The organism is Streptomyces ficellus (assembly GCF_030406405.1).
In the GTDB taxonomy this organism is placed as follows: Bacteria; Actinomycetota; Actinomycetes; order Streptomycetales; family Streptomycetaceae; genus Streptomyces; species Streptomyces ficellus_B.
Genome location: NZ_JAUEPL010000001.1, coordinates 113,346 through 170,679, shown reverse-complemented (window position 1 = coordinate 170,679; position 57,334 = coordinate 113,346). Strand labels below are relative to the sequence as shown.

The window sequence follows — 57,334 nt, the reverse complement described above, 5'->3', positions numbered from 1 at the left end:
ACGCGCTCGGCGCGATCGCCGACTGGCTGCACCGCACCGTCGCCGGTCTCGCCCCCGCCGCCCCCGGCTACCGCCGCCTGCTCGTCCGGCCCCGCCCCGGCGGCGGCCTCACCTGGGCCAAGGCCGCGCACGAGACACCGTACGGACGGGCCGAGATGGCGTGGCGCCTGACCGACGGCCGGCTGACGGTCAGCGTGACCGTCCCCCAGGGCACCGAGGCCACCATCGACCTGCCGGGCGCCGAACCAACCCGGGCCGGGCCCGGCAATCACACCTTCCACGCCCCCCACCGCACCACCGAGGAGCAGCAGTGATTCACCCGTACCGCGACCCCAGCCGCAACGTCGAAGAACGGGTGGCCGACCTGCTGCCCCGGATGACCCTGGAAGAGAAGGCCGGGCTGCTCTTCCACCACGCGATAGGCATCGGAGCGAACCCCGCACCCATCGGCCTCACCGCCGAGCAGATGATGTCCGACCAGCTCATGTCGCACTTCAACCTGCTGGGTGCGGGCACCCCACGCGAGATGGCCGAGCTCCACAACCGCCTCCAGGAGCAGGCCGCCGCCACCCGGCTCGGCATCCCGGTGACGCTGTCCACCGATCCGCGCCACGCGTTCACCGACAATCCGGGCACCGCGATGATGGCCGGCCCCTTCTCTCAGTGGCCCGAGGCCCTGGGCTTGGCGGCCATCGACGACGTGGAGCTGGTTCGCCGGTACGGCGACATCGTGCGCCGCGAGTACCTGGCCGTCGGTCTGCGTGTCGCCCTGCACCCGCAGATCGACCTGGCCACCGAACCGCGTTGGGCCCGTATCTCGGGCACGTTCGGTGAGGACGCCGACCTCACCTCGCGCTTGGCCGCCGCGTACATCGAGGGCCTGCGGGGTCCGGGCGAGCAGCTTGGCCAGGACAGCGTGGCAGCGATGGTCAAGCACTTCCCCGGCGGCGGCCCGCAGAAGGACGGCGAGGACCCGCACTTCCCCTACGGCAGGGAACAGGTCTACCCGGGTGGCTTCTTCGACTACCACCTGGGGCCGTTCAAGGCGGCCATCGCCGCCGGGGCGACGCAGGTCATGCCGTATTACGGCATGCCGGTCGGCACCATGTACGAAGAGGTCGGCTTCGGCTTCAACAAGGGGATCATCACCGGGCTGTTGCGCGAGAAGCTGGGCTTCGACGGCATCGTCTGCACCGACTGGGGCCTGATCAACGACGGCCCGATCATGGGCGAGATGCACGCCGCCCGCGCCTGGGGCGTGGAACACCTCACGCCCGAGGAGCGGGCACTGAAGGTGCTGCACGCCGGCGCCGACCAGATCGGCGGCGAGGCATGCCCCGAGCTGATCACGGGCCTCGTCCGCAACGGACGGCTGGCGGAATCCCGCCTCGACGCCTCCGTCACCCGACTGCTCGCCGAGAAATTCCGCCTCGGGCTGTTCGACGACCGCCGCTATGTCGACCCGGACGCCGCCGAAGAGATCGTCGGCCGCGCCGACTTCCGCACCGCCGGGGAGACCGCCCAGCGCCGCTCGCTGACCCTGCTGGAGAACCGTGCCGGCGTACTGCCGCTGACCGGCCGCCCCCGGCTGTACGTGGAGGGCGTCGACCCGGCCGTGGCCGCCGAGTACACGGACATCGTCACCGACCCGGCTCAGGCCGACCTCGCGGTGCTGCGCCTGAACACCCCCTACGAGCCCCGCCCGGGCCTGTTCGAGTCCTTCTTCCACGCCGGCCGACTCGACTTCGACCGAGACCGCCTCAAGCAGATCCTCGCCCTGCTCGACAGGGTGCCCACCGTCGTCACCATCCACCTCGAACGACCCGCCGTCATCCCCGAAATCGCCGACCGTGCCGCCGTGTTGCTCGCCGCCTACGGCGCCGGCGACCGGGCGCTGCTCGACGTCCTGTTCGGCCGGGCGGCCCCACAGGGCAGGCTGCCGTTCCAACTTCCCCGTTCCATGGCCGAGGTCGAGGCCGGACGTCCCGATGTGCCGCAGGAGAGCACCGATCCGCTCTACCCCTTCGGCCACGGGCTGCGATATGCCGCCGACTCCGCAGCGTGAGCCCACCCTGAGCGACAAGGAGTCTCGTATGAACAGCGCCGTCCCCGACGGCTTCCTGTGGGGCGCCGCGACCGCTGCCCACCAGGTCGAGGGCGGCAACGTCAACAACGACTTCTGGGAGATGGAACACCGCCCCGACACGTTCTTCACCGAGCCCAGCGGGGACGCCTGCGACAGCTGGCACCGCTGGGAGGAGGACCTGGACATCGCCGCCGGTCTCGGCCTCAACACCTACCGGTTCCCCCTACAGTGGAGCCGCATCGAGCCCCAACCCGGTGAAATCTCCCGCGCCGCGCTCGACCACTACCGCCGCATGGTCGCCGGTTGCCGCGCACGCGGGCTGGACCCTGTCGTCACCTGCAGCACTTCACCGTGCCCCGCTGGATGACCGCCGCCGGCGGATGGGCCCGCCCCCGGCTCGGCCGACCGCTTCGCCCCCGCTACTGCGAGACCGTCCTGTCCATCCTGGCCGGGGGCGTCTCGTACGTCTGCACCATCAACGAGCCCAACCTCGCCGCCATGACCGCCCAACTCCACCTGCCGTCCACCGAACGGGCCCGCCTTTACCGGCGTCATGCCCGCCCCCCACCGCCCGACCGCCGACGCTCTGGTCGCCGCCCACGCCCGCGCCGTGGACATCCTGCGCGGCCAGTCCGGGATCGCGGCCGGCTGGACGATCGCCAGCCAGGTCGTCCAGTCCACACCCGGCGGTGGGAGGCGGCCGCCGCCCGGTCCCGAGAGCGTGAGGACTTCTTCCTCGAAGCCGCCAAGGGCGACGACTTCATCGGCGTACAGGCATACACCCGCACCGTCATCGGCCCCGACGGCCCCCTGCCCGTCCCGGAGACCGCCGAGCAGACCCTGACCGACTGGGAGTCACTACCCCCAAGCCCTGGAACAGGCCGTACGCCACACCTGGCAGACGACCGGCGGCGTACCGATCCTGGTGACCGAGAACGGCATCGCCACCGCCGACGACACCCGCCGCATCGACTACACCGGCACCGCCCTGCACGGACTTCGAGTCACCATGGACGACGGCATCGACGTGCGCGGGTACATCCACTGGTCGCTGCTCGACAACTTCGAATGGGTCGCCGGCTACAAGCCCACCTTCGGCCTGGTCGCCGTCGACCGCCAGACCTTCGCCCCCGCACTCCCAAGCCCAGCGCCCACCGGCTCGGCACCATCGCCCGCACCGGTCACCTCGCCGAGTGACGGTCGGCCCACTGCCCGCTTCCAGACGCTGTCACGCACTTTGGCCCGCGCGTCCCGTATCGCGCGAAGGGGCCTCGGGCCAGCCGTGTCGAGGGTGTCGATGAGGCGGGAGACCGTCGCGTCTGAGGCGACCGGCCCGCAGCATCCCGACGTCCGCGAGGCAGTCGCCGCCGAGCCCGACCGCCATGGCCACTTCCACCGGGTCCGGCCCGGCCTTGCGAACCGTCTCGACCTCAACCACACAGGCGCCTGGCCGGCTCATGACGCTCATTTGACGCTCGGCCTGTTTGATGGGCCGCAAGTGGGGCGGAGAAAGTCCATCTGACCTGTGCATTCTCTGGTTCCCTCTCCCCGTGACGCGATTTCGATGACGCACCACGTGGAGTGCGTGGCCATTCTTGCAACCGGCCGCGAAGCGCCGATGACCTGCGGGTTTTGTTTATGCGCATTGTGTGCGGTGCGGGCGTTGCGGGCGATTCCTGGACGCTGACATGGCGCTCGTGACACTCATTTGGCGTTCGTTCTCATGGCGTGTCAGGCACATTGCGGCGCTGGTCAGGCACCTGATGGCACAGTCGGTGGAAGCGCCGCCAGCACCCGTGACGGCGCAGGGGCGAAGCGATGGTGGTGGGTCACCACACAAGGCACGACCCCGACCGGCCGGTACTTCAAGCCCTTCTTGGACTGGCTGCAACCCTGTGCTGCTACAAGCAAGTTGCCCACCTCGCCATTGCGCGAAGCGAAGGAGGGGCCCGGGCCTCGCCCGGGCCCCTCCTTCGCCGAGGCGGTTACATCTTGGGCATGAGGACGGTGTCGACGATGTAGACGGTGGCGTTGGCTGTGGGCACGTTGCCGCACACGACGTTGGCGTTGCCGTTGACCTGGTACGACTCGCCCGAGCCGGACGTGGTCAGCGTGCTCTTCTCCAGCGTCTCGAACGTGCCGCTCTCGAGCTGCTGCGGTGTGAGCTTCTGGCCGACCACGTGGTAGGTGAGGATCTTCGTCAGTGTGGCCTTGTCGTTCAGGACCTTGTCGAGATCCGCCTTAGGGATTTTTGCGAAGGCGTCGTTGGTCGGTGCGAAGACTGTGATGTTCTGGGCGTTGTTGAGGGTGTCGACCAGGCCGGCTTTCTTCACGGCTGTGACGAGGGTCGACAGGGCAGGGTTGTTCGTGGCGGCCGTGGCGACGGGGTCCTTCGCCATCCCGTCGAAACTTCCCGCACCTTCCTTGGGCACCGACGCGCACGCCGGGCCGAACGGCCCGTCCGCCGTCGCCTTCTCCTCGGTCTCACTCGGGGTGGACGCGGCAGCGGTCGCCGACGCGTCCGACGTCGAATCGCTCGAGTCGCCCATGCCGCAGGCCGTGAGGGCGAGCGGCAGGGTGACGGCGGCTGCGACAGTGGCGAGAGCGCGGCGGGAACGGATCGTATGCATGGGTCTCCTCGTGAGGAATGCCGGCACCGCCGTTGGGTGCCGACCGGGGTAAGGAGGGCAGCGGGCAGAACTCGAAGCCCGGGAACAGGTGCGAAGTCCTGCCGCTGCCCTCACGTCCCCCATTCGGAGATGCCGCCGTATCGGATTGGTCCCAAGCTGGAAAATCCGAGGAGCCAGCCTCATCCGGCAGAACGTCACACAGACGGGCGGGGGCCACGACCCATCCGCAAACGGCTGGGCTACGAATCAGCGGCAAAGGGAAGCATGGGCGTACTTCGCTTCCTTCCACCACGACACACGTGAAGGGGTCGCTCATGGACGACCAGCAGGTCGCGATCCGTCCAGCGGACCGTGCCCGCGAGGCGGGTGCGCGGTGAGGGAATTCGCACGCATCGGCGGCTCGTCGCACCGCGAGCCCGACCTTTCGGAGGTCGTCGCCCAGGTGGCCGGCGGTGACCAGGATGCTTTCGCCACGCTCTACGACTCGATCGCGGGGCCAGTCTTCGGGCTGGTGCTCAGGGTGCTCAGGGACCCGGCCCAGTCCGAGGAGGTCGCACAGGAGGTCATGGTGGAGGTGTGGCGCCACGCTGCCCGGTTCCGGCCGGAGCAGGGGAGCGTCATGGCATGGGTGATGACCATGGCCCACCGCCGTGCGGTGGACCGCGTCCGCTCCGAGCAGGCGGCCACGGAGCGCGACCGGCGCAGTGCGCGCCGGGAGCACACGCCCGCCTACGACCAGGTCAGCGAGGAGGTGACGGTCCGGCTGGAGAGCGAGCAGGTACGACGGTGCCTTCAGTCCCTGACCGAACTGCAGAAGCAGGCGGTGACACTGGCCTACTACCACGGGTACACCTACCGGGAGGTCGCCGCCTCGCTGTCGGCGCCCCTGGGGACGGTCAAGACGCGGCTGCGTGACGGACTGATCCGGCTGCGGGACTGCATGGGAGTGAACGCGTGAACGAGGAGCATCTGCATGCGCCTTCCGGCGCCTACGCGCTCGACGCGCTGCCGGACGACGAGCGGGACGAGTTCGAGCGCCATCTGCGGGACTGCCCGGCGTGCGCGCAGGAGGTGCGTGAGCTGTCCGCCACCGCCGCCCGCCTCGGTTCCGCCGTGGCCTCCGCCCCACCGGCCGCTCTGAAGGAGCAGGTTCTGAGCCGGATCTCCACCGTCCGTCAGCTTCCACCGACATTCTTGCCCGGCGTCTCCGCGCCGCAGCCCACGTCCGGTCGCATGGGGCGGCTGCCTCGCCTGGTCCTCGCGGCGTGCGTCGCCGCTGCCACCGCGTTCGGCGGCGTGGCGGTGTGGCAGCACCAGGAGGCGTGGCAAGCCGAGGAACAGGCGCAACGAGCGGAACAGCGGGCGGCCGACATGGCGCGGGTACTGGTGGCCCCCGACGCCCGCACCGTCACGGCGAGCGGCAAGGGCGGTGCCAAGGCCACCGTGGTCGTCTCCCGTGAGGAGAACAGCGCCGTGTTCTTGGCGTCCGGCCTGCCCGAGCTACCCTCCGGCAAGACGTACCAGCTGTGGTTCGCCGACGGCGGCAAGATGAGGCCCGCCGGCCTCACCCGTACCGACGGCGGCCTGGTGATGGAGGGGGACGTCGACGGCGCCAGCGGAGTAGGGGTCACCGTGGAACCCGCCGGCGGGTCACCGCAGCCCACGAGCACTCCCCTGATGCTCATGACGCTTCCCGCTTGAGGCCACTGGCGGGCGGCTCGCAACCCAGCACGGCGCAGGCGAACGCGGCGTCGGTGCCGGGCGGGGTGTAAAGACACCACAGCCTTCCACCCACGGATACCAAGAAAGGGCCGACGGCCGATCGCGGGCAGCGCTTCGTGCAACGCAATCGGTTCGCTCCGCTTACCGCCGTCCAGCCTGCCCCACATCACCGCCCCGTCTTGAGGTCTGGCAAACGCTGCGAAAGTCTCTTCGTGAGAGCACAGACTCGGTGCGGCGGCGCTTCTCCACCGTGGTGATGGAGTTGGAAGCCAACACCCTGGGCCAGCGACACTCAAACCCACATCGCATGAGCGGCCTTCTCTATGTGCACGACGAGGACGACGACATGTTCAGTTCAGCCGGCCACCATGTGTCCTGGACGGCGAAGCCTCGTGACGAGCGCTGGGGATGCCTTCGTCAATGCGCCCGGACGCTGTTGCTGCCCCTGCTTCGGTGCCGCAGTCCTGCGGGCCTGCTCAGCGGCCCGCCGTTCAACCGAAGGGGCGTGGAGGCGCAAACTCACGGCATCCGTGGTTGTGCCGTTCATGCTTCCCCGGGACGGTCGGCGCCCCGGCTGTGTACTGGTCCGTTGAGCCGGTGACGATCTTTGCCTGATCGTCACCGGGAACGGGCGTCAGTTCGTCGGGGCACCGCAGTCGGTCGGGTGGTTACTTCATGTCGTGGGTGCTTCCCTTGATCATTCCGCAGCTTGCGGGAGCTGTCGCTTCTTGCGGCAGCTTCGGGTCGAGTTCGCTCTTGCCCTTGCTGAAGTCGTATGTGCCGTTGCCGTTGGGGTCGATACCGTGCTGCACGATGTGCAGGTTCTTGATGTGGTCGGCCACGGCCTGGGAGACGGTGATGGTGCGCGAGTAGGACAGCTTGCCGTCCTTGCCGGCGACCGGCATGCGGTCGACAGCGAGCGCGCTGGCCTTGGTGGTGTCGCCCTTGGTGGTCAGCGAGATGTTGATGTCGCCATAGGCGGGCAGGCCCTCCGTGGTGGTGACGATGCCGTCTTTGTTCTTGTCCGCGGTCATGTCGGGGCAGCGGAAGTCCTTGCCGGTGGTGGAGCCGTGGATGTGCTGGGCATGCGGCTGGCCGGGGACGAGCCCAGTGGCGTAGATCTTCACCGTCAGCTTCCGGCCGTCCAGACTGAGCTGCGCGCTACCACCGGCACCAGAGTTGTTCTGCTGGCGGAGATCGACGTGATAGCCGCGGTGCTGCTGGGCCTTGGTAGTGCTGTGGTCGCTGTCACTTGCCAGTGCGGGTACCGCCACTGCCAGGGTGAGCGCCGCCGGCACGGCTATCAGGGTGGCAAGACGGGCGTGGTGGGTAGTTGTCACGAGAATCCATCCCCTTCCGGGGCTACCTGTTCTGACGCTTTTCCAGCTTCTTTCTCCCTTTATTCGGTTTGGCGGCTCAGGTGGATTGCTTCTCATTGAAGCGGTGGTCCGCGGCCAGAGGTAACCGGGTGAGTCGCTTGCCGCAGCAGGAGGGCGGGTGGCCCGGGGGAATCCCGGTCACCCGCCCTTCCGCCGCAGCATTTTCAGGCAACCTTGTGCTGTGACGTCGTCAGCGTGCGGCGGTGGTACGGCGGGTGAGCAGGACGCCGAGGGCGATCATGCCGATGCCGAGTACGAAGTGCAGCCAGTTGTCTGCTGAGTTGACGGGGACGAAGTTGGCCGCGCTGTCGTGGTCGATGATCAGGCCGTAGATCCACAGCACCAGGTAGATGGCGCCGCCGCCGATGAGGAAGGCGCGGGCGGTGGAGGCGGCGCGCGCCATGGCGAGGCCGGCGATGCCGAACAGCAGGTGCACGATGTTGTGCAGGATCGAGATCTGGAAAAGGCCGAGGAGCTTGGCCTCGGAGTGGTGCTCGGCGAACTTCATCGTGTCGTAATCGGTGGTGACTCCGGGAATGAAGCCCAGGATGCCGACCAGGAGGAATACCGCGCCAACGACGAGGGCGGCCTGCTGTACGCGGGTGCGGGCTGTTACGGGGCCGGAGTGATGAGTGGGCATGATGGTGGCGTCCTTCCTGGACACATACGGCTTGCGAGATGATGGCCTGCCTTTATGCGGCGCTTGCCCCGCCTGGCGTGATCAAGCGCTCTACAACCTCTGGCGCTCCCCGACTGAGTCCGTCCCGCCGACATCCAGGGCTTGCAGTCTCGGCAGTCCTTCGCCATGCGGACCCCGCCCGTTCGCGCCGCGTGTCTCAGTCCACGGTGACCACCACCGAGTGCCATCCGCTCGCCCCGTCGGGGATCGTGCGGGTGCGTTTCTCCGTCTGCGTCTGTCCGGTGCGGTCGGTTGCGCGGACGGTCAAGGTGTGGCTGCCAGGGGTGGCCTTCCAGGGGAAGGACCATTGTCGCCAGGTGTCGATCGTGCCCTCCGTGGCAAGGTCGGCCCGCTCCCAAGGGGCGTCGTCGACGCGTACCTCCACCACGTCGATGCCCCGGTGCTGGGCCCAGGCGACGCCGGCGACCATGACGATCCCGGCGGCCGGGCGGGCGAACGGCTTGGGCGTGTCGATGCGCGACTGGGTCTTGATGGGTGCCTCGCGGGCCCATGTGCGCTTGACCCAGTAGGGGTCGTAGGCGTCGAACGTGGTGAGTTCGATGTCCTCGATCCACTTGCACGCCGAGACGTACCCGTACAGGCCAGGCACCACCATGCGGACAGGAAAGCCGTGGTCGAAGGGCAGCGGCTCGCCATTCATACCGACGGCGAGCAGCGCGTCGCGCCCGTCCATCACGTCCTCGACCGGGGTGCCGAGCGTCATGCCGTCGACGGAGCGGGCCACCAGCTGATCGGCCGGGCCGCCCTTGGACGGCGGCTTCACACCGGCCTCGGCCAGCAGGTCGGCCAGGCGTACACCGATCCAGCGGGCATTGCCCACGTACGGGCCGCCGACCTCGTTGGAGACGCAGGCGAGTGTGATGTCCCGCTCGACCAGCTCCCGGTCGAGCAGGTCCTGGAAGGTGAGTGTGAGGGGCCTGCGCACGCCCCGGCCGTGAATACGCAGCCGCCAGCGCGTGGCATCCACCGTGGGCACGACCAAGGCTGTGTCGACACGGTAGAAATCCTTGTTGGGGGTGACGAACCGGCTGACACCTGCGACACGCAGCTGCGCGCCCTTGGGCACCGGTGCGGCGAGCGAGTCCGGCCGGGGCAGAACGACGGCCGCCCGGGAGGAAGTCGCGTCGCGGGCACGCGACGCGCCCAGCGTCCGGCCCACGACTCCGGCGCCGGTGGACGCCACGGCGGCGGCGCTCGCGGCGATCAGGAAACCGCGCCGGTCCCAGCCCTCCCCGGACGCCGACGCCGCCGCGCGTGCGGGAGCGATGAGCAGGCCGGTCAGCCACCGGAGGAGCGCGGCCCCCGCGAGCGCCCCCGCCAGGGACGGCACCCCGTCGGTGAAGGAGTCGGAGTCGGGACGACTCGTGGCGGCGACGGCTCCCACCACGCCGAACAGCAGCACCCCCGCCGCGCCCACCCGCCGGTGGCGCAGCGCGACAAGTCCCAGGACCACGGCGAGGGCCGCGAGGACCGCGACAATGCCCAGTTGCAGGACCAGCTTGTCGCTCTCGCCGAAGGTACGGATCGCCCAGTCCTTCACCGGCGCCGGCGTACGGTCGATGGCCGCTCCACCCACCGCCGTGACCGGACCCGCCTCGGGACGAACAGCAGCGGCAGCGACAAGCTCAGCCACCGCAAGCGCCGCGTACCCGGCAAGCAATCCGCTCAGCCCAGCGAGCAGCCGACGGAACCACAGGTTCTCAAGAACAGTCACACCGCCTGTTCGGAGCCGGACGGCAGACAGATGGGTCCACAGTCCTTTTTCCTTGGCCAGCCAGGTGGCCTCGGGAGAACAGGTGGCCTCTGGAGAAGGGGACGCTCACGACGTCCGGCTCCGGCTCCGTCTGCCGTACGCGGTGGAACGGCACATCCGAGGTGGTGTGCGGCAACGTGCAAGAGGTGATCGACGACGCGAGGAAGGGGGCTTCGGCTTCCGCCCGAGCCCCTTCCGGTCGCCGCGCGAACTTATGGGTTGCCGCGCCGAGTGTTCAGTGGCTGACGCAGGCGTTGCCCAAGGTTGTCAGGGCGCTGCGGGCCGACCCATCCGGGCACGTGCCGGTAACGAATCAAAGGTATGAAAGTCCTCGTGCCCGTTGTATCGCCTCCTGGGAGCGGCTGCTCTACCGCTTCGATGGCGAGCACCGCTGCCGGAGCAAGAGCCGCGATCGGCCGTTGCCTGGCGCAGTGGCATCTGGAAACCCTCGCCGATGACGCCCTGCTGGTGCTGACGGAGATGTTGTCCAATGCGGTGCGTCACGGCACTCCGCCGTGGGGTGTGCGCATGTGGCTCTTCTGCGACGAGGCCCGGCCGTGGTACGTGCGGTTGGAGGTCGATGACGCCGGGCCGGGCATCGACGTCGACGTCGTACGAGCTCGATGGCGCCACCCCTCCGGCTTCCTCGCCGAAGGCGGACGCGGTCTGCGCATCGTCGACGCCCTGGCGTCGTCGTGGGGCGACGAGCCCTCCGCCCACGGGCACACGGTGTGGGCGCAGCTCGAAACCGAGCCCGGCCGTGTCAGCCGGTAGCGGCCGACTGCCGAATCGCGCGCCGTGACCAATCCGGCCGGGGCCGGGCTTCGAAGCACCCTCGACATCGCGCCGCATCCGCGATGAGGCGGTCCGACGCACGCCTGTGGGACGGTGACTACTTCGGCGACTCGCTCATCTGATGAGGCATGTACCCGATGGTCTGCGGCACCCGGCGGAGTTCGGTCGTGCTTGCCGTTGGTCGCGCTGGTGACAATGAGCGCTCTCCTGCACCGGGGAGAGCGGCAAGCGACTTCTGGAGGCCCATATGGCGGGACGCCCCCGCTATGCGCAGTACGTGGCGCGCACGAGCGGTTTCTCTCCCCGCCCACCGCACCGGTCCGCCCGACACGGCCTGCGGGGTGCCCGATGAGCGGGCTCGGGGGGAGGGGCGGCGACCGGGATGGTGACGGACATCGGCCGCTGCGGACACGCGTCGTGCCGCCCGTGCCTCGAGGAGCGGTGCTGCTCCTGCACGGAGGCCGCTCGGACGCCCTGACGCCACCACCACTGTTGAACCTCCCGGCGGCCCGCATGCGGCCGTTCGGCAGCGCGATCCTCCGAAGGATGCCGAAAGGTGACGTGCTCCTCGCGACGGTCCACTACCGCTACCGCGGCTGGAACGGATCCCGTACCGACCCGGTCCACGACGCCAACGAGGCACTGGACGAGCTCAAATCGCTCGCCCCGCTCAGACCAGTGGTCCTGGTGGGGCACTCCATGGGCGCCCGGGCGGCTCTCCGGGTGGCGGGGCACTCCCACGTGAGCGGGGTTGTGGCCCTTGCCCCATGGTGTCCGCCGGGAGAACCCGTGACGCACCTCAGGGGCAAACAGATGGTGGTTCTGCACGACGAGGGCGACCGTGTCACCAGCGCCCGCGGCTCCTGGGATTTCGTACGCAGGGCCCATCGCGCGGGTGTACGGGCCTGCGGCGTCTCCATGCCGAGCGGCGGACATGCCATGCTCCGCGACGCAGGCGACTGGCACCGGCTCACCGCTTTCCTGACAGCGGGCATGCTCGGTGAGGTCGCGATGCCACCCAGCCTGGCCGCGGCCCAGGCTCACGGCACAGTGTGTGAGGGTGGCCGACTCCTGCGGGACTTGCCGCCAGGCAGGTGATAGTCGTGCCACCACTTCGCTTGATCTCCTGAACAGGTCAGGCGTAGCGCCGCTCGCGGTCTCTACGCGGACGTTGCGAGTGGAGCGGCGATCCACTGGCCGCGTAGCCAATGAGCACCATGTGCATCTCATACGCGTCCAGGACGGCGAGCCCGGAAGTAGGGCCGCCGGATGCCTGTGAGGAGGAGCGTGGCAGCCACGATGGCCAGAACCTGTGCGGCTGCCACGACGTATTTTTCCGTGAACCACGTCGGCTCGTACATATTGGGCAAGGGCCCGATGCCACCGACGTTCACGTAGCGGTACACGAGGAGGGCGGCGAGCCCTCCTGCGGCGACCAGCCAGGCGAACGCGTCCGCCGCAGCTCGACGCCATGCCAGGACGAGGAGCGCTGCGAGGGCGGCGAGGGCGGCTTCGACGCGGAATAGCGTGCCCTGGCTGATGGTCGCGGTGGCCGCGTCGTAGCGGTCGGCGAGGTGGGCGTGTACAGAGGCGTCCACGGCCAGGCCGACGGCGGCCAGGGCGCGGGCAGCGACCCGTAGCGACTGGTGGCCCCGCCGGGCGGGGCGTGACGAGCCGGACTGGTCGAGCGTCATGGTTTTCCTTCCCCGCACGACGGACGTACCGCCGCCACCGTCGTCAGCGGACGGTGAGCGAACCCTTCATGAACGGGTGGATGTCACAGATGTAGCTGTATTTCCCAGCGCTGGAGGGTGCGGCGAACGTGGCCGACTCACCTGCGGCGATGGTGCCCGTGTCGAAGGGCTTGCCTCCGCTGCCGGCTGTGACCGTATGGGGTGCGGAGTCCTGGTTGATCACGGTGACGGTCGTTCCCGGGCTGACGGTGAGGTTCGCGGGTTTGAACGCGAAGTCCTTGACGGTGATGCGCGCCTCCTTCTTGCCTGCCGGGGGAGACGAGGCAGAGGTGGCGGGACGAGAAGCGGCGGGTGCCGAACCTTCGCCGTTGGAGCAGGCGGTGACGGCTGTCAGCATGCACAGTGCGACGGCTGCCAGGGCGGAGTGCGGCCTGAGTGGGCGGTAGAGCATCGTTTCTCCGGTCGGCTTCGGGGCTGCAGAACGGGCCGGATGCCTGGGCACCGGACCTGCGGCTCAAACGGTCGAGAGGCTGGTATTGGGGGCCTTGCCGGTACTGATGAGGCACCAGGTACTGGCTGAGTACGTAGCGCAGGATCAGCGAGGGCGCTGACTCGACGGACATGGTGGTGGCGGCGGTGTTGATTCCACCGGCGCTGTGCCCGCTGAAGGCGGCGAACACATAGGTCTGCGTGGCCTGTTCCTGCAGCCGCGGGGCCAGGCCGGCCGGCCCGCGGGCGCTGCCACCACCAACGGCTCCAGGGCTCGGTCGCCTCCGCGGGATCCGCCGGTGCCGGCTTCGTCACCCGCAAGGCGCCGCCTCCAAGCCTGCGACTGCTCGGTAGGCTCCCCGAGCAGCCTTGCGGGGATGGTTTCTGTGCCCATCGCGCCCCATCTCCTTTCCCGCGCCGAACGGCACGGGCGCGGGCCCAGACTTTCGTAAGCAGTACGCGGGCACTGCTTCCACGCCTCCGAATGGCCTCCTGCCGCACCCGAATGACGGAACGCTTTCCTCTCCTACAAGCGTCGTCGCCTCACCACGTCGGACGCGCTCCAAGAAGGCGGCCGAGTCCGTCACACGCCAGGTGCGCTGTATGGTTGCCGGCCGGCGGCGCGCTTCCACCCATGAGCGCGGCTCTCGGTGCCAGGAGCGCTCACCATCTGTGCCGTGTTGCCGTGTTGCCGTGGCGGAGGCGTACGGCTGACGGCTGAGATGCGGCAGGGAGAGCGGGACCCGGTGCGCCTCCGCACCCACGGCCACCGGCACGGCTGTCAGTACCGCCAGGTACTCTCGGATGCATCGTCAACGCGGCCCGACGGGCTTCCGCTCCACCCCGGTGGAGTATCGAAGGACACGCCCCCACCCGCACGAGTCACTTCGTGCTGCCTGGGGGAAGTCCTTGCTGTTCCGCGCGTCCGCGAAAACGGTCGCCGTCATGGCGCTCGACAGTTCTCTGTACCTCCACCTCACCGACCAGTTCGTCCATATGCACGGCTACCGGCCCGGCCCGTCCGAGGTGCGCTCCTGGGAGCGCAGCATCCCCGTCCTGGCCGCCGTGCTCAACGACGCGGGTCTGGGCGACGTGGAGGTCATGCTGGAGTACGCGCTCCCGCTGAACAGCAAGCGCGCCGACGCGGTGCTCGCCGGAGTCCACCCGGTAACGGGGGAGCCCTCGTACGTCGTGGTGGAGCTGAAGCAGTGGAGCCAGGCCGAGCCCGACGAGGACGACCCGGCCCTGTGCCGCATCGACGCCTACGCGCATCCGGTCCTCAACCCCATCGAGCAGGTGCGGCGCTACTGCCAGTACCTCGTCGACTTCAACGGCGCGGTGGCCGAGCACCCGAACCGGGTCAGTGGAGTGGCGTTCCTCCACAATGCCACCGAGTTCGGCGTCAGCGGTCTGCGGGCGATAGAAGTGGACGGCCGTGGTCAGTTGTTCACCGGCGATCGGCGCGGAGAGTTCCTCGACCACCTCCTCGCCAGGCTCAGTGACAAACACCCGGGCGCCCGTGCCGCCGACGAACTGCTGGCGGGCAAGACCGTTCCGTCGAAGCAATTGATGGCGGTCGCGGCCCAAGAGGTACGCGATCGCGAGCAGTTCGTACTCCTGGACGAACAACAGGTCGCGTACCGGCTGGTGCTCAACGCCGTACGCAAGGCGAAGCGGTCCGACCGCAAGGAAATCGTGGTGGTCACCGGCGGGCCCGGCACCGGCAAGAGCGTCATCGCGCTCTCCCTGCTCGGCGAGCTGTACCGGCAGGGCATTCCCGCCCTGCACGCCACCGGCTCACAGTCGTTCACCAAGACGATGCGGAAGGTGGCGGGCACGCGCAAGCGAGAGGTGCAGAAGCTGTTCACGTACTTCAACAGCTTCATGACCACGGAGAGGAACACACTCGACGTCCTGATCTGTGACGAGGCCCACCGCATTCGCGAGACCTCCGCCAACCGCTTCACGTCCGCCGCCCACCGCACCGGCAGGCGACAGCTGGACGAACTCATCGACGTCGCCCGCGTCCCCGTCTTCCTCCTCGACGAGCACCAGGTCGTGCGCCCCGGCGAGATGGGCACCGTGGACGAGATCAAGGCGGCCGCGGCGGCCAGGGGCCTGGACTGCCATGTCGTGCCGCTGCAGAGCCAGTTCCGGTGCGGCGGGAGCGCCGCCTATCTGCGCTGGGTGGTACGGCTGCTCGGCCTGGAGCCCGGCGGCCCGGTGGTGTGGGAGCCCGACGACCGCATGCGGCTGCTGGTCGCCGACACTCCGCAGGAGATGGAAGCGTTCCTCGACGCCCGCCGCGCCCAGAACTACAGCGCCCGCATGTCCGCCGGCTACTGCTGGCGCTGGTCCCCCGAGCCCAAGCCCGGCGAACCACTCCCGGCCGACGTCGTCATCGGCGAGTGGTCCCGCCCCTGGAACCTGCGCGGCGACCGCTCCGTTTCGGGCGCGCCCCCGGCCGCGCTGTGGGCCACCGACCCCGCCGGCTTCGGGCAGGTCGGCTGCGTCTACACCGCCCAGGGGTTCGAGTACGACTGGTCCGGCGTCATCATCGGCCCCGACCTGGTCTGGCGCGGCGACCGCTGGGTCACGGACCGCACGGCTTCCAAGGACCCGGTCTTCAAGAAGGCCACCCCGGACGCCGACGTGGACCGCCTCATCCGCAACACCTACAAGGTGCTGCTGACCCGAGGCATGATCGGCACGATCGTGTACTCGACGGACCTGGAGACCCGGGAGAAGCTTCGGGAGTTGGTGGGCGGGGTGGCTCGTGAGGTCGCCGTCGTATGACGACACCTGACGGTTCGCTGGAGGCGTCGTGGGGGCGTAGTGCCGAGTCGGAGAGCCTCTGTGGTGAAGCCGCGCGTCACAAGGCGCTACTCGGCCCGCTCGCGGCACAGGGGAGCCCATCGCCAGGAAGGTGATCTCGTACGGCACCCGGCACCCGGCACCGCGCGCCCGGCAGCCGGCACCCGGCAGCGCGGGGCATCCGCGTCGTCATAGGCCCCAAAGCCGCCGTCCGTCGAGACCCGGGAACAAGGCCCGGCGTTCGTGAGTTGGGGTGATCATGACGACGAGGCCTGAAATCCTGCGCTACACCGCCTTCTCCAGCGACCCTGAGGGTGGCAACCCCGCCGGCGTCGTCCTCGACGCCTCCCGGCTCGATGACGCCGACATGCTGGCCATCGCCGCCCAGCTCGGGTACAGCGAGTCGGCGTTCCTGTCCGCGCCGCCCGAGGGGCTGGACGGGGTGCCGGGGCGGGCGTTCACCATTCGGTACTTCAGCCCCAAGGCGGAGGTGCCGTTCTGCGGCCACGCCACGGTCGCCACGGCTGTCGCGCTCGGCGAGCGCATCGGGGCCGGGGACCTGGTGTTCGCGACGCGCGCCGGGACCGTACCGGTGACGGTGACCGAGGAGGACGGGGCGCTGCGGGCCACGCTCACCACGGTCGAGCCGCGCGTCGAGGACGTCGCCGAGGCGGACCTCACCGAGGCGCTGGCCGCGCTTCGCTGGCCTGCCGCCGACCTGGACCCGGCGCTTCCGCCCCGGATCGCCTTCGCCGGTGCCCGCCACCTGGTGCTCGCCGCCGCGACCCGCGAACGGCTGGCGGACCTGGCGTACGACTTCGACCGCCTCGACGCCCTCATGCGCCGCCTGGACCTGACCACCGTGCAACTGGTGTGGCGCGCGTCGGAGTTCGTCTTCCACGTGCGCGACCCGTTCCCGGTGGGCGGTGTGGTCGAGGACCCGGCGACCGGCGCGGCGGCGGGTGCCTTCGGGGCGTACGCCCGCGAACTCGGCCTGGTCCCGGACTCGGCGATCCTCACCCTTCACCAGGGCGACGACATGGGCCGCCCGGGCGTGCTGACCGTCGAACTGCGCGAGGGCGACAAGCGGGTACGGGTGTCGGGGGCGGCGGCGCGTATCGCCTGACCTCGCGGGCATGACCACCGGCCGGCTGCGGTCAGGTCACGACCCGCCGGGCGAAGTCCAGCGAGCGCGCGAAGATGGCCTCCACCCCAGTGTCGGGCAGCCCGTGCCAGCCGTGGTCGGCGCCCGGGACCGTCCACAGCTCGACCGGTGCGCCCGCCTCCTTCAGGCGCGCGGCCAGTGCTTCGCTGTGCGTGCACGACACCATGGTGTCCTCCTCGCCGTGGACCAGCAGGAAGGGCGGGGCTCCGGGGTGGACCTGTGCCACGGGGCCGGCCGCGGCGGCGCGGTCCGGGACGGTGGCGGGGGCGGCCCCGACGAGCATCGCTTCCGGCGTGGCGGGATCGTACGGGTCGTAGCCGCCGCGCGGGGTGGCCAGATCGCTCGGCCCGTACCAGACGACGGCGCCCGCCAGGGCAGCGCCCGCCACGGATGGGCCGGCCAGGGCAGCGCCGGCGTGCGTGAGCGCGAGGAGGGAGGCGAGGTGACCGCCCGCGGACTCGCCCCACACGACCGTACGTCCGGTGTCGATGCCGAGCTCCGCCGAGCGCACCGTGAGCCACCGCAGCGCGGCGCGGAGGTCGTCCAGCGGGGCGGGGAAGCGGGCCTCCCCGCTGAGCCGGTAGTCGACGCAGGCGACGGCGAGGCCCGCCGCCGCGATGCGGGCGAACGGCCCGGGCGTCCACTGGCGGGTGCGCAGCCCCATGTCGTCGCGCCGGCCTCGCCGCCAGGCGCCGCCGTGCACGAACAGCACGAGCGGCACGGGACCGTGGCCCGCCCCGGCGCTCTCAGGCAGCCACAGGTCCAGCTCCAGCGGGCGGCTGTCGGCGACGTTGGCGTACGGGACGCCGCGCAGCACGTGTACGCTCCCGCACTGCGCGGCGGGCGGCAGCGGAGCGACGTCCGGGTGCGGTGCGGTGATCAGCTCCGGCAGGGAGGGGCGGTTGTCGTTCACCGGGTCCGCCACTCGTGGTCGGGCAGGAACCGCACGTCGTACTGGCGCGGGACGGTGGCGAACTTGTGGGGTTCGGGTACGACCGGCTCGACCGGCAGGCCGAGTTGGTCGGCGGGCGCGCCCAGGTTCTCGAAGAACCGCTCGAACGTCCCGCCGGGGCCCGCGGCGACGCCCACGACCTGGCTGTGGTGGCGCTCCATCCGGTAGGCGTGGGGGCAGTTCTTGGGTACGAAGCCGAAGTCGCCGGGCGTGAGGAGCTTCTCCTGCTGGTTGCCCTCGGTGTCCTCGACGAACAGGCGGACCGCCCCGGCGGTGACGTAGAAGACCTCGTAGGTGTCGGGGTGCAGGTGGGCCGGGATCAGGTTGCCCTTGGGGCCTTCCACGGTGAAGAAGTTGAAGGTGTTCTCGCTCTGCTCGCCGCCCGCGTAGATGGTGATCAGGTCACCGAACAGGTGGGCGCGGTCGCCCTCGCCCTTCTCGATGAAGTAGGGCTTGCCCGGATCGGCGGGTATGCGGGAGGCGCGTCGGTAGGGGGTGGCGTATTCCATCGTCATGGGGTCTCCCGGACTCGGCTCGAAGTGTCAGGCAGCCTGACATACGGTGGGGTCAAGGGGCAAGTGGGCCCGCCGGGTCCCCGTGCGTCATGAGGCGGGACGGGTGCGGTGGCCGAGCAGGCACGGCGGGTGGGGGTCACTTGGTCGACCGCACGAGGGCGTGCAGCGTCCACTCCAGGGGCCCCCGCCTCAAGGGAGTGCGGCGGAAGACGTACGCCCATACGGCACACCCCACCAGTGAGACCCCGCAGAACGCGCCCAGTGCCGGCCAGCCGTGGTGGGGGTGCAGTTCCGCCCGCGCGATGACGTGTACGGCGTACACCGACAGGCCCATCGTGCCGACGACGGCCAGCGGGCGCAGCAGTGGTTCGAGGAGCCTGCCGCGGCACGCGGCGACGGCGAGGCCGAGGAGCAGCAGACCCGCGCCGATGTTGGCGAGGGTCTCCAGCGGGGTCTGGCTGTACGGGTCGTCGACCAGCAGCCAGGCCCAGGAGGTGCTGGGTATCGCGCCCGCCTGCTTGGCGAGCACCGCCCGCACCGGATCAGGGGCGTCGACCGCGAACGCGTGGCTCCTGGCGATGGCCCGCAGCAGTGCCTCGCGCCCGCCACCCGGGCCCAGTGCCAGGGCCGACAGGCCGTGCCCGGCCAGCGTGATCAGCGCTCCCCAGCCGATGAGGCGGCGGGCGATACCGGGACGGCGCAGGTCCGCGACCCGGCCCAGCGCCATGCCGGCGACCACGTACGGGAAGTACGTCAGCCACGGATACGCCCCCGACAGCAGCAGCGTGTCCAGCGCGTCACCCAACCCCGACCAGCTGGTGACGGCCTCGAAGCCGGGGTAGCGGCCGCGCCCGGTCGCGCGGTACCCGAAGTACGGCCCCAGAACGTACGACAGGACGGGCCCGACGACCACGGACAGCGCGGCGACCGCGACCAGGGCCCGGGTGCGCAGCCGCGCGAGCGGCTCGGCGGCCAGGAAGTACAGCGCGAAGAACGCGAGGATCACCGCGATTCCCGATCGCAGCTCCGTCAGCGCCAGTCCCAGCACCGCCAGTACGGCACACCGTACGAGGGTGCCGCGCACCGCCCCGCCCGGCTGCTTGCGCGGCCGGGTGCCGCCCCGGGAGAGCGTCAGCGAAAGCCCCGCGATGAGCGTGAAGATGGCCGGGGCGCGCCCGTCGAACGCGACCAGCAGATAGCCGGCTCCTTCGGGCTCGGCGGGCGGGCCGATGTGGGCGGCGAACATGGCGAACACCGCGATGGCGCGGGCCACGTCCACGCTCAGCAGCCGTCGCCGTCCGGGCGTGACCGCCGGCGTGGGAGCGGATTCGGGCGTGGCCGCCGACATCGCCCCGGACCCCGACGCGAACCTAGCCCCGGATCCCGATCCGGACCCCAACCCGGACATCGCCCCGGACGCCGGCCCCGCCCCGGACGCCGGCCCCGCCCCGGACTCCGGCCCCGCCCCGGACTCCGGCCCCGCCCCGGACCCCGACGCGAACCCAGGCCCCAACCCCAACCCCGATCCCGACCCGGTCGCCGCTGTGGCCGTGGGGTCCGGCGCGTTCGCCCCCGCTGCCGCCGTAGATGTGTGCGTCACCGCGCTGATCCGCCCCCGCGTTCTTCGTCCTATTGTCGGTTCATTTGTATACGCCTGCACTGACAGGCCCGCAGCAGGGGTGTCATGGGTGCGCGCCCACCGTGTGTGACGCGCGTCATGGTTTTGCGTAGTGATGTTCAGGTAAGGTCCTCGCGCATTCGGTTGACTGACCATCAGCTGTGCGGGGGGAAGCTGAGTTCCGGACTTTGGCGTCGCCGCACACCGTCCGGAAGGATCCCACTCTGTGATACCTCGCCTCCGCGGGCGCCTGCTCGCCGTCCTGATGGGGGCTCTCGCCTCCCTCGCCGGCATCTCCACCCTCGCCTTCGCCGCGGGAGGGCCGCAGTCCATCGGCACCACCGCCGCCGCGGCCGCCGACGACACCTTGCCTCCCGTCGCCGTCGAGGACTTCTCGTACCCGAACGCCGCCAAGATCCTGGCCGAGAAGGGCCTCACCCTGCACAAGGGAGACGGCCGCATCCTCCTCGCCGACTGCGACAGCTCCCGGCAGCAAATCCAGGTATGGACGCGGCAGACCGCCGACGGCAAATACTGCTTCGACGCCAACGCCACGCGCGGCTACCTCACGCTTGAAGTCCCCGACGTCTACGCGCTGCAGACCAGCGACCACCCGATCAGCGCGGACCTGACGGCCAACGGGAAGACCCAGACCGTCAACGTTCCCAAGGACAACTTCCAGGGCGTCGGCGAGGGCACCGGCGGTGACCCCACCGTCCTGGTCGAGATCCGCGTCACCGGCTGACCGCGCCTTACTGCCCTCACCCCACGCTCCGCAGCGAAGAAGACCAAGGACCACAACGTGTCAGGAAAGTTCCCACGCGCGGCAGTCACCGCCGGCATCCTCGCCACCGGCGTGGCGGCCGGCCTGCTGACCGCCGCACCCGCCGCCCAGGCGGTCATCGGTGGCCCGGCCGCCGACGGCAAGTACACCTTCACGGCCAAGATCGACATCGGCGGAGGCGAACGCGCCTGCTCCGGCGTCCTCGTCGCGCCCCAGTGGATCGCCACCGCCGCGAGCTGCTTCGCCGCCGACCCCCAGCAGAGCGCCCCGGTGGTCGCCGGAAAGCCCGCGCTCAAGTCCGTCGCCACCATCGGCCGCACCGACCTCACCACCACCGGCGGCCAGACCGGCGAAATCGTGGAACTCGTGCCGCGCGCCGGGCGTGACCTGGTCCTCGCCCGGCTCGCCAAGCCCACCACCGGCATCACCCCCGTCGCGCTCGCCGCCGCACCGGTCGCCCAGGGCGAGGCCCTGACGGTCACCGGCTACGGCCGCACCAAGGCCGAATGGGTGCCGAACCGGCTCAACACGTCCGCGTTCACCGTCGACGCCGTGAACCCCGACACCCTCGCCCTCACCGGCGCGGCCGCCGGCGCCGCGATCTGCCAGGGCGACACCGGTGGCCCGGCGGTCCGCGAGAAGGACGGCAAGACCGAGCTGGTCGCCGTCAGCAGCCGCTCCTGGCAGGGCGGTTGCCTGGGTACCGACGAGACCCGCACTGGCGCCGTCAGCAGCCGGGTCGACGACCTGAAGGCATGGGTCGACAGCACGGTGGCGGCCGCCCGTCCCACCGACTTCAACTGCGACGGCCAGCGCGACATCGCGGTCGGCGACCCGCAGGCCACCGTCGGCGGCGACGCCAAGGCCGGTCTCGTGCGCATCATCTACGGCGGCGGCAAGGGCACCGCCGAGATCAACCAGGACCTCGACGCCGTGCCCGGCGGCTCCGAGGCGAGCGACTACTTCGGCGAGACCCTCGCCGTCTTCGACCACAACCTGGACGGCTGCACCGACCTCGTGGTCGGCGTCCCCGCCGAGGACCTGGGCACCGCCACCGACGCCGGCATGGTGCAGGTGTTGTACGGGGCCCCGGCCGGCCTCACCAAGGGCAAGGCCTCGCTCAACCTGGAGCAGGGCACGGGCTCGGGGGCCATCAAGGCATCCGCCTCCGAGGCGGGCGACCGCATGGGCCACGCCCTGGCCGCCGGTGCCACCACCGCCGGTGAGCCCTACCTGCTGATCGGCATGCCCGGCGAGGACCTGGGCGACGTCGCCAACGCGGGCAGCACCTTCTACCTGCGCGGAACCACCAACGCGGCCGTGCACCAGGACAAGACGGGCGTCTCCGGAGCCGTCGAGAAGGACGACCGGTTCGGCACCACGGTCGCGGCCTCCCCGGAGCACATCGCCATCGGCGCTCCCGGAGAGGCCATCGAGGCGAAGACGACCGCCGGCGGCGTGGAGATCCTCAGCCACAAGCTGAACGCCGAGGGCCTGCCCACCTCGCTGGTGGGCCTCAATCAGGACAGCGACGCCGTCAACGGCGGCGCGGAGACCGGCGACCAGTTCGGTGCCGGCCTCGCCATGGTCCCGTACCGCACGTCGGCCACGGCGCCCGCGACGCAGTCGATCGTCGCCATCGGCTCTCCCGGCGAGGACAGCGCCACCGTGAAGGACGCGGGCCGCGTCGTCACCCTCCGGGTGTCCGCCACCGGCATGGTCGCCCAGATCGCCGACATCAACCAGGACGCCACCGACGTGCTCGGCGTCCAGGAGGAGTCCGACAACTTCGGCCGTTACCTCTCGGCCGTCGCCACCACGCCGGGCGCGGTGAGCACCGCCCAGAACACCCTGCTGGCGGTCGGCATCCCCAACGAGGACATCGGTACGGCCGCCGACGCCGGCTCGATCACGGTGTTCCCGCTGCTGGGCGCTCCCGGCGCCTCCGACGTCGCGGTCGAGCCGGGCAAGGCGGGCCTGCCGGGCACCTCGGGCGCCGGCCAGCGCCTGGGCACCAGCATCACCGCCACCGGCACGCACCTGTACGTCGGCATGCCCTACGGCCCGGCCGCGACCGGCGCCGTCCACACCGTGCCGTGGGCGAACGTGTTCTCCGGCACCGCGACCGAGCCGGTCACCACGTACCGGCCCGGTCAGGGCGGCCTCCCCGCCGCCGGTGAGGTCTTCGGCTCCGCGATCCGGTAAAACTCCCCGATCCGGTAAGGCTCCGCGATCCGGTAAGCCACCCGCTTCACCGCACAAGAACGGCCCGTCCCGCGGAAGGGGGCGGGCCGTTCCGTGTGGTCACCTCAACGACGCCCCCGCACGCAGCCCATGGCCCAGGCCCGGCGCGACCGGCAGCTGCACCCGGCCCGTCCCCGGTGTGTCCGCGAACGCCGCCGGGGCGAGCGGCTCCTCGTCGACGAGCAGCGGCCCCACCAGGTCCGGCGGAACCGTGGCGTGGGGCAGCGCGGCCGACAGGTGCGCGGCCGCGAGGGTCGCCACCCCCAGCTCCGGCATCGTGCCGACCTTCACCGCGAGGCCCGCGGTCTGGGCGAGAGCCGCGATCTGCCGCGCCCGGTACAGCCCGCCCACCTTCAGGATCTTGATGTTGAGTACGTCGGCGGCGCCCCGGCGCACCACCTCCAGCGCGTCGTGCGCCGACTGCACCGACTCGTCCACCATGACCCGTACCCCGCCGTGCGCGCGCAGCGCCGCCAGCCCGTCCAGGTCCCAGCGCGGCAGCGGCTGCTCCACCAGGTCCAGCCCGGCGTCCGCGAGGCGGGCGACGGTGCGGGCGGCGCCGCCCGGCGCGTACCCCTCGTTGGCGTCCAGCGACAGCTCGACCGACTCGGGGACCGCCTTGCGCACGGCGGCGACCAGCTCGACGTCGAGCGCCGGGTCCTCACCGCCCTTGAGCTTGATGTGCGGGAAGCCGGCCGCCGCGTACCGGGCGGCCTCCTCCGCCATCTCGTCGAGCGTGCCCAGCCCCACCACCCAGGTCGTCGGCACCGGCCCGCCCGTCGCCCCGCCGCCCAGCAGCAGGTGCGCGGGCCACCCGGCGGCGCCCGCCGCGAGGTCGTGCAACGCCAGGTCGAGCGCCGCCTTGGCCAGGTGCTGGCCCCGGATCGCGGCGTCCATGGCGGCATGGGCGCCCGTCAGGTCGCGCGGGTCACGGCCGACGAGCGCCGGCCCGACATGGTCGGTCACCGCCGCGCACAGCCCGGCCAGGGTCTCGCCGGTGTACGCGGTCATCGGCGACGCCTCGCCGAAACCGGACGCCCCATCGGCCGTCCGGACCTCCACGAGGAGGCTGACAAGGTCGGTGCTGCTGCCGCTGCTGATGGCGAACGGGCGGCGATAGCGGGCACGGACGACATGGGTGTGGAACGAGGCGATTCTCACGCGCGAGCTCCTTCGTCTCCGCCGTGGGGGGTGGCGGTTGCGGTGTCGGGGTTTCGGCCCGGGCCGTAACGGGAACGGCCGCGGACCAGGGACGGACCAGGAAAGGACCAGGGACGGACCGCGGACGGACCGCGGCGTAACCGGTCGGCCGCGGGCTACAGATGGACCCGGTAGACGGTGGGAGGGCGGCCGGTCCGCCCGTCCTGACGACTCCCGGTCGGTACGGCGACGCCCGCCCGCTCCAGGCGCTTGAGGATGCGGCGGGCGGTGCGCTGCTGCACGGACAGGTGCTCGGCCACGAGGTGGGCGGTGACGCCTGCGCCCCCGTCCGCCGCGGCCAGTTCCCGCAGCCGGTCGAGGGTGTGCGGGTGCAGCCCGGCGCGGCGGGCCAGCAGTGCGGGGCTCTCCGGCGCGGCCGGCTCGGCACCGGCGTCAGCATCGGCCGCCGCCCCGGTCCCGCCGGCCGCGATGACCAGGTCGACGTCGTCCGCCATGGAGACCACGCCCGCCGCCGCGCCCACCGAGCGCGCCCGGTTGACGGCCCGCCGGGCGAGGGCCTCCGCCTCGGCCGCCGTACGCCCCAGGCCGAACCCGACATGCGCGGTGCCGTGCCGGGACGCGAGGCCGTCGAGGAACGGGATACAAGTGAATCGCTCTGTCACCGTCTCCAGCACCCCGCGCGTCGTCACCACCAGCCGCCGCCCATCGGGCAGCTCGGCCAGACTGCCACCGAGCACCCGTATGTCCTCCGCCAGCCGCGCGTCCGCGCCCGGCAGGTCGATGATGCCCAGCGCCACCTGCGCGTCCCCGCTGTGCTGCCCCGCCGTGGTCAGGACCAGCGCCTGAAGGGTCGCCAGTATCGAGTGCCGGGACGGTGCGAGCCGCACCGCGTGCGTCTGCTGCTCCAGCACGTGGTACGCCGAGCCGAGACAGGTGATGGCCACCCTGGTCTTCTTGCTGTCACGGGCCTCCAGGTGGAAGTCCACGATCTCCTGCGAGGTGAGCCCCGGCCGGTACGGCAGCACCCGCACCCGGTCGGTGGGCAACTTCGCCTCCGCCATCGTCTCCAGCACCTCGTCGCGGCGGAGCGTGTCGATGGAGACGCGGGCCACGTCGTGCCCGAGCCGCAGCAGTTCGACCAGCGCCCGCAGCAGGGTGGCGCCGTTGTACGGCACGTACATCGCCGGGCGGTCCAGCACCCCGGCGGCGCCCGCCAGCGTGTGCGGGACGACGCCGGTGAACAGCAGCGCGTCCGCCCGCGACCGGGCACCGGTCACGAGGTCGGTGGTCTCGTCCTCGTGACGGTACGGCAGGGGCAGCAGCCGGGCGGGTCCGGCCGCCTGGCCGCCGACCGCGACAACCTTGTGGACCAGGTCCTCGGGACCTATCACGCCGACCGTGAGCGGCATGGCCGGTCTCCGTTCTGCTGGACATTCCACTGAAGTGCTCTGCCGGCGCGCCGGACTGACGCCCCGAAGTGACACACCGCCCGGCATATCACCTGACGTACCACCTGACGTACCCGCCCGGCATACCACCTGACGTACCACTTGACGCACTGCCCCGGCACTCTGTGCTGAAGTGCCCGTTCCCGTGTGCGGGGTGACGCCTGCGTTACGCCTGATTGACGGCCGCCGATGGGGGTTCTACTTTCGGCCCAGGCCATAATCGCGTGCTGCCGAGAGGATAATCCCCCGATGCCGCAACGGGAAATGCCGCTGCCCACAGTTCTCGACCCACGGGGAAGGACATTCGGCGAGGAGGAACGCGTGGCGGTGCTCCGGGTCCTGGACTCGGCCGTCCTGTGCGGCGCGTTCGGCCACGAGGCCCGGGCGCTGGAGGCCGAAATGGCCCAGTTGTACGGGCGCGCCGAGGCCGTCTCGTGCAGTTCCGGCACCGCCGCCCTCCACCTCGCCGTGGCCGCCGCCGGAGTCGGCCCCGGCGACGAGGTCATCACCACCCCCATCTCCGACTTCGGCACCGTCGCGCCCGTCGTCGCCCAGGGCGGCCGGGTCGTCTTCGCCGACGTACGCGAGGACGACGGCAACCTCGACCCCGACGCCGTCGAGGCGGCCGTCACCCCGCGCACCAAGGCCGTCATCGCCGTCCACCTCTTCGGCGGCGCCGCCGACACCGTACGGCTGAGGGAGATCTGCGACCGGCACGGGCTGCTGCTCATCGAGGACTGCGCCCAGGCCTGGCTCGGCGAGGACGAGGCCGGCCGGCTGCTCGGGACCACCGGGGACATCGCCTGCTTCAGCCTCCAGCAGTACAAGCACATCACCGCGGGCGACGGCGGCCTCACCCTCACCGACGATCCGTCCCTCGCCACCCGTATGCGGCTGTTCATGGACAAGGGCTGGGACCGCGCCGAGGGCCGTATCCACCGCACCATGGGCCTCAACTACCGCATGACGGAACTGGTCGCCGCGGTCGCCCGCGTCCAGCTCACCCGGGTCGCGGGCGTCGTCGCCCGCCGCCGCGCGAGCGCGCGGCGCCTCATCGAGGCCGTCGGCGGGCTGCCCGGGGTGACGGTCCCTCAGCGGCGTACCGGCCACGCCTGGTGGGTCGTCCCGCTCCTCGTCGACGACAACACCCGCTGGGCGCGCGGACTGGAGGAGCGGGGCGTGCCCGCCCTGCCCGGCTATCTGGAGCGGCCGCTGTACGCCAATCCGGCACTGTCGGGCTACCCGCCGGGCCTGTGTCCTCGCGCCGAGCGGCTCATCGGCCGTACGTTGCTGGTTCTGCCGTGGAACGAGGGCTACAGCGAGGACGACGTGGACCGGATCGCGCAGGCGCTGGGGAAGGTCGCCACATCATGAGCGTGTCGCCGCACGAGACGTACGCATGGCTTCAGCCGTCCGCCGAGGAGCACATCGGCTGGGACGTGGACGTGATGTACGGGCCATGGCCCCGCCACCACCGCGACATCCACCTCGACGGCGTACGGGCCCATCTGCGCCGTTCTCCCGTCGCCGGCGCCCTCGCGCTCTCCACGCGCGGGCCGCTCTTCGACGACGCCGCCGGCAACGCCGAGACGCTGCGCGACCTCGCCGACTGCCCCGAACTGCTGCCGGTCGGCACCGTTGACGTACGGGACGCGATGACGGCTGAGGACCGGCTGGACGAACTGACCGCCGCGGGAGTGCGGTTCCTGCGGCTGTTCACCTGCGAACAGGCCGCCGAGCCCGGCTTCCCCGGCTACCGCCACGTGGTGAAGCTGGCGATCGACCGCGGGATGGTGCTCCTGCACGACGGCGACCCGCGCCGCTTCGGCCCGCCGCTGACCGGCCGGGGAGCCGATGTCATCTTCCTCGACCTGCACGCCTACCTGCTGGCCGACTTCCTCCTCCTGGCCCGCGAGGAGCCCGGGTTCAAGGCCACCACCCGCATGCTGTCCGGTCCCGACTCCATCGAGCGGGTCATCGACGCGGTCGGCCCGCGCCACCTCGTCTTCGGCTCGCGCACCCCGTTCATGGACATCTCGCCCCAGACGCTGAAACTGCGCTACGCCGACATCCCACCCGACGCCCGCGCCGCCATCGCCACCAAGAATGTCGAGGAGCTGCTCGCCTGATGCCGATCATCGATGTGCACGCCCATGTGGGCCGCTGGCAGTTCCACCTGACGACCGGTGACGCCGACACCAACCTCGCCCAGATGGACCGGTACGGCATCGACCTCCAGATCGTGTCGGCGTCGGAAGCCGTCGTGTACGACGCGGTCGCGGGCAACGCGGCACTGCGCGAGGCGCTGGAGAGCCGCCCCCGGCTGTACGGGTACGCCGTCGTCAACCCCAACCGCATCGAGGAGAGCGCCGCCGACCTCCGCCGCTGCCTGGACACCGGCCGGTTCGTCGGAGCCAAGATCCACACCCACTATCCGGGACGGCTGCCCGGCTGCCGTGAGATGGCCGAGGCCTTCGACGTGGTCGCCGAGGCCGGCGTACCGCTGCTGCTGCACACCTGGGGGCGCGAGGTCACCCTCCTGCCCGAGCTGGTGGAGGCCCGGCCGGGGCTGCGGGTGATCATGGGCCACGCGGGCGGTGACGCCTGGCGCGAGGCCGCCCACGCCGCGGCCGCCTGCGACCGCCTCTACCTGGAGCACTGCCGTACGGCGACGGACGCGGGCCGCGTCGCGTACGCGCGCGAGGCCGGAGTCCCCGTCGAGCGGCTGCTGTTCGGCACGGACGCGACGCTGATCGACCCCTGCGTGTCCCTGGGCGTGATCCGGGACGCGCGGTTCACGGAGGAAGAGCTGGAGCGAGTGCTGTGGCGCAACGCGGCGGAGCTGTTCGGCCTGAAGGTCGGCACGGACCTCCCGCCGCACATGTGAAGCGATCCGAACCTCCAGAACAGGAGAGGGACGTATGGAACGCAGGCGACTGCTCAACGCCGGAGCCGGATTCACCCTGGCGGCGGTGGCGGGACAGACCATCAGCCCGAGCGCGGCGAACGCCGCCGCAGCAGGCACGGCGCGAGCGACAGGAGCGGTGGACACCACCGGCACCGCCGAGGCCACCGGCACGGTGGAGGCCGGGCACCGCTGCTCCGGTGAGCCGGTCTCCACGTACGGCGTCGCGTCCCTGACCGCGGCGATCGTCGGTACGACCGTGCTGGGCAACCACGCCTATGTGGTCGCCCGCGGCCAGAACCCCACCCGCGTCGGCGAGATCGACCTGACGACCAGAAAGCTCACCAGATCCTTCCGGCTCACCCGCGGCGACGGCGGCTGGGCGGCGACCGTCTCCGGCGGCCACGTCTACATCGGGTCCTACCCCTTCCCCGACATCCACCGCATCGACCCCGCCACCGGCACCGTCACCCGCATCGGCACCATCGGCCCGGCCGGCGGCTTCGTCTGGTGCCTCGCCACCGCCCCCGACGGAACCGTGTACGCGGGCACCCACCCGCGCGGCGAGGTCTGGGAGTACAAGCCCCAGACCGGCACGTTGCGCAACCTCGGCGCCGCCATGGCCGGCGAGCAGTACGTCCGCGCCATCGCCGCCGACGACCGCTACGTCTACGCCGGCACCCTCCCGCGCGGCTACGTCATCGCGTACGACCGCGCCACCGGAGCCAAGCGCAACATCACCCCCACCCCGTACGGCGGCGCGGCCGCCCTCCTCGCGCACGGCGGCCGGGTACTCGGCTCCCTCGGCAGGACCATCGTCGACCTGGCCCCCGACGGCAGCGACGCCCGCGCGATCATGATCCCCGCCGCGGAACGCATCGCCGACGCCATCACGGTGATGCCCGATGGCGCCCTCTACTGCGTCGGCCGGCCCACCGGCACCGTCTACCGGCGCGAGGGCGACCGGCTCGTCGCGGTCGCCGCACCCGCCACCGGCGACGAACACCGCGCCCTCATCCCGCTCGGCAAGAACACCATGCTCGGCGCAGTCGGCAGCGGCCGGCTGTGGTGGCTCGACCTGCCCACCAAGAAGTCCGAGATCGTGGAGCTCATCGACATCGGCCTGTCCGGACCCGACCCGGTCCAGTCCATCGCGTACCAGGCGGGCGGCACCGTCCACGTCGGCGGGCACTACTCGCTGACGACCCACCGGCCTTCGCACGGCACGTCCAAGCGCATCAGGATCCCCGGCGAGCCCAAGCAGCTCCGGGTGGTCGGCGGCCGGGTGTACGCGGCGATGTACCCCAGCACCGAGTTCCTGGAGATCGACCCCCGCCGCGGCAAGATCCGCTCGATGGGCTTCATCGACAACGACCAGCAACGCCCCACCGACATGGCGTACGTACCCGAACAGGATCTGCTGCTGGTGGCCAGCGCGCCGCCGGCCGGCGGCCTCAAGGGCGCCCTCACCCTGGTGGAGCGCTCCCGTGGACGGCTCACCGTCCACAAGGACGTCATCACCGACCAGAGCGTGATGTCCGTGGCGCTCGACGACCGGGTCGGCCACCGCACCGCCTACCTCGCCGGGGACACCTGGGGCGGCGGCAGCGTGACCCCCGCCCGGCCGCACGCCACCGTCGTCGCCTTCGACCTGCGGCGCCGTACGGTGCTGTGGGAGGCGACCCCCATCGAGGGCCACGCCAGCATCCAGCACATCGAGGTGCACGACGGCATCCTGTACGGCCTCTACAAGCGCCGCTCGGGCACCTGGTTCGCCATGGACCTGGAGAGCAGGACGGTCATCAAGACCGGCAAGCTCCCCAGCTACGGCGAGATCAGCGTCCACTTCGGGCAGGTGTACGCCTCGGTGTTCGGCGGCTCGGTCTACCGGCTCGGACCGGGGAGCGACGACGCCCAGCTCGTACTCGGCGGCCTGGGCGACGGCTGGTACAACCCGCCGCAACTGGCCTGGGAGCGGGCCACCTGGCACGCGTGGGGCGTGGCCACGCGTGACCTGGCCCGGCTGCGGCTCGACCCGCTGTGCCCGTCCGGGTTGCCCGCGGAGATCACCGCGCAGTACGAGGCCGTCCTGAAGGGCTTGCTGGCCAACTGACCTGGCGTCAGGAGCGTGCGGGCCCGTCGTCCTCCGTCCCGGCCTCCTCGGAGTCCTCGGTGTCGTTGGCCTCTTCGGCCTCTTGGGCCTCTTTGGCCAGCGACTCCAGGCAGTCGACGACGGTCCGCCGCTCCACCGCCGGCAGCCCCGGCCCGTACGGATCGTGCGCGGCCTCCTCCGGAATGAGCCCCTCCCACACCGCGGCCCACAGCATCCGCTGCACATAGCCCTCGATGGGCGCGAGGAACGTCGCCTCCGCGAACCGGTCCAGGCGCGCCGACGCGCGCACGAACCGCCCGTGATCTCCCGCCCGCCACGCCTCCAGGACGGCCACCGTCAAGGGCACCTGGGCCGCCGCGATACCCACCAGCGCCGAATCCGCGCCCCACATCAGCGACGGCCCGAACATCCTGTCCTCGCCGGTGATGACCAGACGGCCGCTGCTCCGCGCCGCCCGGATGGCGTCCTGGCAGTCCATCGCCCGGTCCAGGGTGGCCAGTTTGATGCCCACGGCCACCGGCAGCGCCAGCAGCCGGCTCACCAGCCACGGCGGATACGGATAGCCCCCCGCCTCCCCGTGCAGGAAGAACCCGACCACCGGCAGACCGCTCGCCGCGGCCACCCGCTCGTGCAACTCCACCGCCGCGTCATCGTCCCCGTCCAACTGCGCCAGCGGGTAGACCATCACCGCGTCCGCGCCACCCTCAGCCGCCCGCACCGCCATCCCCACCGTCGCGTCCACCGCCTCGCCCAGGTTCACCGCCCCGGCCGCACGCGGCACCCCCACCCCCGCCACCACCGGCCCCCCGACGGCCTCCCGCCACACCGCGAGGACCCGCCGCCGGTCGTCCTCCGACAGATACAGCCCGCGCCCCGTATGGGCCCACACCGCCACCCCGCCGATCGGCTCCCCGGCGATCCGTTCCGCATAGCCGCGCAGGGCCCCGAAGTCCACAACCCCCGCCGCGTCCATCGGGGTTGCGACCGCCGGCAGGACGGTGCCGCGCAACCGCCGTACCAGGTCCTCAGCAGCCGACATGGGTACGCTCCCGTCTGTCGCGGTCGTCGCCGACACGCTAGCCTTTACGGTCCGGACCGTAAAGGAAGCCCGTGAAGGAAGCCCGTGAGGCAAGCCGGTAAGGGAAGGGACAGCGCTCCCATGCGACTCGGCCTGTATGTCAACCTCTACGCGGACAAGGCCGACCGGCCCCGCCTCGCCGACGCCGTCGAGCAGGTCCGCCTCGCCGAACAGGCCGGCTTCTCCTGGGCCGTCCTGGGCGAACGGCACCTGCACCGGCCCGGCTACCACGAGGCCATCACCTCCCTGGCGTACCTGGCCGCGCACACCGACCGGATCGGCCTGGCGACCGCCGGGCTGATCGCCCCCGTGCACCACCCGGTGTGGCTCGCCGAGACCCTCGCCCACATCGACGTCCTGTCAGGCGGCCGCCTCACCGCGGGTTTCGTCCTCGGCTACCGCCCCGAGGAGTTCGCGCTGTACGGCGTCCGGCCCCAGGAGCGCGTATCGCGGTTCGAGGAGTGCCTGGAGCTGGTCACCCGGCTGTGGACCGAGGACGAGGTCACCCACGAAGGCCGCCGGCACCGGGTCGAGGACGCCTTCCTCTCGCCCCGGCCGGTCCAAAGGCCCCGCCCCCGCATCTGGAACGGCGGCCGCGTCGCCGCCGCCCTGGAGCGGACCGCCTGGGCGTGCGACGGCTGGACGACGTCCTTCAACGAGACCGACGAGGAACTCCCCGAGAAGATCGCCCTCTACCGGTCCTTCCCGCGCGGCCCGCGCTCGCTCGGCGCCGAGGTCATCATCTGCCGCGAGGGGTACGCCGCGCCCACCACCGCCGAGGCCCGCACCGCCCTGGAGGGCCCGCTGCGGGAGCTGTACGACGCGTACGGCGACTGGAAGCGCACCTCCGCCGACGCCGCCCGCTACGCCCAGCCGTGGGACGCCATCGCCGCCCGGTCCGTCATCGGCTCCACCGCCGAGTGCGCGGAGAGGATCGGCCGGTACGCGCAGATGGGCGCCGACGGGCTGATCCTGCGCGTCCAGCCGCCCGGCATGCCGCAGGCGGACGCCCTGCGCGCGATCGAGACGTTCGGCGCGCTCACCTCGGCGTGACCGCCCGTCGCACGGCGAGCGCGGCACGGCCGATGTACGCCATGGCGGCCTCGCCGGCCATCAGCAGCGGCTGCCGCACCCACACCACGCTCTCCCGCGCCGCTTGCGCCACCGGACACGGCACGGGGGCCCGCACGTACGGCAGCTGGCTCAGCGAGCGGTAACCGGCGTCCAGCGGCACGCCTTCGGCGGCCATCGCGGCCAGGAACGCCGACACGGGGCGGCCGCCGAAGGCCCCGGAGTCGTACCGCAGCATCGCCAGGTGCCAGGTGTGCCGGGTCGTGCCGGACGGTGCGGGGAGGAGGTCCAGGCCCGGCACGGCGCCGAGGGCCTCGGCGAGCGCGGCGGCAGCGCGGGCACGGCGGTCGATCCAGCCGTCCAGCAGCGCGAGCTGAGGGCGCAGCAGCGCCGCCTGGAATTCGGTCATCCGCAGGTTCCAGCCCAGCTCCGGATGGTCGTACCAGCCTCCGCCGGGGCGGCGCCCGACGTTGTGCAGGGACCACACGCGCTCGTACAGGGCATGATCGCCCATGACGACGATGCCGCCCTCCCCGGCCGTCATCGCCTTGCTCGACTGGAAGCTGAAGCAGGCCACGTCCCCCAGCGACCCCGCCGGGCGGCCGTGCCGCGCGGCGCCGTGCGCCTGCGCCGCGTCCTCCACCACGGGGAGCCCCGCACCGCGCAGCGCCTCCACGTCCGCGGGCGCCCCGGCCAGATGCACCGCCATGACGGCCTTCGTACGCGGACCGACGAGCGGGCGCACGGCCGCCGGGTCCAGGTGCAGCGTGTCCTCGGTGACGTCGGCGGCGACCGGCACCGCCCCGGCCAGCACCACGGCCGTGGCGCTCGCCACGAAGGTGTACGCGGGCACGATCACCTCGTCGCCGGGGCCGACGCCCAGGGCGCGAAGCGCCAGGAACAGCGCGACGGTGCCGTTCGCGGTGCACACCCCGTGGGCGGCCCCGGTGCGCCGCGCGAACGCCGCCGCGAACTCCTCCGTCGCCGTGCCGCTGGTGGCGCCCCACCGCCCGCTGTCCAGGACCGCCAGCAGGGCGCGGCGCTGCTCGTCGGTCGGGGGTGGCGGCCACGCGGGCCACCGCGGCGGCCGGTTCACACGATGCCCTTCAGCAGCCGGTCCATGGTGCCGTGCAGCACCTGCTCCCGGTCCGGCTCCGGAAGGCCGGCGAGCAGCACCCGGCCGAGCCCGGTCCGCAGGTCCAGGAAGACGGCGTCCGAGCCGAACGCGACCCGGTCCGCTCCGGCCTCGGCGACCATCCGCACCAGGTGACGTGCCGTCATACGCGAGCCGCAGGTCTCCAGGATGAGGTCGGGGCAGCGTTCCGCCGCCTCCACGGCCGGGCGGAACCCCTGGGGGAACAGCCCCGCGTGGCCCATGAGCAGAGGTACGCCGGGGTGGCGGGGCGAGACGGTCGCGAAGTGCCGGGCGTCGGACCAGGGGCTGCCGTGCTGGCTGTGTGCCAGGACGATCCGCCGCCGCTCGGCGGCCGCCTCGAACGCGGGCGTGTACGCGCGGTCGTCGAGCGCCGTCTCGTGCACCTCGGGGTGGAGCTTGACGCCGATGACGCCGGGCGCGTCCAGCAGGTCCCGCAGCCGTTCGGGGCCTTGCGGGTCGTGCGGCTGGTACACGGCGTAGCCGAGCAGCCGGCCGGGGTGGGCCTGGAGGGCCTGGAGGAGCAGGGCGTTGCCGGCGCGCGCGTCGGGCCCGACCGCCAGCAGGTGCGACACGCACGCGGTGGCGACCCCGCACCGGTCCATCATCGCGACCAGGCTCTCCGCCGAGCCGTCCGTGATGGCGAACGCGGACCACCGGCCGATGTGCCCGTGCGCGTCGATGACGTCCATGGCGCGGCTCATGGCTCACCGCCCAGCAGCCGCAGCGCGTTGCCGCCGGCGATGAGCGCCACGTCGGCGCCGGGCAGGTCGAGGGTGTCCAGCAGGTGACGCGGGCCGGCGTCGTCCGTGACGGGGGCGCCCGTCCCGAACAGCACGCGGTGGGCGCCGTACCGCTCGGCGAGCCACTCCACCTGGCGGTGGCCGCAGAGGGTGGAGGTGTCGACGTACAGGGAAGGGTGGGTCTCCAGCAGCTCGGCCAGTTCGCGCAGCGCGCGGTAGCCGGTGCCGGTCAGGACGATGCGCGGCGCCGGCGCGGCGGCGGCCAGCACACGCACCTCGGCCGCCGTCACCTCGTCGCGGGCGAGCAGCACGGTGGTGCCGCTCGCGGCCAGCTCGGCGAGCAGTCCCCGGGCGTGCGGGCCGGTGGGGGACCAGCCGTGGAGCCGGGGGCACAGGCGCGCCAGCGGGGCGCCGCCCGTCCACCGGCCGGTGCCGAGGGGGCCGGGCACGAGGACGGGTACGGGGAGCAGCCGCCGGTCGCCGATCAGCCCGAGCTGTCCGTTCCCGTCGCGCGGGTCGCCGTGGACGGCGTACGCGTGGCTGACGCACGCCGTGTCGATCCGCAGCCGCTCCAGCTCCGCGAGCAGCCCCGTCTCGTCCCGGCTGGGGACGTCGTCGTGGGGGAGGGGGCCGAGCATCCGGTTCACGTCGACGACCACGGTCATGACTTCAGGCCGCTGGTGGCGATGGAATCGGTCAGGTACCGCTGCAGCAGCCCGAAGACGAGCAGGCAGGGGACGACGGTGATGGTGGCTCCGGCCATGATCTGGTTGATGGTCACGTTCTCGCCCTCCAGCGTGGCGAGCCCCACGGTGAGCGTGCGCATGCCCTCCGACTGGCCGATGACCAGGGGCCACAGGAAGTCGTTCCAGTGCCACAGGAAGACGAACACGCCGAGCGTGGCGAGGACCGGCCGGATCAGGGGGAGCACGATCGTGGTGAACACCCGCCACTCCGACGCACCGTCGATCTTCGCCGCCTCGAACAGCTCGTCGGGCAGCTGCACGATGAACTGCCGCATCAGGAAGACGGCCTGGGAATTGGCGAGGGTCGGCACGATCAGGCCCCAGTACGTGTCCACGCCGCCCAGTTCCGAGACGAGGATGTAGTACGGGATGAGCGTGGCCTGGAACGGCACCATCAGCGTCGCCAGGAATGACCAGAACAGCACCTCGCGGCCCGGGAACCGCTTCTTGGCGAACGCGTACCCGGCCATCGACGCGAACAGCAGGATGAGCAGCACCGACACCAGCGAGTAGATCAGGGAGTTCATCGCCCAGCGCGTGATGTCGGCGCTCTGGAGGACGTCGGAGAAGTTCCGCCAGGTGGCCCGGGTCAGGTCGAGGGCGCCCGGCAGCGTCTTGCCGCCGGGCGGCGCGAAGGCCACCAGCACCATGATGACGAAGGGCGTGACGGTCACGAACGCGACCAGGCCCAGCAGGACCCCCAGCCTCAGCCGCGCCATCAGTCCTCCTCCCTTCCGATGAGCCGGCGCTGGATGAGCGAGAAGACGAGCACGACGAGGAAGAGGACCAGGCCCACCGCGCTGGCGTAGCCGAAGTCGAAGAACTTGAAGCCGGAGTCGTAGAGGAAGTACACGAGGGAGTAGCTGGCCCTGACCGGCCCGCCGGCGGTCATCACGTACATGGCGTCGAAGACCTGGAAGGCCTGGATCGCCTCGATGACCAGGACGAAGAAGAGCACCGGGCGCAGGAGGGGCAGGGTCACCCAGCGGAAGCGCTGCCAGGCGCTCGCGCCGTCGATGGTGGCGGCCTCGGTGACCTCCCGGGGGATGGACTGGAGCCCGGCGAGGAGGATCAGCATGGAGTAGCCGAAGCCCTTCCAGGCCGAGGCGGCGGCGATGGACGGCAGGACGAGGGACTCGTTGCCGAGGAAGTCGATCTCTCCGAGGCCGAGGGCGCCGAGGGTGGAGTTCAGCAGTCCGTCCTCCACCTCGTAGATCCACTTCCAGATGACCGCGGCGAGGACGATGCTGGTGACGTACGGCAGGAAGAACAGGCCCCGGAAGAAGCCGCGCAGCCAGAGCGTGCGGTACAGCAAGGCGGCGGTGCCGAGCGCGAGCAGCACCGTCATGGGGACGTACAGCGCGGTGTAGACGGCGGTGACGCCGAGGCTCTCCCAGAACAGGTCGTCGTTCAGCAGCCGGGTGTAGTTGGCGGCGCCGATGAAGTCCCACTCGCCGCTGAGCCGGTAGTCGGTGAGCGACAGGAACGCGGCACCGAGCGTGGGGCCGAAGCGGAAGACGAGGAACAGGGCGAGCATCGGCGCCACGAACGCCAGCCCCACCAGCGCCTCCCGCCGCCGCGCGGGAGCGGGCCGCCTCCCGGCCGCCGCCGCCGCGGCCACCGCCCGGGCCGCGCCCTCGGCGGGTGCCGCGGCCGGCGGGGCGGTGGGGAGCGCGTCGTCGGGGGACGTCTCGCGGGGCTCGAGCTTGCTCAACGCTGCCGCGCCAGCAGATCGTCGCCTTCCTTGGCCGCCGCCTCCAGTGCCTGCTCAGGGGACTTCTTGCCGGTGAGCGCGGCCTGGATCTCGGGGGTGATCAGCGCCATCAGCTGGCGGGCGGCCGGGTGCGGCTCGCCGGGGAAGGTGTGGGCGAGAGCCGCCTCGTACTCCTTGGCGAACGGGCTGCCGTTGGGCACGGTGACATCCGTACGCGGTGAGAAGAACCCGCCCGCCGTGCCCATGGACCGGATCTGCGCGGGCTCGGTCATATAGGTGATGAATTTCTCGGCACCGGTCAGGTTCTTGGTCCTGGCGTTGATGCCGAGGCCGCCCGGCATACCGAAGCAGACCTGCTTGCGGGGCCCGGTGAGGGCGGGGCCGACGATCGCGTTCCCCTTCCCCCATGTCTTCTCGGCGAGGGCGGCGTCGGAGGGCGTGTTCGTGTAGCCCATCGCCACCTGTTCCTTGCCCAGCGCCTGGTCGGTGAAGAGGTTGGCGTTGGTCAGCGCGGACCTCGGTACGGCGCCCGCCTTGTAGAGGTCGACGAGGAAGGTGAGCGCCTCGACGCCCTCGGGGCTGCTGAACGCGGTCTTCTTGCCGCTCTCGTCGAAGACCTTGCCGCCCGCCTGCCACAGCAGCGGGTAGAAGCTCATATTGAGCGAGGCCTCGTTGCTGGCGGAGTAGTCGAGGGTCGCGACCCCGGCCCGCTTCAGCTTCGGCGCGGCGGCCTTGAGGGCGTCCCAGGTGGCGGGCGGTTCCTTTATCCCCGCCTTGTCCAGGAGTTTCTTGTTGTAGAGCGTGCTGGTGACGGTGTGGTAGATCGGCGCCGCGTAGACCTTGCCGTCCTGCGTCATGGCTTCCAGGGCCGCCGGGCGGAACGCGCTCCTTGCCTTTTCGATGGCCCGGTCCACCGGCTGCACCGCGCCGTTCGCCTGGAACTGCGGGATCTGGTCGGGGCCGAGCAGCACCACGTCGGGGCCCTTGCCACTGCCGAACGCGGTGGCGAGCTTCTGGTCCCGGTTCTCCCAGGGCAGTTGCTCGACGGCGAGGTCGAGGTCCTTGTGGGCCGCCTCGAAGCCCTTTTCGATGCCGTCCCAGTACGCGGCGTTGGCCTTCGGATCCATGATCACCGGGTACATCCAGACGGTGACCTTGTTCGACCCCGAGCCGCTGTCACCGCCGGCGCACCCGGCCGCGGTCAGCGCGGTGAGGGTGAGGAGTGCGAGAGGAACGGTGGCGCGCTTGAAACCTGTCTTCATGGGGGCCTCCGGAAGGCCTGTCAAAACCTGGACAGTTTCGGCCTGGGCCGAAAGTAGCTGGGCTGTTTTGGACTGTCAATGCTGCGCGCCCGCGCCTCGCGGCGCCATCCGGCAGGCCACCGCGACGGCCGTAGGGATGACCCCCGGATGAGCCATGCCACCCTCCGGCGAACAGCGGACGAAACGTCAGTCCACCGTTGCGGGCGCCTGCTCGACGGTGCGTCAGGTGTGGTCCGGTCACGATGACGGTGCGGGCCGACGGCGGGTGTGGTGGGGTGGTGAGTGTGCCCGCGGGCGACGCGTGTCCGGAGTCGATTCGGCCGGTTCGGCGCGGGCCCGTGTCGCAGTTGGGCCGAACGGGTGAGGGAGGCGAGGATAGGCGTATGAGTAGGTACGAGAGGTACGACGTCACCGACGAACAATGGGAGGGCCTGGCCCAGGTCGTTCCGCTTCGTGGGCGCAACGAGTGGCCGTCGAGGGTCGACCACCGGACGATCCCGCAGGACTACGAGGCCGCCGAGCAGCGCCGCATGGTCGTCCTGCGGGTGCAGGTCTTCTCCGACGCGCGCGAGGTCGCCGAGCACCTCATCGCGCAGGTCCCCGTCCTGCTGGATCTGACGGCGGCGGACGCGGACGTCGCCAAGCGGATCCTGGACTTCAGCAGCGGCGTCGTCTTCGGGCTCGGCAGCGGCATGCACCGGGTCGACCGGAACGTCTTCCTGCTGGCGCCGGCCGGCACGGAGGTCGAGGGAATCGCCGCCGCGGCCGTCCCGCAGCCCTGACCCTCGCCGGCCCTCTCCCCCGTTCGTTGGAAGGTTGTTCGGGCGGAACGGTTCAGCGTGACGCGCTGCCCCTACGGTCCGAGCATGCATGCAACTCGCCCCGGCATCCCCGGACCGGCAGGCCCCGCCGAGCCCACGCCGCTTCCGCAACCCCGCCGCCACGTACGCCCCACGCGCCCCGTCGTCACGGAACTGCGGCTGTCCGCCTTCAAATCCCATCGTGGTGCCGCCTTCCGGCTCGGGCCGGTGACGCTCTTCGCGGGGGCGAGCGGCAGTGGCAAGTCCAGCGCGCTGCAGGCGTACGAGGCGCTGGCGCTGCTGGGCGCCGGCGCCTCGCTCGCCGGTGCCTTCCCCGACCCGGTCGCCTGCGTGCCCGAGCGCGCGGAGGCGGACGCGCAGGGACGGCGCGGCTTCCGGATCGGCTGCACCGTGGACGGCCCGGCCGGGCCCGTGCGCCTGGACCTGGCCGTCCAGGCCGAGCCGGAGCTCCGCGTCGTGGGCGAGCGGCTGACGGGCGGCGACGGACGGACGCTGCTCACGACGGCGCTGCGCGACCCCGGCCGCCGTACCGTGCAGGCCGAGTGGCACACCGCCGGATCGGTGCCGGTCACCCGCGGCCCACTGCCGGGTGACCGGCTCGGTACGGCGCTGCTGCCGCTGCGCGTGGCGGGCAAGACCGAAGGGCAGCGGCGTGTGCTCGCCGCCGCCGAGCAGGTCGTCGTGGCGCTCCGGTCCGTCTTCCCCTGCGACCCTCAGCCGCAGCGGATGCGGGCGCCCGTGGCGGTGGGTGAAGGGCGGCTGCGGCGCGGCTGCGACAACCTCGCCGAGGTGCTCCACCGCACGCGCACCGGCTGCCCGCGCCGGCACGCCCGGCTCGCGGCCGTCGCCCGGGCGGGCTGCGCCGGGCAGGTCCGCGACCTGGGCGTCGAGGAACTCGCCGACGGGACGGTACGGGCGGTGCTCGGCCGAGGGGCGGACGGCGGCGGTACGCCCGTCGGGCGGCTCGGCGAGGGCGAACTGCGGTACCTCGCGCTCGCGCTGGTGCTGCTCACCGGCCCGGGCGTGCTCGCCATGGACCGGGCGGCGGAGGTGCCCGACGCGATGCAGACGCTCACCGTCCTCGCCGACGGCTTCGACCGCGCCCTGGACCGGCGCCAGACGCGGGAACTGGCCGCGCTGGCCGGGCAGATCTGCGCCGAGGGCCACATGCGGCTGGTGGGGACGGTCGGCGAGACGGGGGCCGGGGCCGCGCGCGGGCGGGCCGGAGTGACGGTGGTAGACCTGAGCCCGTGACGGAACTGGATGTGCAGGGATTGCAGCGCAGGCTCGCGCAGTTCGCGGCCTCGCGGGAGTGGCAGCCGTACCACACGCCGAAGAACCTGGCGGCGGCGCTGAGCGTCGAGGCGGCCGAACTGCTGGAGATCTTCCAGTGGTTGACGCCCGAAGAGGCCGACCGCGTGATGGACGACCCGCAGACGGCGCACCGGGTGGCGGACGAGGTCGCCGACGTGCTGGCGTACCTGCTCCAGTTCTGCGGCGTGCTCGGCATCGATCCGCTCGCCGCGCTCTCCGCCAAGATCGACCGGAATGAGGTCCGCTTCCCGGTGGGACGGCCTCCGGGGCGGGCCGCACGGGGGGACCGCAATGCGGACCGGGACGCTGATCGGGATGCGGACCGAGACGCTGATCGGAACGCTGATCGGGATGCGGGTCGTCACTCTACGGAGTGATCGAGTTATGCACTCTGAGCTTCGTGTCCACAGATTTCCGAATTCCCCTGGCGTTTGGGTCCGTTCAGCTTCACTCTGGGTAGTGAATAGGTGGGCGGAAAGTCGTATGAACGGGGGCGGCGTAGATGGATGCGGAGCGGCTGATCGCGGCCGGACGGCGCGCCCTGGCGGAGAGCCGGGTGGCGCTGGACATCGTGACGGAGGCCTGGCAGGCACAAGCGCTCGCCCAGGCGATCGGAAACCAGCTGGCGCTGACGGGGCCACTGGAGCTGAGGGGCGAGGCGCGTGGCCTCAGCGAGATCGGCGGACGCGGCGGGCCGGGGCCGGACCATCCGGCCCTGCGCCCGGACGGGCTGCGAGCGGCAAGGCTCTCGGACGTCGCGGATGTGCGGCGCACATTACTGGGGCTGGGCGCGCTGCTGGGCGAGGTGGGCATCGCGCTCGTCGGCGTCGCCTGCGCCACTGATGAGGAGGGGCTCTACTGGCAGTGCATCGAGGCGATCGACGCCGCCGACGAATCGAGCGACCGCGTGCGCGTCATGCTGCGCCGCCTGACGGTACGAGAGCGGACCAGACCGCCCGGCGGGCCCCCCGACCGGGCGACCATGACGGACCCCGCGGACTCTACGGCGGGCCCGTCATGACCCCGCCCGCGCCGGCGAGTGCGGGTGACGCGCCGCGACCGCTCACGCCGGGGACGGCGGGCGCGCGCGAGGGCTACCTGCCGGTGTTGCGGCCCGCGGGAGAGCTGGTTGCGGGTGCGGAGCAGGCGGTGTCGGGCGAGGCGGGAGTCGCGGCGGGCATGGCGGGGGCGGCGTCGGGTGCCTCCGGGGCGGCCGGGGCGGCGGTGGGCTTGGTGGCCGGCGTCGTGGGGGCGGCGGACTCCGCGCTCGGGGTCGCGGTGGACGGGAAGCGGGTGGCCGAGGACTGTAGTTCGGCGTCCAGTTGCGAGAGGTCGGCGGTCAGGGCCGCCATCAGCTCCTCCATCTGCTGCAGCAGGCCCTTCTGTTCGGGCACGGCTTCCTGGGACATGGCGGCCTCCTCGGCCCTGGCCCTCCCCAGTGGGGGAGGGCGACAAGAGAGAACGACGCGCCGACATCCGCCGCCGGCGCGCGGGCCGGGCGGTCCGGCTCCGCCCGAGCCAACGACGGGTATGGGCCGGGGGTCACTGGCGGGGACGTCCGGGGCCCGTGGGTCGATGAGGTTCACCCGGCGGGGACCGAGCGGTTGACGGCCGGTCGACGGGGCCGGTCGACGGGGCTGGTCGACGGGGCGGAACCTGCGGGGCTGGAGCGGGCCCCGGTCCCGTCCGTCGTCAACCCTCGCCCGCGCGCCCCTCACCCGCACGCCCCCCTTCCGCGCGGGCGACCGGGCCGTGGCCCGGCCGCCGGAACGGGGGCAGGCGGAAAACCCGTGGTCGGGCCGGGCGTACCGGGCGATACTCGGACGCGTGTTCCTGACGATCAGTACGACCGGTTCCCCAGAGCGCCCCGCCACCGACCTCGGTTTCCTGCTGCACAAGCATCCCGACAAGGCGCAGGCGTTCTCCACCGCGCACGGCACGGCGCATGTCTTCTACCCCGAGGCATCCACCGAGCGCTGCACGGCGGCGCTGCTGCTGGAGGTGGACCCCGTCGCGCTGGTCCGGCGCGGCAAGGGCAAGGGCCGGGGCGGGGCGCCCGACGCGGCGCTGGCGCAGTACGTCAACGACCGGCCGTACGCGGCGTCCTCGCTGCTGTCCGTCGCGCTGAGCACCGTCTTCAAAAGCGCGCTGCGCGGCGTGTGCACCGCGCTGCCGGAGCGGGCCGCCGGGCCGCTGCCGCTGCGGATCGAGGTGCCCGCGCTGCCCGCGCGCGGTGGCGCCGAACTGGTCCGTTCGCTGTTCGGGCCGCTGGGCTGGGCGTCGGTCGAGGCCGAGCCGGTGGTGCTGGACGAGCGGTTCCCGCAGTGGGGGGACTCCCGCTACGTACGGCTGGTGCTGGAGGGCGAGGTGCGGCTCGCCGACGCGCTGCGGCACCTGTACGTCCTGCTGCCGGTCCTCGACGACGCCAAGCACTACTGGGTGGCGCCCGACGAGGTCGACAAACTGCTGCGCGCCGGAGAGGGCTGGCTGGCCGAGCACCCCGAGCAGAAGCTCATCACCAGCCGCTACCTGTCGCGCCGCTGGGGCCTGACCCGGCAGGCGATGGAGCGGCTGGAGCTGGTGCGGCTCGCCGAGGCCGACGACCTGGAGGTCGAGGACGTCGACAACGCCGTCGACGAGACGACCGACACCGAGGACAAGCCGGTGCCGCTCGCCGAGCAGCGGCGGGAGGCGATACTCCGGGCGCTGCGCGACGCCGGGGCGAGCACGGTGCTCGACCTGGGGTGCGGCCAGGGCCAGTTGGTGCAGGCGCTGCTCAAGGACGTCCGGTTCACCGACATCCTGGGCGTGGACGTGTCCATGAGGGCGCTGACCATCGCCGCGCGCCGGCTGCGTCTTGAGTCGATGGGGGAGCGGCAGGCGGAGCGCGTGAACCTGCTCCAGGGCTCGCTGACGTACACCGACAAGCGGCTGAAGGGCTATGACGCGGCCGTGCTCAGCGAGGTCATCGAGCACCTCGACCTGCCGCGGCTGCCCGCCCTCGCATACGCGGTGTTCGGCTCGGCGCGGCCCGGGACGGTGATCGTGACGACACCGAACGTCGAGTACAACGTGCGCTGGGAGACGCTGCCCGCCGGGCATGTGCGCCACGGCGACCACCGCTTCGAGTGGACCCGCGAGGAGTTCCGTGCCTGGGCGCACGAGGTGGGCGAACGGCACGGGTACGGCGTGGAGTTCGTCCCCGTGGGGCCGGACGACCCCGAAGTCGGCCCGCCCACGCAGATGGCCGTCTTCAGCAGGAAGACAGCGACGACCACGAAGGAGGAGAAGGCCGCGTGACCGAGACCACGACCCGCAGGCTGCCGGTCACCGACCTGTCCCTCGTCGTACTCGTCGGAGCCACCGGCTCCGGCAAGTCGACCTTCGCGCGCAAGCACTTCAAGCCCACCGAGGTCATCTCCTCGGACTTCTGCCGCGGTCTGGTCGCCGACGACGAGAACGACCAGAGCGCGAGCGGCGACGCCTTCGACGTCCTGCACTACATCGTCGGCAAGCGCCTCGCCGCCGGCCGGCTGACCGTGGTCGACGCGACCAGCGTGCAGCAGGAGAGCCGCCGGCAGCTGGTGCGCCTGGCCCGCGAGCACGACGTGCTGCCCATCGCCATCGTCCTCGACATGCCCGAGGAGGTGTGCGCCGAGCGCAACGCCACCCGGCCCGACCGGGCCGGCATGCCCCGCCATGTCATCCAGCGCCACCGCCGCGAGCTGCGCCGTTCGCTGCGCGGCCTGGAGCGCGAGGGCTTCCGCAAGGTGCACATCCTGCGCGGCGAGGCAGAGGCCGAGGCCGCCGAGGTCGTCCGGGAGAAGCGGTTCAACGACCTGCGCCACCTCACGGGCCCCTTCGACATCATCGGTGACGTCCACGGCTGCTCCTCCGAGCTGGAGACGCTGCTCGCCAAGCTCGGGTACGACAACGGCGTCCACCCCGAGGGGCGTACGGCGGTGTTCGTCGGCGACCTGGTCGACCGCGGCCCGGACAGCCCCGGCGTACTGCGCCGCGTCATGGGCATGGTGGCCTCCGGTGACGCGCTGTGCGTGCCCGGCAACCACGAGAACAAGCTCGGGCGCTGGCTCAAGGGCAGGAAGGTCCAGCACACGCACGGGCTCGCCGAGACGATCGCGCAACTGGAGGGGGAGAGCGAGGAGTTCAGGGCCCAGGTGCGGGAGTTCATCGACGGGCTCGTCAGTCACTACGTCCTCGACGACGGCAGGCTCGTCGTGTGCCACGCCGGTCTGCCGGAGAAGTACCACGGCCGCACGTCCGGCCGGGTGCGCTCGCACGCGCTGTACGGCGACACCACCGGCGAGACCGACGAGTTCGGGCTGCCGGTGCGCTACCCGTGGGCCGAGGAGTACCGGGGCCGTGCCGCGGTCGTCTACGGCCACACGCCCGTGCCCAACACCTCGTGGATCAACAACACCATCTGCCTCGACACCGGCGCCGTCTTCGGCGGGAAGATGACCGCGCTGCGCTGGCCGGAGCGCGAACTGGTCGACGTACCCGCCGAGAAGGTCTGGTACGAGCCGGTCAAGCCGCTGGCCACCGAGGCGCCCGGCGGGCACCAGGGCCGGCCGCTCGACCTGGCGGACGTGCACGGGCGGCGGGTCGTGGAGACCCGGTACGCGGGCAACGTCGGCGTACGCGAGGAGAACGCGGCGGCCGCGCTGGAGGTCATGAGCCGGTTCGCGGTGGACCCGCGGCTGCTGGCGTACCTGCCACCGACGATGGCACCCACGGCGACCTCCAAGAGCGACGGCTACCTGGAGCACCCGGCGGAGGCGTTCGCGCAGTACCGGGCGGACGGCGTCGAGCGGGTGGTGTGCGAGGAGAAGCACATGGGCTCGCGGGCCGTGGCGCTGGTGTGCCGCGACGCGGACGCGGCCCGCGAGCGGTTCGGCGTGGCGGGCCCCACGGGGACGCTGCACACCCGCACCGGGCGGCCGTTCTTCGATGACGAGACGGTCACCGAGCAGGTGCTGGAGCGGCTGCGCGCGGCCGTGACGGCGGCTGGGCTGTGGGAGGAGCCGGCAGCGTCCAAGGGCGCCTCCGGCGCGGGCGACTGGCTGCTGCTGGACGGCGAGCTCATGCCGTGGTCGCTCAAGGCGTCCGGGCTGCTGCGCACGCAGTACGCGGCGGTCGGCGCCGCGTCCGGCGCGGTGTTCCCCGGCGCCGTCGCGGCGCTGGAGGCGGCCGTGGGCAGGGGCGTCGACGTGACGGGCCTGCTGGGCACGCAGCGGGAGCGGGCGGCGGACGCGGCTGCGTTCACCGAGGCGTACCGGCGCTACTGCTGGGACACCGAGGGGCTGGAGGGGGTGCGGTTCGCGCCGTTCCAGATCCTGGCCGCGCCGGGCCGCTCGCTGGCGGCCGTACCGCACGACGAGCAGCTGGCATGGCTCGACCGGCTGGTGGAGCACGACCCGACCGGCCTGCTCCAGGGGACGCGGCGCCTGGTCGTCGACACCGGCGACGACGACTCGGTCCGGGCCGGCATCGACTGGTGGCTGGAGCTGACCGGCGCGGGCGGCGAGGGCATGGTCGTCAAGCCCCTCCAGGCGCTCGCGCGGGACGGCAAGGGGCGGCTGGTGCAGCCGGGCATCAAGGTGCGCGGCCGGGAGTACCTGCGGATCATCTACGGTCCGGAGTACACGCGCCCGGAGAACCTGGAGCGGCTGCGCGGCCGTTTCCTCGGCCACAAGCGCTCCCTGGCCCTGCGCGAGTACGCACTCGGCCTGGAGGCGCTGGACCGGCTGGCGGCCGGGGAACCGCTGTGGCGGGTCCACGAGGCGGTCTTCGCCGTGCTGGCCCTGGAGTCGGAGCCGGTCGACCCGCGCCTGTGATCCGCCGCGGCGGCCACCGACCCGGGGAGGGACACCTCCCCGGGCGGTCCGCCGGTGTGACAGGGGCCGGGTGAAGGGTGAAGGGGGGCTCGCGCGGTCAGGATGGAGGCATGGGATTCCATGTCGATTCCGAGACCGGGCGGCTCCGCCGCGTCATCCTGCACCGGCCCGATCTGGAGCTGAAGCGGCTGACGCCCAGCAACAAGGACGCGTTGCTCTTCGACGACGTCCTGTGGGTACGCCGGGCACGCCAGGAGCACGACGGGTTCGCCGATGTGCTCCGGGACCGGGGAGTGCAGGTGCACCTCTTCGGGGACCTGCTGTGCGAGGCGCTGGAGGTCCCCGCCGCGAGGAAACTCGTCCTGGACCGGGTCTTCCACGAGAAGGAGTACGGGCCGCTGGCCACCGACCACCTCAGGGCGGTGTTCGACGGCATGGAGACGAGCCGGCTGGTCGAGGCGCTCGTCGGCGGGATGACCAAACGCGAGTTCCTCGCGGGCCACGCCGAGCCGACGTCCGTCCGCTTCCATGTGATGGACCTCGACGACTTCCTGCTGCCGCCGCTGCCCAACCACCTGTTCACCCGGGACACCTCGGCCTGGATATACGACGGTGTCGCCATCAACGCGATGCGCTGGCCCGCCCGGCAGCGCGAGACCGTCCACTTCGAGGCCATCTACAAGCACCACCCCCTGTTCACCGGCCCGGAGGCGGGCTCCTTCCACCACTGGTCGGAAGGGCAGGACGACTACCCCTCCACCATCGAGGGGGGTGACGTCCTGGTCATCGGCAATGGCGCGGTGCTGATCGGGATGAGCGAGCGCACCACCCCGCAGGCGGTGGAGATGCTGGCGCGCGGCCTGTTCGCGGCCGGCTCCGCGCGGACGATCGTGGCGCTGGACATGCCGAAGAGCCGGGCGTTCATGCACCTGGACACGGTGATGACGATGGTCGCGCACGACACGTTCACGCAGTACGCGGGGCTCGGCATGCTGCGCTCGTACACCATCGAGCCGGGCGAGGGGCACCGGGCGCTGAAGGTCACCGACCATCCGCCCCAGCACATGCACAGCGCGATCGCGGCGGCGCTCGGCCTGCCCGCGATCCGGGTGCTCACCGCGACGCAGGACGTGCACACGGCGGAGCGCGAACAGTGGGACGACGGCTGCAACGTGCTGGCGGTGGAGCCGGGCGTCGTCGTCGCGTACGAGCGCAATGTCACCACCAACACGCATCTGCGCAAGGAGGGCATCGAGGTCATCGAGATCCCGGGCAGCGAACTCGGCCGGGGCAGGGGAGGCCCGCGCTGTATGAGCTGTCCGGTCGTACGGGACGCGGACCCCGGCCAGTCGCCGTAGAGGAACCGCCTGTATAGGCATGCTGAAGCTCGTATAGACTTCCACGGTCCTCGTACTCGGAACCCAGGAGCGTCCCATGGCCACCGACCTCACCGGCCGCCACTTCCTCAAGGAGCTGGACTTCACCGCCGAGGAGTTCCGCGGCCTGATCGACCTGGCCGCCGAGCTCAAGGCCGCCAAGAAGGCCGGCACGGAGGTCCAGCAGCTGCGCGGCAAGAACATCGCGCTGATCTTCGAGAAGGCCTCGACCCGTACGCGCTGCTCCTTCGAGGTCGCCGCGGCCGATCAGGGAGCCTCGACCACGTACATCGACCCGGCGGGCTCCCACATCGGCAAGAAGGAGTCCGCCAAGGATACGGCCCGCGTCCTCGGCCGGATGTTCGACGCCATCGAGTTCCGGGGCGACCGTCAGGCCACCGTCGAGGAGCTGGCCGCCCACGCGGGCGTGCCCGTCTACAACGGCCTGACCGACGACTGGCACCCCACCCAGATGCTCGCCGATGTGCTCACGATGACCGAGCACACCGACAAGCCGCTGGAGCGCGTCGCGTTCGCCTACCTCGGCGACGGCCGCTACAACATGGGCAACTCCTACCTGGTCACCGGAGCGCTGCTCGGCATGGACGTACGGATCGTGGCGCCCAAGGCGTACTGGCCGGCCGACGGGATCGTCGCGCGGGCGCACGAGGCGGCCGAGGCCAGTGGGGCGCGCGTCACGCTCACCGAGGACATCGCCGAGGGTGTCCGGGGCGCCGACTTCATCGCCACCGATGTGTGGGTGTCCATGGGCGAGCCGCAGGAGGTCTGGGACGAGCGCATCGCCGCCCTCGGCCCGTACGCCGTGACCATGGACGTGCTGCGGGCGACCGGGAACCCGGACGTGAAGTTCCTGCACTGCCTGCCCGCCTTCCACGACCTCGGCACCGCGGTCGGCCGCGAGATCCACGAGCGCCACGGCCTGACCGAGCTGGAGGTCACCGACGAGGTCTTCGAATCCGAGCACTCCCTCGTCTTCGACGAGGCCGAGAACCGGATGCACACGATCAAGGCCGTCCTGGTGGCCACGCTGGCGGGCCCCGCCGGGCAGGTCACGAAATCCGCGGCGCCGGGAGCGTGAACCAGACGGCCTTGCCCTGGCCGGTACGCCGGTGACCGCAGGCCGCACTGAGCGTACGTATCAGCAGCAGGCCCCGGCCGTGCTCCTGCCAGGGGTCGGGCGGGGCGTCGTGCTCGGGTGACAGGTCGCCGGGCGGGTCGGGGTCGTGGTCGTGCACCTCGACCCGGAAGCCCTTCGGCGACAGCTCCACCAGCAGCTCGATCGGGCCCTTGCCGGATGTGTGCTCCACCGCGTTCGCCACGAGCTCGGCCGTCAGCAGCTCGGCCGTGTCCCGGTCCGCCGACGTCTCCAGCCCGGCGAGCGCCGTCCGTATCAGGGCACGCGCGATGGGCACGGCGGCCGTGGTGTGCGGCAGTGCGATGCGCCAGGAGTAGGGGCCGGAAGGTTCGAGCACGGCGGAGTCCGTTTCGGTGGAGCCGGTTCCATTCGGGTGCAGAAGAGACAGGAGAGATCGCAGAGACCTGTGAGGTCCGATCTTCAACCTTACGAAGTGCAATCAACCGAACGACCGGCCCCCGCCCGCCCCCGGGGGAACCTGTGCCTCAGCCGGTACAGGACCTGCGTCGGTTACGGACAGCTGTTACAGGGTCACCGCTCAGCGTATCGCGCATACGTGACGGAAGTCACGTACAAGTGATAAGTTCGAGAGGCAGGCATTCACGCAGAAGCCGGCACGCAGCACCCAGCACCCAGTAGTAGCCCGTAGCAGCCAGCGGAAGTCAGCAGCGTCGCTCTCGCCGAGGGAGGCCGCACGTCATGAGCCCCTTTTCCAGCTCCGCGCCCCGCACCGAGGAGTGGCGGCACGTACGGCTCGCCATCGACGACGGCGTCGCCACCGTCACCCTCGCCCGGCCCGCCAAGCTCAACGCGCTCACCTTCGGCGCCTACGCCGACCTGCGCGACCTGCTCGCCGAACTGTCCCGCGAGCGCGCCGTCCGCGCCCTGGTCCTCGCCGGTGAGGGCCGCGGCTTCTGCTCCGGCGGCGACGTGGACGACATCATCGGCGCCACCCTCGCCATGGACACCGCCCAGCTCCTCGACTTCAACCGCATGACCGGACAGGTCGTCCGCGCCCTGCGCGAAGCGCCCTTCCCGGTGATCGCCGCCGTCCACGGTGTCGCCGCGGGCGCCGGGGCCGTCCTCGCGCTGGCCGCCGACTTCCGGATCGCCGACCCCTCCGCCCGCTTCGCCTTCCTCTTCACCAAGGTCGGCCTCTCCGGCGGCGACATGGGCGCCGCCTACCTGCTGCCCCGCGTCGTCGGCCTCGGCCACGCCACCCGCCTCCTCATGCTCGGCGAGCCCGTCCGCGCCCCCGAGGCCGAGCGCATCGGGCTCATCAGCGAGCTCACCGGCGAAGGCCACGCCGACACCCGCGCCGCCGAACTCGCCCGCCACCTCGCGGACGGCCCCGCCCTGGCGTACGCCCAGACCAAGGCGCTCCTCACCGCCGAACTCGACATGCCGCTCGCCGCCGCCGTCGAACTGGACGCCGCCACCCAGGCCCTGCTCATGAACGGCGCGGACTACGCCGAGTTCCACGCCGCCTTCACCGAGAAGCGGCCGCCCAAGTGGCAGGGGCGGTGACCGGCCATGCCCCGTCCCCTGCGTGTCGCCGTCATCGGCGGCGGGCCCGGCGGGCTCTACGCCGCGGCGCTCCTCAAGCGCCTCGATCCCGCCCGTGACATCACCGTCTGGGAGCGGGGCGCCCCCGACGACACCTTCGGCTTCGGCGTCGTCCTCTCCGACGAGACCCTCGGCGGCATCGAGCACGCCGACCCGGAGGTGTACCGGGCGCTCCAGGCGGAGTTCGTCCGCTGGGACGACATCGACATCGTCCACCGCCGCCGCACCCTCACCTCCGGCGGCCACGGCTTCGCCGCCCTCGGCCGCCGCCGGCTCCTGGAGATCCTCCACGAGCGCTGCGCCGGCCTCGGCGTACGCCTCCGCTTCCGCACCGAGGCGCCGCCCGCCGCCGAGCTGGCCACCGCGTACGACCTGGTCGTCGCCGCCGACGGCGTACACAGCCGGACCCGCGAGGCGCACGCCGACGTGTTCGCGCCCCGCCTCACCACCCACCGCTGCCGCTACATCTGGCTCGCCGCCGACTTCGCCTTCGACGCGTTCCGCTTCGAGATCGCGGAGACCGAACACGGCGTGATGCAGCTCCACGGCTACCCGTACGGGCCCGACGCCTCCACCGTCATCGTGGAAATGCGCGAAGAGGTGTGGCGGGCCGCCGGGTTCGACGAGCTGGACGAGCAGGAGTCCATCGCCCGCTGCGCCAAGATCTTCGCCGACGCGCTGCGGGGGCGGCCCCTGTCCTCGAACAACTCCACCTGGACCGCCTTTCGCACCGTCGTCAACGACCGCTGGTCGCACGGCGGCATCGTCCTCCTCGGCGACGCCGCCCACACCGCGCACTTCTCGATCGGCTCCGGCACCAAGCTCGCCGTCGAGGACGCCCTCGCGCTCGCCGCCTGCGTTGAGGAGCAGCCCACCCTGGACCGGGCGCTGGCCGCGTACGAGGCCGAACGCCGCCCCGTCGTGGAATCCACCCAGCGCGCGGCCGCCGCCAGCCTCCGCTGGTTCGAGGACCTCGCCGGATACCTGGACCAGCCGCCCCGCCAGTTCGCCTTCAACCTCCTCACCCGCAGCCGCCGCGTCACCCACGACAACCTGCGGCTGCGCGATTCGCGCTTCACCGACGCCGTCGAACGCGACTTCGGCTGCCCGCCCGGCACTCCGCCGATGTTCACCCCGTTCCGGCTGCGCGGGCTGACCCTGCGCAACCGCGTCGTCGTCTCACCCATGGACATGTACTCGGCCGTGGACGGCGTCCCCGGCGACTTCCACCTCGTCCACCTCGGCGCCCGCGCCCTCGGCGGCGCCGGGCTCGTCATGACCGAGATGGTCTGCGTCAGCGCCGAGGGCCGGATCACCCCCGGCTGCGCCGGGCTCTACACGCCCGGCCAGGCCGCCGCCTGGCGCCGCGTCACCGACTTCGTCCACCAGCAGTCACCCGGCACCGCCATCGGCGTCCAGCTCGGCCACTCCGGCCGCAAGGGCTCCACCAAACTCATGTGGGAGGGCATCGACCAGCCCCTCGACTCCGGCAACTGGCCGGTCGTGGCCGCCTCCCCGATCCCGTACCGCCCGGGCGTCAACCAGGTGCCGTACGAACTGCACCGGGCGGCGCTCACCGACATAAGGGAACAGTTCGCCGCCGCCGCCCGGCGGGCCGCCCGCGCCGGGTTCGACCTGCTCGAACTGCACTGCGCCCACGGCTATCTGCTCTCCGGCTTCCTCTCCCCGCTCACCAACCGGCGCACCGACGCCTACGGCGGCTCCCTGGAGCGGCGGCTGCGCTTCCCGCTGGAGGTCTTCGACGCCGTACGGGGGGTGTGGCCCGGCGAACGGCCCATGACCGTACGCATCTCGGCCACCGACTGGGCGCCCGGCGGCACCACGGCCGAGGAGGCCGTCGAGATCGCCCGCGCCTTCGTCGCCCACGGCGCCGACGCCATCGACGTCTCCACCGGCCAGGTCGTGCCCGACGAGCACCCCGAGTACGGCCGCTCGTACCAGACCCCGTACGCCGACCGTATCCGCAACGCCCTGAAGGTCCCCGTCATCACGGTCGGCGCGATCTCGTCCTGGGACGACGTCAACTCCCTGCTGCTGGCCGGGCGCGCCGACCTGTGCGCCCTGGCCCGCCCGCACCTGTACGACCCGCACTGGACCCTGCACGCCGCCGCCGACCAGGGCTACGAGGGCCCCGCCGCGCCCTGGCCCCTGCCGTACCGCGCCGGCAGCCGCACACCCCCGACGGGCCGCACCGACGCCCCCAAGCCCCGGCTCACGCTCACGCCCCGCGCCTGACCGCCCTGACGCCGCGCGCCTGGCCGCCCTGACGCCCCGCGTCTGACCGCGCTCACGCCCCGCGTCTGACCGCGCTCACGCCCCGCGTCTGACCGCGCTCACGCCGCGCGTCTGGCCGCGCTCACGCCCCGCGTCTGACGAACGCCTCGCCGGCGTCGCGCAGCAGCCCGTGCAGGCCGCCGAAGACGGCCGCGGCCCTGCCCCCGGGCCAGCCCGCCGGGAGCAGCTCGGCCGGCAGGCCCGGGTCCGCGTACGGCAGCCGCCGCCAGGAGTCCAGTGCCAGCAGGTAGTCCCGGTACGCCTCCTCGGGCGACGGCTGCCGCGTCGACCAGGCCCGCAGCACCGGCTCGTGGAGGTCGAGGAACTCCTCGTACAGCTTGGCGATCGCCGCCAGGTCCCACCACCGGCCCACCGCCTCCGCCGTGGGCGCGAAACCCAGGTGCTCCCCGCAGAAGAGGTCCACGTACGGGTCGAGCTGGAGCCGCTGGAGCGTGTGCCGGGTCTCCTGGTACAGCGCGGCCGGCGCGATCCACACCCCCGGTGCGGCCGTCCCGAAACCCAGCCGCCCCAGCCGCGAGCGCAGCAGATGCCGCTTGTGGCGCTCCGCCTCGGGCACCGAGAAGACGGCGAGCAGCCAGCCCTCGTCCTCGTGCGGCTCACCGGCCGCGTAGATCCGCCGGTCACCGTCGTCCAGGAGCTGGCGGGCGTCCGCCGACAGGGCGTACCCGGCCGCCCCCTCCGCCGTACGGCGCGGCTCCAGCAGGCCCCGGCGCTTGAGCCGCGACACGGAGGAGCGCACGGACGGCGCGTCCACGCCGAGCACCGCCAGCAGCCGGATGAGCTCGGCCACCGGAAGCGGGGCGTTGTCGGGCGTACGCCCGTACGCGCCGTACAGGGAGACGATCAGGGAACGCGGAGTGTGCTGCTCGGCCACGTGATCACTCTATGGCCGGTCCGCCCGCAGCCGGAACCGCTGGAGTTTGCCGGTGGCCGTGCGGGGGAGCGCGTCCAGGAAGACGATCCGGCGCGGGCACTTGTACGGGACGAGGCGCGCCTTCACGAACGCGCGCAGCGCCTGGGCCGTGGCGTCGTCGCGCGGAACGCCGTCGCGCAGCACCGCGTACGCCACCACCACCTGCCCGCGCAGCTCGTCCGGCCGGCCCACCACCGCCGCCTCCACCACATCCGGGTGGGCCAGCAGGGCGTCCTCCACCTGGGGGCCCGCTATGTTGTACCCCGCCGATATGATCATGTCGTCCGCGCGGGCGACATAGCGCAGGTAGCCGTCCGGTTCACGCACATAGGTGTCGCCCGTGATGTTCCAGCCGTGCCGTACGTACTCCCTCTGGCGGGGATCGGCCAGATAACGGCATCCCACCGGGCCCCGCACGGCCAAAAGCCCCTCCTGTCCGTCCGGGACCGGGTTCCCGGAACCGTCCACCACGCGCGCGTGCCACCCGGGAACCGGCAGCCCCGTCGTCCCCGGGCGGATCGCCTCGTCGGCGGCCGAGACGAAGATGTGCAGCAGTTCGGTGGCGCCGATGCCGTTGATGAGCCGCAGGCCGGTCCGGTCGTGCCAGGCGTGCCAGGTGGCGGCGGGCAGGTTCTCGCCGGCCGACACACAGCGGCGCAGCGAGGTGGTGTCGTACGAGTCGAGGTCCTGCAGCATCACCCGATAGGCGGTGGGCGCGGTGAACAGCACGCTCACCCGGTGCTCGGCGATCGCGGGCAGGAGCTGCTTCGGCCCGGCCTGTTCGAGCAGCAGCGACGAGGCGCCCGCCCGCATCGGGAAGATCAGCAGCCCGCCGAGCCCGAAGGTGAAGCCGAGTGGCGGACTGCCCGCGAAGAGGTCGTCCGGCCGGGGGCGCAGCACATGGGCGGAGAACGTGTCGGCGACCGCCAGCACATCCCGGTGAACGTGCATACAGCCCTTGGGCCGTCCGGTGGTCCCGGAGGTGAACGCGATCAGCGCGACATCGTCGGCGGCGGTGTCCACCGCTTCGTACGCCTCGGGGCGACGGGCCGCCAGCCGCAGCAGGTCGTCCGGCGCGTCACCGCCGTACGCCGTGATCCGCAGGCCCGGCACCTCCGCCTTCACCAGATCGTCCACCGCCCGGATGTCGCACAGGGCGTGGGAGACCCGGGCCATCTCGCACATGACGGCCAGCTCCTGCGCGCGCGCCTGCGCCAGTACGGTGACGGCGACCGCGCCCGCCTTCATCACCGCCAGCCAGCAGGCCGCCAGCCATGGTGTCGTGGGGCCGCGCAGCAGCACCCGGTTGCCGGGGGCGACGCCCAGGTCGCTGCTGAGCGCGTGCGCGATCCGGTCCACGCGGGTGCGCAGCTCGCCGTACGTCCAGGTGTGGCCGGCGCCGTCCCGGAAGACCGGCCGGTCCGCGCCGAATCGTTTCACCGTCCGGTCCAGCAGTTCCACTCCACAGTTGAGCCGGTCGGGGTAGCGCAGCTCGGGGAGGTCGAAGACGAGTTCCGGCCACTGCGCGCGCGGCGGCAGGTGGTCGCGGGCAAAGCTGTCGAGATGGGCCGAAGGCGTCAGCTCCATGGTTCGCCCCCTTGTCGTGGTGGGAACGCTCATCGAGCGTATCGTGATGGTGACGGCAGTCAACAGTGCGCGATAAACCCTGTCGGACGGATTCCCTGAGGGGGCACGAATGCCCGCATTCTCGCTCGATCCGGTGCAGACCGCATGGTGTGCGGAGCTGCGGGAGCTGGCCGCCGAACGCCTGCGCCCGCTCGCCGAGAAGGGTGAGCCCGGGCGCGTGAACCGCCCGCTCGTCGCCGCCCTGGCCGAACACGGCCTGATCGGACGCCTCTTCGAGGCCGGTGCCCTGGACCTGTGCCTGATGCGCGAATCGCTCGCCCGCGCCTGTACGGAGGCGGAAACGGCACTCGCCCTCCAGGGCCTGGGCGCCCACCCGGTCGCCGCATCGGGCACGCCCGAGCAGCGGGCGCGCTGGCTGCCGGAGGTGACGGCGGGCCGGGCGGTGGCCGCGTTCGCGCTCAGTGAGCCGGACGCGGGATCGGACGCGGCGGCACTCGCTCTGGACGCGGTGCCCGAGGGCGACGGCTGGCGGCTGTCCGGTGAGAAGCGCTGGATCTCCAACGCCCCGGAGGCCGACGTCTACACCGTCTTCGCCCGTACGACCCGGGGTGCCGGCGCGCGCGGCGTCACCGCCTTCCTCGTCCCCGCCGGCCGCCCCGGTCTGACCGGCAGCGCGCTCGACATGCTCTCCCCGCACCCCATCGGCAGCCTGCTCTTCGACGCCGTACCGGTCACGCGCGCGGACGTGATCGGCGAGGTGGACCGGGGTTTCCGCGTCGCCATGAACACCCTCAACCTCTTCCGCCCCAGCGTCGGCGCCTTCGCGGTGGGCATGGCGCAGGCCGCCCTGGACGCGACCGTCACCCACACGGCTGAACGGTCGGCCTTCGGCGGCGTACTGAAGGACCTTCAGGCGGTCTCCCACCAGGTCGCCGAGATGGCGACCCGCACCGAGGCCGCCCGCCTGCTCGTGTACGCGGCGGCCGCCGCGTACGACGCGGGCGACCCTGACGTGCCCAAACGCGCCGCCATGGCCAAGCTGCTGGCCACCGAGACTGCTCAGTACGTCGTCGACGCCGCCGTCCAGCTCCATGGCGCCCGCGCCCTGCGACGGGGCCACCTGCTGGAGCACCTGTACCGGGAGGTGCGGGCGCCCCGTATCTACGAGGGCGCGACGGAGGTCCAGCGCACGATCATCGCCAAGGAGCTGTACACCTCATGAGCCTGGAGCGCGTCAACCCCGCCGAACTCTCCCCGCCCACCGGCTTCTCCCACGCCGTCACCGCCACCGGCTCCCGCCTGGTCTTCCTGGCCGGGCAGACCGCCCTGGACGGTGAGGGCAGAGTGGTGGGCGAGACGCTGCCGGAGCAGTTCGAGGTGGCGCTCGGCAACCTGCTCGCCGCGCTGAAGGCGGCGGGCGGCACCGCCGCCGACCTCGCCCGCGTCACGGTGTACGCGACGGACGTCGCCGACTACCGGGCTCGCGCCGCCGAACTGGGCCGCGTCTGGCGCCGGTTGGCGGGGCGCGACTACCCGGCGATGGCGGTGATCGGGGTCACCCGGCTCTGGGACGAGCAGGCGATGGTGGAACTGGACGGGGTCGCGGTCCTGGACTGACGTCCCGGCTGATGGGGCGGGAGTACCAGTGCCAGTGGTGGCTGGCAGCCGCGTGGACCGGGCGGCCGGGCAACCG

General features: G+C 71.9%; 50 protein-coding genes and 1 pseudogene (1 of these 51 running past the window's edge). 29 read left to right on the top strand and 22 right to left on the bottom strand.

Annotated elements, in window-relative coordinates; translation table 11 throughout:
* The 4 genes from QWM81_RS00755 to QWM81_RS29235 all read left to right on the top strand — a co-directional run.
* A protein-coding gene (locus tag QWM81_RS00755; RefSeq protein WP_290109380.1) for a glycoside hydrolase family 78 protein crosses the window boundary here: on the top strand, positions 1–314 show its 3' end. Its footprint begins 1,990 nt before the window's first position; only the last 314 of its 2,304 coding nucleotides appear in the window; the start codon falls outside the window, past its left edge; it ends in the stop codon at positions 312–314.
* On the top strand, positions 314–2,065 hold the full coding sequence (locus QWM81_RS00750; protein WP_290109533.1) for a glycoside hydrolase family 3 protein: 1,752 nt from the start codon (positions 314–316) through the stop codon (positions 2,063–2,065). The genes QWM81_RS00755 and QWM81_RS00750 overlap by 1 nt, the downstream gene beginning before the upstream one ends.
* Positions 2,066–2,093: 28 nt before the next feature.
* Entirely contained in the window at positions 2,094–2,453 is a 360-nt protein-coding gene (locus tag QWM81_RS29045; protein WP_353938263.1) for a family 1 glycosylhydrolase, read from the top strand.
* A 504-nt stretch (positions 2,454–2,957) separates the two neighbouring features.
* A complete protein-coding gene (locus QWM81_RS29235) occupies positions 2,958–3,608 on the top strand; it encodes a family 1 glycosylhydrolase (protein WP_435372306.1) in 651 nt (216 codons plus the stop codon).
* Between the two features lie 463 nt (positions 3,609–4,071).
* Here QWM81_RS29235 and QWM81_RS00735 read toward each other — a convergent pair whose 3' ends face one another.
* Entirely contained in the window at positions 4,072–4,716 is a 645-nt protein-coding gene (locus tag QWM81_RS00735; protein WP_290109378.1) for a fasciclin domain-containing protein, read from the bottom strand.
* Positions 4,717–5,089: 373 nt separating this feature from the next.
* Here QWM81_RS00735 and QWM81_RS00730 point away from each other — a divergent pair, with 373 nt between their 5' ends.
* Positions 5,090–5,674 (top strand): sigma-70 family RNA polymerase sigma factor, encoded by a 585-nt coding sequence (locus QWM81_RS00730; RefSeq protein ID WP_290109375.1) that lies wholly within the window; start codon positions 5,090–5,092, stop codon positions 5,672–5,674.
* Positions 5,671–6,417 carry an anti-sigma factor gene (locus QWM81_RS00725; protein WP_290109373.1) on the top strand — a complete coding sequence of 249 codons (747 nt, stop codon included), beginning with the start codon at positions 5,671–5,673 and terminating at the stop codon, positions 6,415–6,417. The genes QWM81_RS00730 and QWM81_RS00725 overlap by 4 nt, the downstream gene beginning before the upstream one ends.
* A 707-nt stretch (positions 6,418–7,124) precedes the next feature.
* Here QWM81_RS00725 and QWM81_RS00720 read toward each other — a convergent pair.
* From QWM81_RS00720 to QWM81_RS00710, 3 genes and pseudogenes are all read right to left on the bottom strand, one after another.
* Positions 7,125–7,778 (bottom strand): annotated as a pseudogene (locus QWM81_RS00720) (hypothetical protein); the annotation flags it as partial.
* A 229-nt stretch (positions 7,779–8,007) separates the two neighbouring features.
* Complete coding sequence (locus QWM81_RS00715; RefSeq protein ID WP_290109370.1) at positions 8,008–8,457, bottom strand: DUF4383 domain-containing protein; 450 nt, start codon at positions 8,455–8,457, stop codon at positions 8,008–8,010.
* A gap of 196 nt (positions 8,458–8,653) precedes the next feature.
* Positions 8,654–10,231, bottom strand: coding sequence for a molybdopterin-dependent oxidoreductase (locus QWM81_RS00710; RefSeq protein ID WP_290109369.1), 1,578 nt, complete (start codon positions 10,229–10,231; stop codon positions 8,654–8,656).
* Between the two features lie 417 nt (positions 10,232–10,648).
* Here QWM81_RS00710 and QWM81_RS00705 point away from each other — a divergent pair, with 417 nt between their 5' ends.
* Both QWM81_RS00705 and QWM81_RS00700 read left to right on the top strand, forming a co-directional pair.
* Positions 10,649–11,044: an ATP-binding protein gene (locus tag QWM81_RS00705; protein WP_290109368.1), complete on the top strand. Its 396-nt coding sequence runs from the start codon at positions 10,649–10,651 to the stop codon at positions 11,042–11,044.
* A 216-nt stretch (positions 11,045–11,260) separates the two neighbouring features.
* Positions 11,261–12,163, top strand: a complete 903-nt coding sequence (locus QWM81_RS00700) for an alpha/beta hydrolase (protein ID WP_353938262.1) — start codon at positions 11,261–11,263, stop codon at positions 12,161–12,163.
* Between the two features lie 128 nt (positions 12,164–12,291).
* Here the strand turns inward: QWM81_RS00700 and QWM81_RS00695 are convergent, their stop codons facing one another.
* Together QWM81_RS00695 and QWM81_RS00690 are read right to left on the bottom strand one after the other, a co-directional pair.
* Entirely contained in the window at positions 12,292–12,759 is a 468-nt protein-coding gene (locus tag QWM81_RS00695; protein WP_290109367.1) for a hypothetical protein, read from the bottom strand.
* Positions 12,760–12,802: 43 nt separating this feature from the next.
* Positions 12,803–13,210: a cupredoxin domain-containing protein gene (locus tag QWM81_RS00690; protein WP_290109366.1), complete on the bottom strand. Its 408-nt coding sequence runs from the start codon at positions 13,208–13,210 to the stop codon at positions 12,803–12,805.
* A gap of 947 nt (positions 13,211–14,157) precedes the next feature.
* Here QWM81_RS00690 and QWM81_RS00685 point away from each other — a divergent pair.
* Both QWM81_RS00685 and QWM81_RS00680 read left to right on the top strand, forming a co-directional pair.
* A complete protein-coding gene (locus tag QWM81_RS00685) occupies positions 14,158–16,044 on the top strand; it encodes a DUF2075 domain-containing protein (protein WP_290109364.1) in 1,887 nt (628 codons plus the stop codon).
* Between the two features lie 277 nt (positions 16,045–16,321).
* Complete coding sequence (locus QWM81_RS00680) at positions 16,322–17,188, top strand: PhzF family phenazine biosynthesis protein (RefSeq protein ID WP_290109362.1); 867 nt, start codon at positions 16,322–16,324, stop codon at positions 17,186–17,188.
* A gap of 31 nt (positions 17,189–17,219) precedes the next feature.
* Here the strand turns inward: QWM81_RS00680 and QWM81_RS00675 are convergent, their stop codons facing one another.
* The 3 genes from QWM81_RS00675 to QWM81_RS00665 all read right to left on the bottom strand — a co-directional run bounded on the left by QWM81_RS00675 (position 17,220) and on the right by QWM81_RS00665 (position 20,042).
* On the bottom strand, positions 17,220–18,140 hold the full coding sequence (locus QWM81_RS00675; RefSeq protein WP_290109361.1) for an alpha/beta hydrolase: 921 nt from the start codon (positions 18,138–18,140) through the stop codon (positions 17,220–17,222).
* A complete protein-coding gene (locus QWM81_RS00670) occupies positions 18,137–18,694 on the bottom strand; it encodes a quercetin 2,3-dioxygenase (protein ID WP_290109360.1) in 558 nt (185 codons plus the stop codon). Before QWM81_RS00670 ends, QWM81_RS00675 begins: the two co-directional genes overlap by 4 nt.
* A 136-nt stretch (positions 18,695–18,830) precedes the next feature.
* Positions 18,831–20,042 carry a DUF418 domain-containing protein gene (locus QWM81_RS00665; protein WP_290109359.1) on the bottom strand — a complete coding sequence of 404 codons (1,212 nt, stop codon included), beginning with the start codon at positions 20,040–20,042 and terminating at the stop codon, positions 18,831–18,833.
* Positions 20,043–20,538: 496 nt separating this feature from the next.
* Between QWM81_RS00665 and QWM81_RS00660 the strand changes: the two genes are divergently transcribed.
* Together QWM81_RS00660 and QWM81_RS00655 are read left to right on the top strand one after the other, a co-directional pair.
* Positions 20,539–21,057, top strand: coding sequence for a hypothetical protein (locus QWM81_RS00660; RefSeq protein ID WP_290109357.1), 519 nt, complete (start codon positions 20,539–20,541; stop codon positions 21,055–21,057).
* Between the two features lie 57 nt (positions 21,058–21,114).
* Positions 21,115–23,301 carry a S1 family peptidase gene (locus QWM81_RS00655; protein ID WP_290109355.1) on the top strand — a complete coding sequence of 729 codons (2,187 nt, stop codon included), beginning with the start codon at positions 21,115–21,117 and terminating at the stop codon, positions 23,299–23,301.
* Between the two features lie 99 nt (positions 23,302–23,400).
* Here the strand turns inward: QWM81_RS00655 and QWM81_RS00650 are convergent, their stop codons facing one another.
* Together QWM81_RS00650 and QWM81_RS00645 are read right to left on the bottom strand one after the other, a co-directional pair.
* A complete protein-coding gene (locus QWM81_RS00650; RefSeq protein WP_290109354.1) occupies positions 23,401–24,501 on the bottom strand; it encodes a mandelate racemase/muconate lactonizing enzyme family protein in 1,101 nt (366 codons plus the stop codon).
* Between the two features lie 155 nt (positions 24,502–24,656).
* A complete protein-coding gene (locus QWM81_RS00645) occupies positions 24,657–25,910 on the bottom strand; it encodes a hypothetical protein (RefSeq protein ID WP_290109353.1) in 1,254 nt (417 codons plus the stop codon).
* Positions 25,911–26,138: 228 nt separating this feature from the next.
* Here QWM81_RS00645 and QWM81_RS00640 point away from each other — a divergent pair, with 228 nt between their 5' ends.
* The 4 genes from QWM81_RS00640 to QWM81_RS00625 are packed head-to-tail and all read left to right on the top strand — an operon-like array spanning position 26,139 to position 30,967.
* A complete protein-coding gene (locus tag QWM81_RS00640) occupies positions 26,139–27,323 on the top strand; it encodes a DegT/DnrJ/EryC1/StrS family aminotransferase (RefSeq protein WP_353938261.1) in 1,185 nt (394 codons plus the stop codon).
* Complete coding sequence (locus QWM81_RS00635) at positions 27,320–28,078, top strand: hypothetical protein (protein ID WP_290109351.1); 759 nt, start codon at positions 27,320–27,322, stop codon at positions 28,076–28,078. The genes QWM81_RS00640 and QWM81_RS00635 overlap by 4 nt, the downstream gene beginning before the upstream one ends.
* Entirely contained in the window at positions 28,078–28,836 is a 759-nt protein-coding gene (locus tag QWM81_RS00630; protein WP_290109350.1) for an amidohydrolase family protein, read from the top strand. Before QWM81_RS00635 ends, QWM81_RS00630 begins: the two co-directional genes overlap by 1 nt.
* Before the next feature lie 34 nt (positions 28,837–28,870).
* Positions 28,871–30,967, top strand: a complete 2,097-nt coding sequence (locus QWM81_RS00625; protein WP_290109349.1) for an NHL repeat-containing protein — start codon at positions 28,871–28,873, stop codon at positions 30,965–30,967.
* A gap of 7 nt (positions 30,968–30,974) precedes the next feature.
* Here QWM81_RS00625 and QWM81_RS00620 read toward each other — a convergent pair whose 3' ends face one another.
* Positions 30,975–32,006, bottom strand: a complete 1,032-nt coding sequence (locus QWM81_RS00620) for a dihydrodipicolinate synthase family protein (protein WP_290109348.1) — start codon at positions 32,004–32,006, stop codon at positions 30,975–30,977.
* 120 nt (positions 32,007–32,126) lie between these two features.
* Between QWM81_RS00620 and QWM81_RS00615 the strand changes: the two genes are divergently transcribed.
* The gene (locus tag QWM81_RS00615) at positions 32,127–33,098 is read left to right on the top strand and encodes an LLM class flavin-dependent oxidoreductase (RefSeq protein WP_290109347.1); all 972 of its coding nucleotides are present in this window, start codon (positions 32,127–32,129) and stop codon (positions 33,096–33,098) included.
* Here QWM81_RS00615 and QWM81_RS00610 read toward each other — a convergent pair.
* Genes QWM81_RS00610 through QWM81_RS00585 form a run of 6 tightly spaced genes read right to left on the bottom strand, consistent with a single transcriptional unit; the run spans position 33,085 to position 38,734 of the window.
* On the bottom strand, positions 33,085–34,212 hold the full coding sequence (locus QWM81_RS00610; RefSeq protein ID WP_290109346.1) for a DegT/DnrJ/EryC1/StrS family aminotransferase: 1,128 nt from the start codon (positions 34,210–34,212) through the stop codon (positions 33,085–33,087). The genes QWM81_RS00615 and QWM81_RS00610 overlap by 14 nt on opposite strands.
* Entirely contained in the window at positions 34,209–34,973 is a 765-nt protein-coding gene (locus QWM81_RS00605) for an amidohydrolase family protein (protein ID WP_290109345.1), read from the bottom strand. Before QWM81_RS00605 ends, QWM81_RS00610 begins: the two co-directional genes overlap by 4 nt.
* Entirely contained in the window at positions 34,970–35,677 is a 708-nt protein-coding gene (locus QWM81_RS00600) for an amidohydrolase family protein (protein ID WP_290109344.1), read from the bottom strand. The genes QWM81_RS00605 and QWM81_RS00600 overlap by 4 nt, the downstream gene beginning before the upstream one ends.
* Positions 35,674–36,477 (bottom strand): carbohydrate ABC transporter permease, encoded by an 804-nt coding sequence (locus QWM81_RS00595; RefSeq protein ID WP_290109343.1) that lies wholly within the window; start codon positions 36,475–36,477, stop codon positions 35,674–35,676. The genes QWM81_RS00600 and QWM81_RS00595 overlap by 4 nt, the downstream gene beginning before the upstream one ends.
* Entirely contained in the window at positions 36,477–37,472 is a 996-nt protein-coding gene (locus tag QWM81_RS00590; protein ID WP_435372298.1) for a carbohydrate ABC transporter permease, read from the bottom strand. The genes QWM81_RS00595 and QWM81_RS00590 overlap by 1 nt, the downstream gene beginning before the upstream one ends.
* A complete protein-coding gene (locus QWM81_RS00585; RefSeq protein WP_290109342.1) occupies positions 37,469–38,734 on the bottom strand; it encodes an ABC transporter substrate-binding protein in 1,266 nt (421 codons plus the stop codon). Before QWM81_RS00585 ends, QWM81_RS00590 begins: the two co-directional genes overlap by 4 nt.
* 383 nt (positions 38,735–39,117) lie before the next feature.
* On the opposite strand from QWM81_RS00585, the gene QWM81_RS00580 reads away from it, so the two are divergent.
* The 4 genes from QWM81_RS00580 to QWM81_RS00565 all read left to right on the top strand — a co-directional run bounded on the left by QWM81_RS00580 (position 39,118) and on the right by QWM81_RS00565 (position 41,890).
* A complete protein-coding gene (locus QWM81_RS00580; protein WP_290109341.1) occupies positions 39,118–39,516 on the top strand; it encodes a cell division protein SepF in 399 nt (132 codons plus the stop codon).
* An 84-nt stretch (positions 39,517–39,600) separates the two neighbouring features.
* The gene (locus QWM81_RS00575; protein WP_290109340.1) at positions 39,601–40,809 is read left to right on the top strand and encodes an AAA family ATPase; all 1,209 of its coding nucleotides are present in this window, start codon (positions 39,601–39,603) and stop codon (positions 40,807–40,809) included.
* Positions 40,806–41,246: a nucleotide pyrophosphohydrolase gene (locus QWM81_RS00570; protein WP_290109339.1), complete on the top strand. Its 441-nt coding sequence runs from the start codon at positions 40,806–40,808 to the stop codon at positions 41,244–41,246. The genes QWM81_RS00575 and QWM81_RS00570 overlap by 4 nt, the downstream gene beginning before the upstream one ends.
* 125 nt (positions 41,247–41,371) lie before the next feature.
* Entirely contained in the window at positions 41,372–41,890 is a 519-nt protein-coding gene (locus QWM81_RS00565; protein WP_290109338.1) for a DUF6099 family protein, read from the top strand.
* Between the two features lie 73 nt (positions 41,891–41,963).
* Here QWM81_RS00565 and QWM81_RS00560 read toward each other — a convergent pair whose 3' ends face one another.
* Positions 41,964–42,278 (bottom strand): hypothetical protein, encoded by a 315-nt coding sequence (locus tag QWM81_RS00560; protein ID WP_290109337.1) that lies wholly within the window; start codon positions 42,276–42,278, stop codon positions 41,964–41,966.
* Positions 42,279–42,696: 418 nt separating this feature from the next.
* On the opposite strand from QWM81_RS00560, the gene QWM81_RS00555 reads away from it, so the two are divergent.
* The 4 genes from QWM81_RS00555 (at position 42,697) to argF (ending at position 49,202) form a co-directional block, all read left to right on the top strand.
* Positions 42,697–44,169, top strand: a complete 1,473-nt coding sequence (locus tag QWM81_RS00555) for a 3' terminal RNA ribose 2'-O-methyltransferase Hen1 (RefSeq protein ID WP_290109336.1) — start codon at positions 42,697–42,699, stop codon at positions 44,167–44,169.
* Complete coding sequence (locus QWM81_RS00550) at positions 44,166–46,727, top strand: polynucleotide kinase-phosphatase (protein WP_290109335.1); 2,562 nt, start codon at positions 44,166–44,168, stop codon at positions 46,725–46,727. The genes QWM81_RS00555 and QWM81_RS00550 overlap by 4 nt, the downstream gene beginning before the upstream one ends.
* A 110-nt stretch (positions 46,728–46,837) precedes the next feature.
* Positions 46,838–48,085 (top strand): arginine deiminase, encoded by a 1,248-nt coding sequence (locus QWM81_RS00545; RefSeq protein ID WP_290109334.1) that lies wholly within the window; start codon positions 46,838–46,840, stop codon positions 48,083–48,085.
* A gap of 76 nt (positions 48,086–48,161) precedes the next feature.
* Entirely contained in the window at positions 48,162–49,202 is a 1,041-nt protein-coding gene (gene argF / locus QWM81_RS00540; RefSeq protein ID WP_290109333.1) for an ornithine carbamoyltransferase, read from the top strand.
* Here argF and QWM81_RS00535 read toward each other — a convergent pair.
* Positions 49,174–49,596: an ATP-binding protein gene (locus QWM81_RS00535; protein ID WP_290109332.1), complete on the bottom strand. Its 423-nt coding sequence runs from the start codon at positions 49,594–49,596 to the stop codon at positions 49,174–49,176. The genes argF and QWM81_RS00535 overlap by 29 nt on opposite strands.
* Before the next feature lie 362 nt (positions 49,597–49,958).
* Between QWM81_RS00535 and QWM81_RS00530 the strand changes: the two genes are divergently transcribed.
* Positions 49,959–50,786, top strand: coding sequence for an enoyl-CoA hydratase family protein (locus QWM81_RS00530; protein ID WP_290109331.1), 828 nt, complete (start codon positions 49,959–49,961; stop codon positions 50,784–50,786).
* Positions 50,787–50,792: 6 nt separating this feature from the next.
* Positions 50,793–53,081: a bifunctional salicylyl-CoA 5-hydroxylase/oxidoreductase gene (locus QWM81_RS00525; protein WP_290109329.1), complete on the top strand. Its 2,289-nt coding sequence runs from the start codon at positions 50,793–50,795 to the stop codon at positions 53,079–53,081.
* 121 nt (positions 53,082–53,202) lie between these two features.
* Here QWM81_RS00525 and QWM81_RS00520 read toward each other — a convergent pair whose 3' ends face one another.
* Positions 53,203–54,015 carry a PaaX family transcriptional regulator gene (locus QWM81_RS00520; protein WP_290109328.1) on the bottom strand — a complete coding sequence of 271 codons (813 nt, stop codon included), beginning with the start codon at positions 54,013–54,015 and terminating at the stop codon, positions 53,203–53,205.
* Between the two features lie 9 nt (positions 54,016–54,024).
* Positions 54,025–55,641 (bottom strand): AMP-binding protein, encoded by a 1,617-nt coding sequence (locus QWM81_RS00515; protein WP_290109327.1) that lies wholly within the window; start codon positions 55,639–55,641, stop codon positions 54,025–54,027.
* A gap of 109 nt (positions 55,642–55,750) precedes the next feature.
* On the opposite strand from QWM81_RS00515, the gene QWM81_RS00510 reads away from it, so the two are divergent.
* The gene (locus tag QWM81_RS00510) at positions 55,751–56,863 is read left to right on the top strand and encodes an acyl-CoA dehydrogenase family protein (RefSeq protein ID WP_290109326.1); all 1,113 of its coding nucleotides are present in this window, start codon (positions 55,751–55,753) and stop codon (positions 56,861–56,863) included.
* On the top strand, positions 56,860–57,258 hold the full coding sequence (locus QWM81_RS00505; RefSeq protein ID WP_290109325.1) for a RidA family protein: 399 nt from the start codon (positions 56,860–56,862) through the stop codon (positions 57,256–57,258). The genes QWM81_RS00510 and QWM81_RS00505 overlap by 4 nt, the downstream gene beginning before the upstream one ends.
* Positions 57,259–57,334 lie beyond the last annotated feature (76 nt).

Excerpts from the sequence above, each read along its gene's own strand:
- QWM81_RS29045 (WP_353938263.1), top strand. The coding sequence starts at position 2,094 with ATGAACAGCGCCGTCCCCGACGGCTTCCTGTGGGGCGCCGCGACCGCT.
- QWM81_RS00735 (WP_290109378.1), bottom strand. The coding sequence starts at position 4,716 with ATGCATACGATCCGTTCCCGCCGCGCTCTCGCCACTGTCGCAGCCGCC.
- QWM81_RS00715 (WP_290109370.1), bottom strand. The coding sequence starts at position 8,457 with ATGCCCACTCATCACTCCGGCCCCGTAACAGCCCGCACCCGCGTACAG.
- QWM81_RS00705 (WP_290109368.1), top strand. The coding sequence starts at position 10,649 with ATGGCGAGCACCGCTGCCGGAGCAAGAGCCGCGATCGGCCGTTGCCTG.
- QWM81_RS00700 (WP_353938262.1), top strand. The coding sequence starts at position 11,261 with ATGAGCGCTCTCCTGCACCGGGGAGAGCGGCAAGCGACTTCTGGAGGC.
- QWM81_RS00695 (WP_290109367.1), bottom strand. The coding sequence starts at position 12,759 with ATGACGCTCGACCAGTCCGGCTCGTCACGCCCCGCCCGGCGGGGCCAC.
- QWM81_RS00690 (WP_290109366.1), bottom strand. The coding sequence starts at position 13,210 with ATGCTCTACCGCCCACTCAGGCCGCACTCCGCCCTGGCAGCCGTCGCA.
- QWM81_RS00680 (WP_290109362.1), top strand. The coding sequence starts at position 16,322 with ATGACGACGAGGCCTGAAATCCTGCGCTACACCGCCTTCTCCAGCGAC.
- QWM81_RS00670 (WP_290109360.1), bottom strand. The coding sequence starts at position 18,694 with ATGACGATGGAATACGCCACCCCCTACCGACGCGCCTCCCGCATACCC.
- QWM81_RS00665 (WP_290109359.1), bottom strand. The coding sequence starts at position 20,042 with ATGTCGGCGGCCACGCCCGAATCCGCTCCCACGCCGGCGGTCACGCCC.
- QWM81_RS00645 (WP_290109353.1), bottom strand. The coding sequence starts at position 25,910 with ATGCCGCTCACGGTCGGCGTGATAGGTCCCGAGGACCTGGTCCACAAG.
- QWM81_RS00640 (WP_353938261.1), top strand. The coding sequence starts at position 26,139 with ATGGGGGTTCTACTTTCGGCCCAGGCCATAATCGCGTGCTGCCGAGAG.
- QWM81_RS00635 (WP_290109351.1), top strand. The coding sequence starts at position 27,320 with ATGAGCGTGTCGCCGCACGAGACGTACGCATGGCTTCAGCCGTCCGCC.
- QWM81_RS00630 (WP_290109350.1), top strand. The coding sequence starts at position 28,078 with ATGCCGATCATCGATGTGCACGCCCATGTGGGCCGCTGGCAGTTCCAC.
- QWM81_RS00625 (WP_290109349.1), top strand. The coding sequence starts at position 28,871 with ATGGAACGCAGGCGACTGCTCAACGCCGGAGCCGGATTCACCCTGGCG.
- QWM81_RS00620 (WP_290109348.1), bottom strand. The coding sequence starts at position 32,006 with ATGTCGGCTGCTGAGGACCTGGTACGGCGGTTGCGCGGCACCGTCCTG.
- QWM81_RS00615 (WP_290109347.1), top strand. The coding sequence starts at position 32,127 with ATGCGACTCGGCCTGTATGTCAACCTCTACGCGGACAAGGCCGACCGG.
- QWM81_RS00605 (WP_290109345.1), bottom strand. The coding sequence starts at position 34,973 with ATGAGCCGCGCCATGGACGTCATCGACGCGCACGGGCACATCGGCCGG.
- QWM81_RS00600 (WP_290109344.1), bottom strand. The coding sequence starts at position 35,677 with ATGACCGTGGTCGTCGACGTGAACCGGATGCTCGGCCCCCTCCCCCAC.
- QWM81_RS00595 (WP_290109343.1), bottom strand. The coding sequence starts at position 36,477 with ATGGCGCGGCTGAGGCTGGGGGTCCTGCTGGGCCTGGTCGCGTTCGTG.
- QWM81_RS00585 (WP_290109342.1), bottom strand. The coding sequence starts at position 38,734 with ATGAAGACAGGTTTCAAGCGCGCCACCGTTCCTCTCGCACTCCTCACC.
- QWM81_RS00580 (WP_290109341.1), top strand. The coding sequence starts at position 39,118 with ATGAGTAGGTACGAGAGGTACGACGTCACCGACGAACAATGGGAGGGC.
- QWM81_RS00575 (WP_290109340.1), top strand. The coding sequence starts at position 39,601 with ATGCATGCAACTCGCCCCGGCATCCCCGGACCGGCAGGCCCCGCCGAG.
- QWM81_RS00565 (WP_290109338.1), top strand. The coding sequence starts at position 41,372 with ATGGATGCGGAGCGGCTGATCGCGGCCGGACGGCGCGCCCTGGCGGAG.
- QWM81_RS00560 (WP_290109337.1), bottom strand. The coding sequence starts at position 42,278 with ATGTCCCAGGAAGCCGTGCCCGAACAGAAGGGCCTGCTGCAGCAGATG.
- QWM81_RS00545 (WP_290109334.1), top strand. The coding sequence starts at position 46,838 with ATGGGATTCCATGTCGATTCCGAGACCGGGCGGCTCCGCCGCGTCATC.
- argF (WP_290109333.1), top strand. The coding sequence starts at position 48,162 with ATGGCCACCGACCTCACCGGCCGCCACTTCCTCAAGGAGCTGGACTTC.
- QWM81_RS00530 (WP_290109331.1), top strand. The coding sequence starts at position 49,959 with ATGAGCCCCTTTTCCAGCTCCGCGCCCCGCACCGAGGAGTGGCGGCAC.
- QWM81_RS00525 (WP_290109329.1), top strand. The coding sequence starts at position 50,793 with ATGCCCCGTCCCCTGCGTGTCGCCGTCATCGGCGGCGGGCCCGGCGGG.
- QWM81_RS00515 (WP_290109327.1), bottom strand. The coding sequence starts at position 55,641 with ATGGAGCTGACGCCTTCGGCCCATCTCGACAGCTTTGCCCGCGACCAC.
- QWM81_RS00510 (WP_290109326.1), top strand. The coding sequence starts at position 55,751 with ATGCCCGCATTCTCGCTCGATCCGGTGCAGACCGCATGGTGTGCGGAG.
- QWM81_RS00505 (WP_290109325.1), top strand. The coding sequence starts at position 56,860 with ATGAGCCTGGAGCGCGTCAACCCCGCCGAACTCTCCCCGCCCACCGGC.